Below are 57671 nucleotides of genomic sequence, written 5' to 3'. Positions count from 1 at the left end.
AGTTGTATATTACGGACATAAAGAGGGAAAGTTTGAAAAAGAAGAACTGGAGAAATATACAGAAAAATTAAATCAGAAGGAATATAATGTAGTTAATTTATGTTTTACAAATCAAGTTAACAATCCGCCTATGATCATTGCAATTGAAAAGAGATAATTGTTTGACGCAAAAGGATATAAATGCTAATATACAATTAGTTTTAGGAGGCGATAGGCAATGGAAAAAATTGCAAGTTTTACAGTTAATCATTTAAAATTACAGCCAGGTGTTTATGTATCAAGAAAAGATAAGTTTAAAGATGTAGTCCTGACTACTTTTGATATAAGAATGACAAGACCAAATTTTGAGCCTGTTATGAATACAGCAGAAGTTCATACTATTGAACATTTAGGTGCAACTTTTTTGAGAAATCATAAAGTGTATGGATCTAAAACTGTGTACTTTGGACCTATGGGGTGTAGGACAGGCTTCTATTTAATACTAGAAGGAGATTATAAGTCAGAAGATGTAGTAGATTTACTTAAGGAAATGTATAAGTTTATTGCAGACTTTGAAGGAGATGTGCCTGGAGCAGCTGCAAAGGATTGTGGAAATTATTTAGATATGAATCTTTCTATGGCAAAATATCTGGCAAATAAATTTCTAAAGGAAGTTTTAACAAATATCACAGATAAAAACTTAAATTACCCAGACTAATGTTTAAATATATATATTAAACAAAAATCAACTTATACTACGTATAAGTTGATTTTTAATTAGACTAACTTAAAAATTTAAACTTATACATGAAATGTAATGACAAAATTGAAGTTATACTTAAAAGCCTTATTTTGCAGTTTAAGCAAAGCTTTTAAAAAGAACAAAGTTTAAATAACAAAGAACAGATAAAGACGATTTCTATCATACCTCAGGAAATCTATAATTTTAATATTTTCTGACGTTAGGAAGAAAATTATCCCTAATTTGATATTTGAACTTTGTTCTTTAAAAATATCGCATGAGTTGACTTTCAAGTTATAAATTCTATATATGAGAAGTCTGAACCTATTCAGGCTGCTCAACTTGTAAAGAGGTATAATAAATCGTATAATATGAAATAGAAGTTTTTACAATATAGTAAATTTTAAACCAACATTGTTTTGTATCTAATAGATAAGGCATTTTCAAAGAAATAACTAGTCAGTATGCTAGCCTATTTTCTATCATACTGCGTCGGTAGAACCCTTAGATAGGATTTACTATCTGCGGAACCTGCCTCCTTGTTTGATAAAAAATATTCGTCGCATCTTTGACTTGTTATTTTCTTTCAAATGCCTAAAGACAAATATAATGATATTAATAAAGCATGAAAGGAAATAAATATGGGTAAAATATTGGTATTGGCTGAAAAGCCTTCTGTAGGAAGAGAAATTGCGAGGGTCTTAAAATGTCGTAAAAAAGGCAATGGATGGTTAGAAGGGGAAAAGTATATTGTGACTTGGGCATTGGGCCATTTAGTTACTTTAGCAGATCCAGAAGCTTATGATGATAAATATAAAACTTGGAAGCTAGAAGATCTACCAATGCTTCCTAAATATTTAAAGCTTGTAGTTATAAAACAAACTGGCAAACAATTTAATACAGTAAAGGAACAATTAAATAGAAAAGATGTAACAGAAATTGTTATTGCTACAGATGCTGGAAGAGAAGGGGAACTAGTAGCAAGATGGATAATTGAAAAGGCTAGAGTAAATAAGCCTATAAAAAGACTTTGGATTTCTTCTCAAACAGATAAAGCTATTAACGAAGGCTTTAGGAATTTAAAACCTTCATCACAATATGATAACTTATATAGGGCAGCACAGTGTAGGGCAGAAGCAGATTGGATTGTGGGACTTAATGTTACAAGAGCATTAACTTGTAAGCATAATGCTCAGCTTTCAGCAGGAAGAGTTCAAACTCCAACTCTAGCTATGATTGTTCATAGAGAAGAGGAAATTAAAAACTTTAAACCAAAGGATTATTACAGTATAACTGGAAATGCTAATGGATATACTCTTCAATGGCAAAATGGTAATGGACATTTTAATACTTTTGATGAAGACTTTGCAAATAAAGTAGTATCAAAAGTTAATGGCCAAAATGGGAAAATACTTGATGTAATAAAAAGCGATAAGAAAAAATATGCACCAGCACTTTATGATTTAACAGAGCTTCAAAGAGATGCTAATAGACTTTTTGGTTACTCTGCAAAGCAGACACTCTCTATAATGCAAAGATTGTACGAGAATTATAAATTTTTAACTTATCCAAGAACGGATTCAAGATATATTTCAGCGGATATAGTACCTACGCTGCCAGAGAGATTAAAAGCAATATCAGTAGGAAATTATAGCAAATTTGCCATGGAGATTATGAGAGGGAAAATAAGGGCACATAAGGGCTTTGTAGATGATAGTAAGGTTTCAGATCATCATGCTATAATTCCAACAGAGGAAAGAGTTATTCTTTCAAAGTTAAGTAATGAAGAAAGAAAAGTGTATGACTTAGTAGTTAAGAGATTTTTAAGTGTTATGCTTCCTCCTTTTGAATACGTGCAAACAACTGTAAAGGCAGAAGTTAATGGAGAAATCTTTGCAGCTAGTGGAAAGGTAATTAAATCAAAAGGATGGAAAGCTGTATATGATAAGGATGAAGACTTTGATGATAATGATGGGATGCATGAAAATCAATTAAAGGAACAGGTACTTCCGGACTTAAATAAAGGAGATAGTATAAAGCTTACAGCAGTTAAAATGCATAAGGGACAGACTAAGCCGCCTGCGAGATTTAATGAAGGAACGTTGTTATCTGCCATGGAAAATCCACAAAAATATATTAATATGAATAAGGAATACGCAAAAACTCTTGGAGAAACAGGTGGACTTGGAACAGTTGCTACAAGAGCTGATATAATTGAAAAATTATTTAATACTTTTTATGTAGAGAAAAAAGGTAAGGAAATAATCCCAACTTCTAAAGGAAAGCAGGTTGTGGAATTGGTTCCAGAAGATTTAAAATCACCACTTTTAACTGCAAAATGGGAAACTGACCTGAATTTGATAAGTAAGGGAAAACTAAATGATAAAAGCTTCATAGGCAATATGAGGAATTATTCAGTAAAGCTTGTGGAAGATGTAAAATCCAGCAGCGATAAATTTAGACATGACAATTTATCAGGAGCTAAATGTCCTGAATGTGGTAAATATATGCTTGAGGTAAATGGAAAGCATGGAAGAATGCTTGTATGCCAAGATAGGACTTGCGGCCATAGAGAAAATTTAGCAAAATTAACTAATGCAAGATGTCCTGAATGTCATAAAAAATTGGAACTTAGAGGACATGGAGACGGCCAAGTTTATGTTTGCATAAATAATAATTGTAATTTTAGAGAGAAGGCATCATCCTTTAATAAAAGATTTGATAATAAGCAAGGCAAGAACAGTAAAAGAGACGTAGCAAATTATATGAAGAAGATGAAAAAAGAAAGTGAAGTTCCAATGAATTCAGCTTTAGCGGATGCATTAGCTAAATTGAAATTAAAATAATAAAGGTTATTTTATTATTTAGCATAATCAGAAAAATTAGTAAGTGAGGGATGTTATTATGGAAAACTTTATTTTTAAAAATGCTACAGAAATTATTTTTGGTAAGGATACCGAAGATCTTGTAGGAAGTAAAGTAAAGGAGTATTCAAAGTCAGATAAAATACTCTTTTGCTATGGGGGAGGAAGTATAAAGAGATCGGGCCTCTATGATAGAGTTATAAAGTCCTTAAAAGAAAATGGAATTGAATTTATAGAACTTCCAGGAATTAAACCTAATCCAAGATTAGGACCTGTTAAAGAAGGTATAAGACTATGTAGAGAAAATAATATAAAATTTGTACTATCTGTAGGAGGAGGAAGTTCAGCAGATACAGCTAAAGCTATTGCTGTAGGAGTACCTTATAAAGGAGATGTATGGGATTTTTATACGGGCAAAGCTGAAGTAAAAGAGGCTCTTCCTGTAGGAGTTGTAATAACATTACCTGCTACAGGTACAGAATCTAGTAATAGTTCTGTTATTATGAATGAAGATGGTTGGTTTAAAAAAGGATTAAATACGGTACTTATAAGACCTGCTTTTTCAATTATGAATCCTGAACTTACTTTTACACTACCAGAATATCAAACTGCTTGTGGTGCTTGTGACATTATGGCACATATAATGGAAAGATATTTTACAAATGTGAAACATGTAGATTTAACTGATAGGCTTTGCGAAGCTGCACTTAGAAATGTTATAAATAATGCCCCAATAGTTTTAAAAGATCCTAAAAATTATGATGCTAGGGCAGAAATTATGTGGACTGGTACTATAGCTCATAATGATGTGCTTAGTACAGGTAGAATAGGTGATTGGGCTTCTCACAAAATTGAACATGAATTAAGTGGGGAAACAGATATTGCCCATGGAGCAGGACTTGCAATTGTATTTCCTGCATGGATGAAATATGTATATAAACATGATATCAATAGATTTGTACAATTTGCAGTAAGGGTATGGGATGTAGATTTATCTTATAGTTCCTGTGAAGATATTGTACTTGAAGGCATAAGGAGAATGACAGCATTTTTCAAGAGCATGGGGTTACCTATAACTTTAAAAGAAGGAAGTATAGGAGAAGATAAAATTGAAGAAATGGCTAATAAGTGCACGGATAATGGAACCAAAACTGTAGGACAATTTGTAAAACTAAATAAAGATGATATTGTAAAAATATTAAATTTAGCTAGATAATATTGAGTTAAATTGCATTAAAAATGGTCTAGTATATTTTATTAGAATAAAATATACTAGACCATTTTTAATATACATGTTGTATTAAGCACAATTAATAGCTTTTTCTACAGCATAATTATTTTCCTTTTCTATATGACGCATATTGCAAAATACATTACTACATCTTGAGCAGCAGTGATCATCTCCATTTACAGATATGCTTTCATCTGCTCCATAAATGTAAGTTAGGGATTTATGAGGATATACACAATTATTTACCATCTTAACATTGTGAAACTTGGCATCTCTAAGTTTGCTTAAAATGTTATTTTGATATTCTAATTCTATTTCTCCATCCCCAGGAGCTACTTTATGAGTAATACCTAAATTTATCTTAGAAGCTTTGTTGCATATAATGTGATGCAGTTGAGAACTCATGTTAAATAGGTAATTACTAGACATGGAATCTAGTACCAAAGCTTCATAAAAGTTGCCACTTTCAAACATTTCATTTATTTTATTAGTACATTTTTCCCCTAAAGTTATTAGACAATATATTGTAAACTTGCAGTTAGATAACATATTTAAATTAATACTTTCATCTTTTTCTTCCATCTTAAAAATTCCCAGTGGATTTGAATGATCTTTTAGTATAGGTAATAAATTTTTGTACATCTTATCCAGTTCATTATATTGAGGCATTTTACCATAAGATTGCACCATCTTTATAACCCTGTCCTTATTTAATTGAAACTTAAAATTAGAAATTATATTCATTTGCCTCACCTCACATTAATATCTAAATTTCATAACTATATTATATTAAAATATAAGGTTAATTGCAAGTAAAAACATGAATTTATTCATATTTTTTTAATCAAAAATATTGCATATCCAATTTATGATAGATAATAGTATGTAAAATAACACTTTTAATTGATTTTAATGAACATTAAAAGTCCAATTATAGTTCCAATAAGGAATATGATTGACTTGGACTTGCATATTTAAAAAATGGTTTCTAGTTTAAAACTATATTTTAGATTTTCTATACTCAATTTTTGTACATATAAAATTTTGCCAAGCAAAGCTTTTGAGTTGAGAGTTGAAAATTGAAAGTTGAGAGTGAAGGTTGATTTTTAGCTATCGCAAAAAATCTTTAAACTTATATGAGCCAGCAATGTTTCACTTTAGTGAAACGAGTCTTCAAAAATTTAATTAAAGATTTTTTATAGTATAACGGAAAAAATCCACATTAACTCTCCACTTTCCATACTCAATTCTCAACTAATCAAATTGTGAAAGTTAAGTCCTATAATTTTAACGGAGGAAAATCATCTATAACTATTAATTTTTAGCACACTTTATGAATTAATAGTTAAGAGATTTTCATGTATAAGTTGAATTAAAATGAGGAATTATATAATAGATGCCAGAGAAATTATTGAATAAAGTAAAAAATTACAATTCAAAAAATATAAGCACATTTTCTAATAAGCATAAAATAACAAGGATTATTTTATAATGTTATAAAAAATACCTATTATTTTTTATAATAATTTTATTCAATAATATTGAATTATACAAAAAATGATGATATGATTAATAAAATATTCATTTTAAGAATAATTTATTATTTATTTTATTTATAAGGGGGAGATACTGTATGAAAAATATTTTTAGAACCAAACCCATTGAAAGTCTTTTAGCAGAGACTAAAGGAAAGGATGGTTTATCCAAAGTATTAGGCTCTTTTGAACTTACTATGCTAGGCATAGGCGCAATTATAGGTACGGGTATATTTGTATTAACAGGAATAGCAGCAGCAAATTATTCTGGGCCAGCACTTGTAATCTCATTTATTATAGCAGGACTTGCTTGTGGATTTGCAGCACTTTGCTATGCAGAGATAGCAGCTATGGTTCCGGTAGCAGGAAGTGCATACACTTATGGTTATGCGGCACTTGGAGAATTTTGGGCGTGGATTATAGGATGGGACTTAATTCTTGAATATGCTTTTGCAATTGGTACAGTTGCAATTGGATGGAGCGGCTATTTTACTAGTATTGTAGCTGATTTGGGCCTAAAACTTCCGACAGCTATTACAAAAGCACCTTTTGAAGGCGGACTAATAAACTTACCTGCAGTAGCTATACTTGTAGTAATAACAGGTATATTGGTAGCAGGCGTAAAACAAAGCGCAACTACAAATAATATAATAGTTGCTATAAAGTTAGCAGTAGTACTTTTATTCATAGTATTAGGTGTTAGCCATGTTAATACAGCAAATTGGCATCCATTTATGCCTTATGGATGGAAAGGAGTTTTCTCAGGAGCATCAGTAATATTCTTTGCTTATATAGGATTTGATGCAGTTTCCACTGCAGCAGAAGAAGTAAGAAATCCGCAGAAGGATTTACCTAGAGGAATTATAGCATCTTTGATAATTTGTACTGTATTATATATTGTAGTATCAGCTATATTAACAGGAATGGTTCCGTATCTGAAATTTAAAGAAACAGCAGCTCCAGTAGCTTTTGCACTTCAGCAGGTAGGAATAAATTGGGGATCAGCTTTAGTTTCAGTTGGTGCAATTTGTGGATTGACTTCAGTTCTAATTGTTATGATGTTTGGTCAAACTCGTATATTGTTTGCAATGTCAAGGGATGGACTTTTGCCTAGAGTATTTGGACACGTTGATCAAAGGTTCCATACACCTGTAAAAAGTACTTTACTTGTTGGTATTATAACTATGATTGTAGCTGGATTTACACCAATAGGTGTTGTTTCTGAATTGACTAACGTAGGTACACTAGCAGCATTTATAATAGTATCTGCATCAGTTATAGTTTTAAGAAAAAAGGAACCGGATAGACCTAGAACATTCAAAGTCCCTTTTTCACCGGTTACACCTATTCTTTCTATGGCAGCTTGTGCTTTCTTAATACTCAATCTGCAAAAGATAACTTTGGTAAGATTTGCAGTGTGGCTTGTTATAGGACTTGTATTATACTTTGCATATGGGTATAAACACAGCACTGTAAATGGAGATAATTCAGTCGATGAAAGTGCTATATAAAGAAATGTATAAAATTTAATACTAGGTGGAGTTTAGCTCCACCTAAAAAACTAGGTATGGTAAATTTACTATACCTAGTTTTTGCTGTTGTTATACAAACAATATACAACTAATAAAGAATATAGAAAATTCACAAACTGTATAGAAGAGTATAAAATAAATTTATTTTTTAAATATTCAGATAAATATAATTCATAAATAAATTGTATAATCCATGCATTTTGCATAATTGAATAAACAAAAAGTATACATTTCAATGTATAGATGCATATTAAATAATTATAAATATACACCCGCTAAAATTATTAAACATTAAAAAAATATATGCAAAAATCATAAAATCATATTGAATTGTATAAAAAATGGTGGTATTATTAATAATAAATTCATTTTTAGAAATGATACTGGCATAGCATTATAATAATGACAGCATTGTTTTTTAGTTAAATTTAGGGGGGCAATTGACGTATGAAAAATATTTTTAGAACAAAACCCATCGAAAGTCTTTTGGCAGAAACTAAGGGAAAGAATTCCTTAGAGAAATCATTGGGAGCTTTCGAACTTACTATGTTAGGTATAGGGGCAATAGTAGGTACAGGGATATTTGTACTGACAGGAATAGCAGCAGCAAAATATTCTGGACCAGCACTTGTAATTTCATTTATTATAGCAGGGCTTGCTTGTGGATTTGCAGCACTTTGTTATGCAGAGATAGCAGCTATGGTTCCGGTAGCAGGAAGTGCATACACTTATGGTTATGCGGCACTTGGAGAATTTTGGGCATGGATTATAGGATGGGATTTAATTCTTGAGTATGCTTTTTCGGTTGGTACAGTCGCAATTGGATGGAGTGGATATTTTGTTAGTATTTTAGGGGATTTGGGTATAAAACTTCCAAATATTATTACAAAAGCACCTTTTGAAGGCGGACTAGTAAATTTACCTGCAGTAGCTATACTTGTAGTAATAACAGGTATATTGGTAGCAGGTGTAAAACAAAGTGCAACTACAAATAATATAATAGTTGCTATAAAGTTAGCAGTAGTACTTTTATTTATAGTATTAGGCGTTAGACATGTTCATCCTGCAAACTGGCATCCATTTATGCCTTATGGATGGAAGGGAGTTTTCTCAGGAGCATCAGTAATATTCTTTGCTTATATAGGGTTTGATGCAGTTTCCACTGCAGCAGAAGAAGTAAAAGATCCAAAGAAGGATTTACCTAGAGGAATTATAGCATCTTTGATAATTTGTACTGTATTATATATTGCAGTATCAGCTATATTAACAGGAATGGTTCCATATCTGAAATTTAAAGATACAGCAGCTCCAGTAGCTTTTGCACTTCAGCAGGTAGGAATAAATTGGGGATCAGCTTTAGTTTCAGTTGGTGCAATTTGTGGACTAACTTCAGTTTTAATTGTTATGTTATTTGGTCAAACTCGTGTATTGTTTGCAATGTCAAGGGATGGACTTTTACCTAGAGTATTTGGACAGGTTAATCAAAGGTTCCATACACCTGTAAAAAGTACTTTACTTGTTGGTATTATAACTATGATAATAGCTGGATTTACACCAATAAGTGTTGTTTCTGAATTGACTAATATAGGTACACTAGCAGCATTTATAATAGTATCTGCATCAGTTATAGTTTTAAGAAAAAGAGAGCCAGACAGACCTAGATCATTTAAAGTTCCGTTTTCACCAGTTACACCTATTTTTGCTATGATAGCTTGTGCTTTCTTAATAATCAATCTGCAAAAGGTAACTTTGGTAAGATTTGCAGTATGGCTTGTTATTGGACTTGTAATATACTTTGCATATGGAAATAATCACAGTGTTATGAACGATGAAGATTTGGCAAGTACACAAGATGCAGCAAAATAATTTCTGCTTATTAGGTCATGTTTATATAGCATGGCCTAATTTCTTAGCAGCTTAGGGATTCATATATATTTTTGAATTTATTTTCTAAAAATTTAAAAAAGTTATTGACATTTAAAAAATAAGATAGTATTATTAAAACATATAGTAAATGTGAAAGTGTAATTAAATTGAAAATTAGATAGTAAAAATTAGGATAGGGAAGAGTAATTAGTGAAAGATTTCAAAGAGAATGAGGTTAGGTGAAAGCTCATAAATTATTAGCTAGTGAAAATCACCCTGGAGTTGTTTAACTGAAATATAAGTAAGTTATACCGGTAGAGCCGTTAATTGAATTAAGTAAAAAATTGGGTGGTACCGCGGACCAAACTTCTCGCCCCAGAGGGCAGAAGTTTGGTCTTTTTATATTATATAAATATAATATAAAAAGTGTGATTTTAACTTAAACAAGTAAATAAGTGTAAAAAAAGAATAAATAAGTATGTGAAAAAAATAACAAACAATTTATTTTTTAGTCTAAATAAGTATAAATTATTATATTATTTGATAAAATAATTGATTAATATATAAATAAAAGGGGGACTTAGATATGAAAATAAAGGGAGCTGAAGTACTATTAAAATGTATGATGGAGCAAGGTGTAGATACTGTATTCGGATATCCAGGAGGAGCTGTTTTACCTATTTATGATGCACTATATGCTGCTAAGGGGAAAATAACTCACATATCAACTTCACATGAACAAGGGGCTGCTCATGCTGCAGATGGATATGCAAGATCTACAGGAAAGGTAGGAGTTGTAATTGCAACATCAGGGCCGGGAGCTACTAATACGGTTACAGCAATTGCTACAGCTTATATGGATTCCGTACCTATTGTAGTATTTACAGGACAGGTTGCGAGAAGTCTTCTTGGAAAGGATTCTTTTCAAGAAGTAAATATTAAAGATATTACTGCATCCATAACTAAGAAAAGTTGCATTGTAGAAAAGGTAGAGGATTTAGCTGATACTGTAAGAGAGGCATTTCAAATTGCAGCTAGCGGAAGGCCAGGACCTGTAGTAGTAGATATACCTAAAGACATACAATCAGCTGAAGTTGAATATGAGCCTTCCAGAAGCAAACTTTATGAAATTAAAGAGAAGAAATATTTTAGTTTAGATGAGTATGGAGACAATTTTAATAAAGCAATAGATATGATAAATAGGAGTGAGAGACCTGTAATTTATTCAGGTGGAGGAACTGTCACATCAGGGGCTCAAAATGAATTGATGGAACTTGTAGAAAAGATAGATTCACCAATTACGTGTTCACTTATGGGAATAGGAGCTTTCCCTGGAGACAATGAATATTATATGGGTATGGTTGGAATGCATGGAAGCCGCTGTTCAAATTATGCAGTAAGTAATTGTGATTTATTAATAGCTATAGGAGCTAGGTTTAGCGATAGGGTTATAAGCAAGGTAAGTGCTTTTGCTCCAAAAGCAAGAATAATACACATAGACATTGATCCTAAAGAATTTGGTAAAAATGTGGATATAGATGTGGCAATAAAAGGAGATGTGAAAGAGGTACTTCAAAAACTTAATTGCAAGTTAAAAAAGACTGATCACAGAGATTGGATGGATAAAATAAAACAGTGGAAAAGTGAACAGCGTGAACCTTTTAAAGAATGTAAATTAAGTCCTAAGTTTATAATGGATACCTTGTATAATCTTACAGGAGGGGACTGTATAGTTACTACAGAAGTTGGCCAAAATCAAATTTGGACTGCACAATATTTTAAATTTTTGAAGCCAAGAACATTTGTATCTTCAGGGGGACTTGGAACTATGGGTTTCGGACTTGGAGCTTCTATAGGAGCATCTATGGGTAATCCAGGAAAAAAGGTAATAAATGTAGCAGGGGATGGAAGTTTTAAAATGAATTCTACAGAGCTTGCTACTGTTGCCAAATATAAACTTCCTATTGTACAATTGCTTTTAAATAATCGTGCATTAGGCATGGTATATCAATGGCAGGATATGTTCTATGGTAAGAGGTTTTCAAATACAGAACTTGGACCAGATGTTGATTTCATGAAACTTGGAGAAGCGTATGGTATAAAGACTTTTAAGATAGAAGACAATAGCCAGGTAGAGAAATGTTTAAAGGAAGCTCTTGACTTAAACGAACCTGTAATTATAGAATGTGATATAGATAGGAAAGAAAAGGTATTTCCTATTGTACCTCCAGGAGCAGCTATAGAGGATCTAGTAGAAGAGTAAACAGAGAAATAGAAAATGGGGTCATTTGCTTGACCCCATTTCTTTTATATTTTAAGCTTTTTTTACTACTCTACCTTGAAATAAACTATAACAGTACATAATCATACAGGTTATATAGGAATTTACTATAGTCATAAGAAGAGCTTCAATTATTCTAGGTACCCATAAGAACATAAAGCCTTTGGCCATGAGAGCAGGAGTAAATATGAGCAATATATAAGTATTTATAGTGCATATTAAAACTCCAGATATACCAATTGCAATTATTAATTTAAAATAATTGTTATTTACAAAATCATAGGATTTTACCATGCTTTTCTTAATAAATACATTTATTATGAATATAATAACGCCTATGGCACCTATTAACATAAGCCCGGTACTAAGGTATTGGGACTTTTTACCTAAAGATGATAGTAGTTGTCCTAAAGTAGTATGATATGCAAACTTCATTATGATAAAATTAAAAAAACCTACTACCAAGAGCAATCCAAAGAAAGCAATATAACAATTTCTTACTTTATATTCTTTAGTATTTTTAATATATCTCCATATAAGTGCAGGCAAAATACCAGCTGCTATATTAGTTATAGTAAACAAAGGGATGTATCCACCCATAGGTCTTATTATATAGCCAAGAATATCGATTAATCCACCTGAAATTCCTCCATATAATGGACCAAATAAGATACCGGGCATTATATAGCATATGGCATCAAAACTTATTCTCATAGTGAGTATGCCACCTGCAGCTATTGCTATAGAAAACGATCTCAAAACAACTGCAACTGCAACAAAAACAGCGGTAGTAACAAGAAATTTTGTATTCATTCTACTTTTCATACTTTTTACCCCCAGTGTTATAATATTAAATTAATTTACACAGAGCAAAAAATCTACATAGAAACACCTCTTTTCTCTTTAATGTAGTCACATTAAAGAGAAAAGAGGTAAGTACAAAATCTCTTTAATGTAACAGCGGAAGCAATATCATATCGTAAGCTTTAAATTATAAAGTAAAATTATTTAAGCTTTTCGTTTAGAGACAACCTCCCATTCTCTAACACTTTACGCATAATATTTACTCTGCTACCTTTGTCTTAATTATACAAAATAATTCCATTATTGTCTACATATTTTGTATAATTTCTAACTTTTCAAAATATTACTTTTATTCAATTAAATCCAATACATCTCTATAGACTAAGACATTGGATATACCAGCATAATATCTTATTATTCCATCGATTACTGTTATAGGTGGTTCAAATCCTTTTTTTATGGTATCCTCTACTTTTATAGATTCTTTATTTACAGGATTACTTGTGCCTAATTCTACAAAATGGATATCTACATTTTCTTTCATATGATTTATAGTTAGAAAATTTACTAGATTGTAATATAAGTCTAAAGTTTTTACCTGTATTGTTTTGCTGTCATTAGTAGATTTACAACCTGCACATTTTCCAGAACAAGAACTGTGTTTGTTATTGCAGCGATCACCAGTTATTATTGCATCCTTATTTCCATATATATTAATTTTAATTTTTGAACCCATAGTTTAAATTCCCTCCTATATATATACTTGATAAACAGAGTTCTTGGCATCAGGTGGAGTTTTGACTCCATCTGATGCTTATTAACAGGCTTCTTAGTGCTTTAGCACTTAGAAGGCGTTATCCTTTAGGAAAAATCGTTATCCAGGGACGTAGCTGCTCGCAACGTAAACTTGGAGAAGTGGGAGTATTAGAGCAGGTAGTCATCGGATAAAAATTATAATATCATAATTTAAGATTTTTATACAGTTAACTATGGTTGACAAAAGCAATATTTAAAAATATGATATAGTATATTATAGTATATCACTATGATTTCTACAGAAAAAGTACACTTTGATAGGAGAGGTAATAATGAAAAGAGAAATCTATATGGATTATGCAGCTACAACTTTTGTAAAACCAGAAGTAGCAGCAGAAATGCGTCCATATTTTACCGAGTATTTTGGCAATCCATCCTCTATTTATCACATATCTAGAAAAAATAAAATGGCTATAACTGAAGCTAGAGGAAAGATAGCAGATGCCATAAATGCAAATAGAGATGAAATATTTTTTACAAATGGAGGTTCTGAATCTGACAACTGGGCTATAAAGGGAATTGTATCTGCAAATGCAGGTAAAGGCAATCATATAATAACTACAGGTATAGAACATCATGCAGTTATAAATACCTGTAAGTATTTAGAGAAGCATGGCTTTAAAGTAACTTTTCTTCCTGTAAATGAATATGGAATAGTTAATTTAGGTGAAATTGAAAAAAGTATAACAGATAATACTATACTTATATCTGCTATGTTTGCAAATAATGAAATAGGTACAATAGAACCTATAAAAGAAATAGGAAGTCTTTGTAGAAAAAAGGGAATATTGTTTCACACGGATGCAGTTCAAGCAGTGGGAAATGTACCAATTGATGTTAAAGCTATGAATATAGATTTATTGTCTATGGCGTCCCATAAATTTTATGGACCTAAAGGTATGGGAGCTCTTTATATAAGAAAAGGAGTTAAGATAGATAGTTTAATTCACGGTGGAGCACAGGAAAGGGGAAGAAGAGCAGGAACGGAAAATATTGCAGGAATAGTTGGAATGGGAAAAGCTATTGAAATTGCTGTAAAAAATATGGATAGTGAAAGTAATAGGCTGAGTTATTTAAGAGATAAGTTAATTGAAGGACTTTTAAAAATACCTGGCTCTAAACTAAACGGTGATAAAAACAATAGATTGCCAGGCAACGTAAACATAACCTTTGATTCTATAGAGGGTGAGATTTTGGCCATGGCTTTAGATGGAGCTGGAATATGCGTGTCTACCGGAAGCGCCTGCTCAGCAGGGGCAATAGAACCATCTCATGTACTTACAGCTATAGGATTATCAAGAGATGCAGCAAAGGGTTCATTGAGACTTACTATAGGAGCAAATACTACAGAAGATGAAGTGAACTTTGTTGTAAATGAAATAGGTAATACGGTTTTAAAATTAAGAGAAAATAATAAAAAATGGCAGCAAATAAAAGATTGATTAAAAATACTTTGATTAGAATAGGTGATAAAATGAAGAAGAAAGTAGTAGTAGGTATGAGCGGTGGAGTTGATAGTTCTGTTGCAGCATACCTTTTAAAAGAGCAAGGGTATGAAGTTATAGGAGTTACAATGCAGGTATGGCAGGATGATAAATATTATGAAGGAATGGAAGGTGGGTGCTGTTCTTTAAGTGCTGTAGATGATGCAAGACTTGTAGCGTATAACCTAGGCATTCCATATTATGTTATGAATTTTAGAAATGAGTTCAAAAAGTGTGTAATAGATTATTTTATAGATGAATATATAAAGGGAAGAACTCCAAATCCCTGTGTAGCTTGTAATAAATACATAAAATTTGATGAACTTTTAAAAAGAGCTATGGATTTAGGGGCAGATTATGTGGCTACAGGACATTATGCTACAGTGGAAAAAGTAAATGATAGATATGTACTTAAAAAGTCAAAGGACAGTAAAAAAGATCAGACCTATGCATTATATAATTTAACCCAGTTTCAACTAGAACATACTTTGATGCCCTGTGGAATTTATAAAAAGGAACAAATAAGAGAAATAGCCAAGAAGATAGGTCTAGCAGTTCACAATAAAAAGGACAGTGAGGAAATATGCTTTATTCCAGATAATGACCATGGTTCCTATATAAAAAGAGTTGCTCCCAATAAGGTAAAACAAGGAAACTTTGTAGATAAACATGGTAAAGTCCTTGGAAAGCATAGAGGAATTACTTACTATACAATAGGACAGAGAAAAGGACTTGGAATAGCATTTGGAATTCCAATGTATGTCATAGATATAAATCCACTAAAAAATGAAGTTGTTCTTGGTGGAGAAAAAGATATTTTTAAAAACAAATTAATTGCAAAGGATCTAAATTTTATGCCTTTTGAAAAATTGGATAAACCTATGAGGATACAGGCAAAGATAAGATATTCAGCTAGGCCTGCTGATGCACTTATAAGTGCTATAGACGAAGACAGGGTTAAGGTTGAGTTTGATGAAAACCAAAGAGCTATTACAAAAGGACAGTCTGTAGTATTTTATGATGGAGATATCCTTGTTGGTGGAGGAGTTATAGACAGTTTACATTAGAGTTCGCAAGTTAAAAATTACTTTATCCTCTGGGCATTTATTACAATTTTGAAATGTTAAATACTTAAATGTGCCTCATTGTTGTAAAAATATTTCTGCGAGTAAAGTAATTTTTAAACTATAAAACCCATATCGATAAATTAAGAAATGGCAGCTAGAAGTAAATTAGATATTAAATAAGCCAAGCTTTTTTTAATATCTGAATGCCTTCTTCAATTTGTATTTCGGTCAAACCACCAAAACCGAGTAAAATCATAGGAAATTCATTTGATACACATTGGTCATAATGAATTGAAGTTGGATAGACTTTTACTTTCATTTTATGAGCAGATTGAATTAATTCATGTTCTGTCATTCCATTTTTAACTTTTAATAAAATATGGAGTCCTGATTCTGATCCAATAATTTCGACTTTTCCTTTCATATACTTGTCAATTGCAGAAAGAAGTATTTCATGTTTCTTACGATATAATGTTCTCATCTTATTTATGTGCCTTGATAAATATCCTTCTTTCATAAATATATAGAGTGTATTTTGATGAAGCCTAGAGACTGTTTGTTTGTATATTTTAAAATGTTCTTGATATTTTCGAATTAATTTGGGGGGTAAAACTAAATAACTGATTCTAATTGAAGGAATTAGAGATTTTGAAAATGTACCCATATAAATAACATTTTCACTTCTGTCTAGTCCCTGTAAAGAAGGAACTGGTTTCCCTTTATATCTAAATTCACTATCATAATCATCTTCAATTATATAACCGTTTTTTTCTTCACACCATTTCAATAATTCTAATCTTCGAGAAATTGGCATAATCATTCCATAGGGAAATTGATGAGAAGGTGTAACATAAACCACTCTAGCAGAACTTTTCTTTAAATCGTTTATGCAAATACCATCTTTATCTATTGAGATAGGATGAATATCTATGCCCTGGTCTTTAAAAACGGTTCTTACCCTATTGTATCCAGGGTTTTCAATTGCATATGGATAATCTTTGCCTAGCAGCATACATAGCAATATAATTAAATATTGAGTACCTGCTCCAATAATAATTTGTTCTGGAGTGCATCTAACACTTCTTGATTGAAAAAGATATTTAGATATCTCTCTACGAAGAGACCTTTCCCCTTGAGGTTCACCTACTAATAAGAGGTTGCTTTGCTCCGAATATAAACATTTGTTTGTCAATTTTCTCCATGTGGAATATGGAAAATTGTTTAAATCAACATTTCCTGAACGAAAGTCAATTAGGCATTTAAAGTTATCGTTGTTATCCTTAAACTTTGTATTTTTATCATGTTTATCAATAAGTGGCAGATTGCATAGTAAGTTATCTTCTATTTTTGTTACAAATACACCTACACGAGGTTTGCTTTCTGTATATCCTTCTGCACATAGTTGCTCATAAGCAGTTTTAATAGTGTTTTGGCTAATTCCTAGATAAGTTGCTAATTTTCTTTTTGATGGTAATTTTGTTTCTGGTTTAATTGTTCCAATTTGTATTTCATTTTTGATATATTCATATAATTGCACATAAAGTGGAGTGTTTTTTGAATAATCCCAAATGGGCATGATTTCAATCATTTATTTACGTCCTCCAATAACTGATACCATAAAATATATTAAAACTGGTACTTTATATTATACCAGATTAAAAATATAATTAATAGAAAAAAGGGAGGGAGTTATAATGAATTTTTTGAAAAACGTAAAGGTTAAAACAAAATTAACCCTATTCTTTGCCATTATTGTTGTACTAATTAGCTTAACTGGTATCGTTAATATAACATCTTCAAAAACTATAGATAAAAATTCCCAGCAAATGTACAGCAATAACTTACAAAGTGTTTATATTTTGACTGATATGAAATATGTATTGACAGAAATAGAAGGGGATATTACAGATTTGGTTTATGTAAGAAATTCCCTACAGGAACCTGATTTGGAAAAGAGTATTAAAAATAATGCTAATGCCTATGAAAAATATATAGGATCTTATGAAAGATTATCTATGAGTGATGAAGAAAAGCAGCAGTGGCTAACATTAAAAAATCAGCTTCAGGAATATAGTATTTTAAGGGAAGATATAACAAAATCTATTGATTCAGGAAAATTTGATGAGGCAATTAATCAATTAAAGCAAATAACTGATTTAAAAAATTCAGTGACGGATAATCTTGATAAACTTATAGCTGCAAATATTAAAGATGCAGAGACAACAAATTTGAACAACCATTCTATATATATAAGGGAAAATAATGTTATGGTGTTACTGCTTTTTTTAGGAGTAGTAATTTCAATTATAGTTGGAGTGATTATGATAAATAGCATAAATACTCCATTAATGAATATGCTGAAAACTGCAGAAAACATGACTAAATTTGATTTCTCAAACGATTATGAAACTAGCAGAAAAGATGAATTTGGTAGAACACTGAGTGCATTGATTACAGCTAAGAATAAAATTAAAGAATTTATTAGAATAATATTGACTAATTCAGAAAACTTGAATACATCCAGTAAAAAACTTTCTGTAATGGCAGAGAAACTTGCATTTGAAACCGAAGCAATAAATGATTCATTGGAAGATATAACTTCTGGAATTCAAGAAAGAAGTGCTATATCTGCAGAAATAACCGCATCCGTTGAGGAAGTAAATTCAAGTATTAACGAACTGTCTGAAAAAGCTGCAGAAGGGAGTGATAATGCAAGTAAATCTAAAGAAAAAGCTCTTCAAGTTGAAAAAAAGGGGACAAAGAGCATAGAAGAAGCAAGAAGTTTATATAAAGAAAAGAGAAAGAATATGCTGAAATCAATTGAAGAAGGTAAAATTGTAGGCAACATAAAAATTATGGCAGATACTATAGCGAGTATATCTGAGCAGACAAATCTGCTTGCATTAAATGCAGCTATTGAAGCAGCTAGAGCAGGCGAACATGGAAAAGGCTTTGCTATAGTTGCAGAAGAAGTAAGAGCACTTGCAGAGCAATCTTCAGAAGCAGTAACAAATATACAAGATACTATTATAAAAGTTCAAAATGCATTTAAAAATCTTTCTGAGAATGGCAGTGATGTATTAAAATTTATAAATGAAAGCGTTGATCCACAATTTGAGGAGTTTGGAAAGATGGGAAAACAATACTACAATGACTCTGATTTTGTAAGTAGAATGTCAGAAGAGTTAGCGTCTATGTCAGAGGAACTTACAGCCACAACTGGACAGGTAGGTGAAGCTGTACAAAGTATGTCAGAAACAATACAAAAATCATCAGAAAGTGCAAAACTAGTGGAAACAAAGATAAGTAAAACTACGAAGTCAATAACACAGCAGGTGGTTTTGACTGCAAAATGGCAATCAGAACTTACTCAAAATCTTAATGAAATAGTTAAGAAATTTAAGTTGTAACCTTTCAATAGTAGCTTTTTTTATCTCAATAACTCAGGATTTTTAATTAAAATCCTGCATAGTATGTTATTCTAGTTCCCAGGGCATAGAATGCTAGTCCAATTAGTGTTGTCATAATTACATATGTATATCCATGTAATTTATACTTTAATTGAAAAAGTTTAAAATCCTCGTACATAAAGGAAGAAAAGGTGGTATAGGCTCCCAAGAATCCGTCACACAAAAGAATATAGAAGTTTCTAGAAATGTGAGAACTGCTAAGTATTCCAAGCAGCAAGGCTCCTGTTATATTTATGATAAAAGTTCCCAGGGGAAATAGGGACTTAAATTTTTTATTTACCAAGTTTCCAAGACAAAATCTAGCTAAGCTTCCAATTATACCGCCAATTCCAACTATTAAAAAGTTCATTTTTACGTCCTCCTGTTATATTATATTTCAAATGGAATTTCCTTTATTTTTACAATCATTATTCTCTAATTCATTTAAATCAACAGAGTAGTTGAGGTTCAATTTTGAAACTAACTTTATGGAAGTAAATTCTCCAAGATAAGCAAAGGCAAGTCCCAAAATTAAAGAAATACAAATATAACATACAGCTAATATAAGGTGGTTTGAATTTATAAGTGATACAGTTTCTTTACATAAGGTAGAAAAGGTAGTATAAGCCCCTGCAAATCCCGTACATATTCCTAACTTTATATTTGAAGATACAACTGAAGTATAAACAGCAGCAGTGGTTACGAAAGCTAGAATAAAGGCTCCTGTTATATTTATAAATAAAGTATTTATAGGAATTAAGCTTAAATAGGTACTTACTTTTACATTTTCCAATGCAAATCTTAAAATTGCACCTAAAAAACCACCTATTCCTATGTAAATATATTTTTTCAATTTAATACCTCCTGTGAATTTGACTACAAAAAATGCTCCTACTTTTTGATTAAAGTAGGGGCTATCAGCTATAAGCAATTAAAGGTGAGCTCCATCACCTATAAAATAGATTTCTACAATATAATATATTTTTATTATACTACCTACAATATATATTTTGCAAATAAAAAATATATAAAAGCGTAACAACGGTTACAGATAATTTATATAGAGTAATGTATCATATTAATTGGGTAAGTTATATTTGTATCTTTTATATAGGGGGGAAAAAGGTTGAAAATACTTATAGTTTGTTCAAAAAAGAGTGGAAAGTTGCCTGAAAATGAATTTTACACAAAAACTGACAGCAGATTTGCAGGTACAAAATTTATACCACATATAAAAAATTACAAGGAAGCTTGTACTGTATGTGGTAAGAAATGTGTTTGGTGTAGAGGAAAATATGAGTTGAATTTTAAAAAGAGTGTAAGTGAAGTAATTGAACTTCCAGATATATATGAATTATTTGAAGATAATCCATTAAAGTATTTGCCACAAAAATTTAAGAAGCATGATACAGCTGTAATTATAGGAGTACATGAAGATATAATAATTGAATTGCCAAAGATTATAGCCGAAAGTGGTGGAAAGGCTATAATAGTTCCCTGTGAAAGTAGAAGCTGGGTATCAAAATGGACAAGGGAAAAACTTATTGAGGAATGTGAAAAATATAATCTACAGTATGCTTTTCCTAAACCTTTTTGCACATTGAAATATGGAAAATTTCCTCTCATAAATGAATTTATTGATTTCTTTAAAATAGGAAAGCCCCAATTTAGACTTTATGTAAATGATGAAGATGTAATAGAAAAAGCAGAAGTTATAATATCCGCACCTTGTGGAAATGGGTACAATATTGCAAGACATCTTCTGGGAAAAAAGTTAGGAGAGGAAGCAAAAAAATCTGTGGCAAAATTTTGGCACAGTTATCCATGTCTTGGAGATATGCATGTAGATCCAGAACTTGGCGATACTCCTCTTCATATAAGTGGATATACCCACTATGCAGCTCTTGAAAATGCACAAATAATTAGAAATAGCAAAGTTTAAGTAATTACCTCTGATTTTAGAATTAAAACTAAGGTCAGAGGTAATTTTATTTAAAATAATTTACCATATATATGATATAATAATACAAAATAGATATTTTTAGTATGAATATATTATTAAGATGTGGTAAATATATAGTTAGTAATTATTTTTAATGGAAAATAATATTTAATATGTATTTTTGTAGATAAAGTGAAATTGAAAAGGAGGTCAGGATATATGTTATCTTATGCTAATAGAGATACTAAAATTGATGAGGGAATTTTATTAAAAAAAGTTAATATTAATGGAAATTTATGTGCAGGGTATGGTGAGATATTTATAAATCAGATTTATCAAAATTGCAGCAATGAAAATATAGAAGGAGTTTACATTTTCCCGCTTCCAGCTGCAGCTATAATATCTGGTTTTGAAGCAGAAATAGGTGGAAGAACTTTAAAGGCAGTAGTTGAAGAAAAAGATAAGGCACTTCAGATTTATGAAAATGCAAAGCTTAGAGGAGACAGCACTTTTTCCTTAGAAGAATTCAGTCCCCACTTATTTAAAATAAGCATAGGAAAAATAATTTCCGGAGAAACTGTTAAAATAAAACTTTCCTACATAGAGGAACTAGATTATAAAGATAGTACATTTAAACTTACAATACCTGCAATTTCACAACCTAAGATAATAAGAAACAGATCTAAAATTGAAGAACTAAAGGATAACCTGGTAAATAAATTAGGTATAAGAAAAACTAAGGAAGAGAACTTTGAATTTAAGGTAAACATAATAGTGGAATCCTTGAGTAAAGTTGATTTTAGGTGTCCCTACCATAATATAAAGGTGGAGAGGGAAGGTGATACAGTAGCTAAAATAAGCTTAGAAGAAAACTACTATTTAACAGATAAAGATTTTATATTGTTTATGAGGGAAAGAGAAACCTTAGAAGCAGATGGAATGATATATGAGTATAAGGAAAATGATGAGGAAAAAGGGATAGTTTATATGAGAATGATTCCTAAACTTGACCCCTATGAAGAAGATATTACAGAACATTATGTATTTTTAATTGATATTTCAGATACGATGAAAGGTGAAAAGTTAGAACAAGCTAAAAATGCACTTCAACTTTGTATAAGAAATCTATCAAAAGGAGATACCTTTGACATGATAGCCTTGGGGAATAAACTAATTAGCTTTTCTCAAAATGGACTGATAGAGTTTAATGCAGATTCACTAAGAGAAGCATCTAAGTGGATAGATAGTTTAAAAACGGAAAAAGATGCGGATATATTTGGAGGGATAAAATACAGCCTTGAAAATGAAGGATCTGAAAATACTATACTCCTTTTTACAGATGATTCGGTAGAGGATGAGGAAAAAATACTTTCCTATGTGAATGAAAATATTGGGGATAATAGAATATTTACTTTTGGAATAGATTCTTGTGCAAATAATTATTTTTTGAATAAGTTAGCCCATGAAAGTTATGGAAAAGCAGAATTTATAGATATAGGTCAAAGAATTGAAGATGTGATTTTAAGGCAGTTTAATAGAATACAAAGTCCTCAGGTAGATGGTATAGATATAGATTGGGGAAGGTTACAAGTTAACTCTACTTATCCAAGGACTATTGAATATATGTATGATAGAGAGCCTTTTTCTATATTTGCAAGTGTTACTGGGGAAGTAGAGGGACGAATAACTTTAAAAGGGTATGTGGATGGAAAAGAATATTTGAGAAGGATAGATATTGACAATTTTAGTACAGAGGAAAATGCCAGCTTACTTAGAAAGGTTTGGGCTAGAAAAAAGATGAAATCTTTAGAAATGAATATGAAAGCACAGAGGGGACAAGAGAAAGAAGAAATGAAAAGAAAGTTAATAGAACTTTCTAAAAAAAGTGGCTTCATAAGTCCTGAAACTACTTTTATATTGATGGAATTAAGAGAAGAACCAGTACTTGGCATTCAGCTTAAAAATATAATTCCAATAAAAGTAAATGAAAGCACTTTAGGTGAAAAAATAGATGAAAACTTAGAAAGTGGGTTCTTATATAGAAGTTTTACAAATGATAAAGAAGAGAAAGAATATGACAGTGACAATTTATATTTGGATAAAAAGTATACTAGAGAAAAGCTTATACGAATAATAGCTAAAAATCAATTTGCAGATGGAGCTTTTGTAGATTATGAAGATAGCAATTTAGAGGATAAAATAGAGACTACTTCCATGGTAATGCTGGCATTTATAATAGGAAGGGAAAACATAGACATATATACAAATCAATTAAATAAAGCTGCAACTTTTATATGTGACAGTTATGATCAGGTTGATTTTAATGTGAGAGATGATATTCTAGAGATGTCTATCCTGGCACTGAATAATATAAAGAAGAAGAAAATACTAAAGGACAAATATGTTTTAAAGGTTGATCATATAATAGAGAAATTGTGTGAAAATTTATATCCTAAAGAGGATACAAAGCACATATTAAAGAATTTAATGGATAATTCCTTTAAAAGAAATGTAGCATCTCTTTTTAAATCAAGCGAAGATGGAAAATATATAGAAGAAGAAATAACGATAGTTGAGGAGAGAAATTCCATATTTAATATGGCAAAACTGGCAGTACTTAAGGCACTAAAGAATTAGAAAGAATCATTAGGTGGTATCATATTGATATAATATATTTTGCATACATTTAAACCTAAGTTGTAGGAGAGAATATTAAGGCAAAATTCATATAGATAGTAATATTAGAAAAAATACTCCAGAAAGTATACCTGGAGTATTTTTCTTAATATTATATTAAATTTGTTAATAAATTATTGATATTTATAAAATATAAATATATAATTTACATTATGTATTCATATATGTATGAAATATTTAAGGTTTAAAGTGTTTAAACTTTAAACTTTAAATATTATGTAGGGTAGTAAAGGAGAATTTTAATGAACTGTGAAAAAGATAAATTATCGCTTATTGAAGATATAAAAAAAGGATTATATGATTTTGTTATCATAAGTAGATCTATAATGAATGAGATAAATTATGAAGAAAAACTTTCTATTTCGCAGCTGTTCCTTTTATATTTACTTGAAGAAAGTGAATCCTACAAAGTTAGTGAACTTGCTGAAAAACTTGGAATAACTCCTTCAGCTGTTACAAATTTAAGCAATAAATTAGTTGAAAGCCAATTTATAAATAGATTTAGACCAGAAGACAACAGGCGGGTAGTTATGATATCTTTGACAGATAAAGGAAAACAATTCCTAAAAAAAATGAGCGAAGTAAAATCTAGATTTTTGGCAGAATCACTTTCGGAGCTGAATAATGATGATTTAAAAAATATGAGTTTAAGCTTTTTAAAATTGAATTATGCTCTCCAAAAGTATAAAAATAGAAAATAATAGATTGCTATATTGTTATCTGATGGCTACCTACTGTAACACTCCAACGCACTCTGTGAAAGCGACTATCACCAAATCGAAGATTTGGGATATCTGCTTTTCTATCAAAGTGGGAGATAACAGTAGCTACGCCCCTAGATAATTCATCTAAACTTAGTAGGAGAAACAGAAACTCTAAAGAGAAAGCGACTATACCAAATCAAAGATTTGGAATATCTGCTTTTCCCACTAAGTAAGATTCATTGATAAAGGAGGAGAAAAATGAATTTAACTGAACTATCTGTAAAAAAGCCAGCTGCAATAACCATGGTTATATTGTTTTTGCTAGGGCTTGGTATATTTGGATATACACATCTTGGCGCAGATCTTATGCCTTCTATGGATATACCAGTAATTTCTATATCCACTAGTTATTCTGGTGCCAGTTCTGAAGATATAAGAAAGGATGTCGTAAAACCTATGGAGGATGCGGTTGCAGGCATAAGCGGCATCGATAGAATTAATTCTACAGCTAGAGAAGGAATGGGACAAACTACTATAATATTCAAATCCAGCGCAAATATGAATACAGCCTTTCTAGATGTACAAAAAGCTGTAGATAATGCACAAGGTAAACTTCCTAAAAATGCAGATAAGCCTATTTTATTTAAGTTAGATACAGGTGCTATGTCTGCTTTAATGTTATCTGTATCTGGAAACTTATCTTATGATGAACTTTACAATGAGGCAAATAATATAACTGAGGCTCTAAAAAAAGTTCAAGGTGTAGGAAATGTATCTCTTGAAGGAATACAAAAAAAGCAGTTGATAATAAAATTAAATAAATCTGCCATAGAATTTTATGGTATAAATTTAAATACTTTAACTTCTAAGCTGCAGTCAGATAATATAAATATGCCTGCAGGCCAGATAAAGCAGGACAAATTAAATCAATCTGTGAGAGTTATAAGTAAATTTGAAAGTGTAGATGAAGTAAAAAATTTGCTCATACCTACTTCAGGAAACAGTACTGTCCGTCTAGGAGATATAGCAGATGTAAATTTGGAATATCCTGAACAAGATCAACGTATTAGAATGAATGGAAAAAATACTATAGGAATAAGTATACAAAAGCAAAGTGATGCAAATGTAGTTGAAGTTGTAAACAATGTTAAAAAGGAAATTGCCGGGTTAAAAAAAGATATGCCATCTAATATTAGATTAGACACTGCATATGATAGTACTACGTTTATAAATTCTTCTATTTCTCAAATAAAGCATACTTTAATAGAGGGTGTAATAACAACTGCTTTAGTTTTACTAATATTCTTAAAAAGCTGGAGATCTTCACTTGTAATACTTGTAGCTATACCAACATCTCTTATTGCAACTTTTTTTATGATGTATGCTATGAAATTTACTATGAATATAATGTCTCTTATGGGATTATCTCTTTGTGTAGGTACACTTGTAGATGACTCAATTGTTGTATTAGATAACATACAGCGGCATCTGGCTATGAAAAAAGATCCACAATCTGCAGCTATAGATGGACGTAAAGAAATAGGACTTGCATCTATTGCCATAACTCTTTGTGATGTAGTTGTATATCTTCCTGTTTGCTTTATGACAGGTATGGTAGGAACTTACTTTAGGGAGTTCGGACTTACTATAGTTTTTGCCTCGTTATTTTCTTTATTTGTAGCATTTACTATAACTCCTATGCTGGCATCAAGACTTCTTAAAACAGAAGAAAATAGACAAGCAAAATCAGGAATGTTAAAAAGTAAATTTAAACGAAGCATATTTTATAGAATACTTAATGGAATTTCAAATTCTATGGATAGTATAACAGCTAACTATAAAAGATTTCTTATATGGTGCTTGGATCATAGAAAAAGGGTACTTGCCATCGGTGCAGTTGTATTAGTAGCAACTATTGCATTGATACCTATAGGTGCTATAGGTACGGAACTTATGCCAACTACAGATGAGAGTAATTTTAGTATAAGTATGAGTTTTGATTCTGGAACCAGTTTAAATGAAATGGATAAGAAAGTTAAACAAGTAGAAAACTATTTACATAGTGTACCTGAAATTAGTACATATTATTCCATGGTAGGATCTAGCAGCGGCAGCGTAATGATGGATAGTTCTTCAAATTCTGCAACTATGTATGTAACTCTTTATCCTAAAAATGATAGAAAAAGATCTCAAACTGAAGTGGCAAAACAAGTTAGAAAATGGGGAAATGCAACTTTAGCCGGAACAGATTTTTCTGTGAGTGAATCCGAAGCTGGAGGGTCAGGTTCAAGTAAGCCTATATCTATTGAAATATTAGGGGATAATACGGATACTGTAACTGAAATATCAAATAAGGTAGAGCAAATAGTAAAAGGCATTCCGGGAATTGCAGATGTAGGTAATTCTACAAATGCAAGTCAAAGCGAGCTTAGGGTTAAAATAGACAAGTTAGCAGCAGCGCAGTATGGTGTATCCATATCAGATATATCATCTACACTTAGGACAGCAATTCAAGGCTCTTCTGCTGGAACATATAGTACTAGTGATGACGATTATGATATAAAAGTAAAATTTCACGATGGTGATATAAAAACTCCTTCGGATATAAGTGGAATAAAAGTGCTAAATCAATCTGGACAATCTATACCAATAAGTGAAGTTGCATCTATAGTGAGGACTAATAGTCCGCAATCTATATCTAGAAAGGATAGGCAGGATGTAGCTACAGTTTCTGCAAATATTGAAGGAAGGTCTCTTGGAACTATAAGTCAGCAGATAGGTGAAAAATTAAAGTCACTATCTGTACCAGAAGGTTATAAAATCAAATTTGGCGGTGATCAGAAGAGTATGGGAGATAGCTTTACTTCTCTTGGAGAAGCACTGGGAGTATCATTAATACTTATTTACATGATACTTGTTGTGCTTTACGAATCCTTCTTAACGCCATTTATAAGAATGTTATCGCTGCCTTGTGCACTTGTTGGAGCTTTTGGAATACTTGCTATCACGGGTAAAACTTTAAATATGATGTCACTAATAGGACTTATTATGCTTGATGGATTAGCTTCTAAAAATGGTACTTTATTGATTGATTATACTAATACTCTCATAAAACGTGGATATAGTTTAAGGGAAGCATTAATTGAATCTGGTGAAAGAAGATTAAGACCTATAATGATGACTTCTTTAACCATGATTGTGGGTATGCTGCCAGCAGCTTTATCTATAGGCGAAGGTAGTGAATTGAAATCAAGTATGGCTGTCTTAGTTATTGGAGGAATGGTTGCATCAACTATTTTTACTCCTATAATATTACCTATAATTTACTTGATGATGGACAATTTGAAGAATCGTATATTTAAAAAAAGAAAAAAACAGCCAGAAATGCAGGAGGTGTAATTTATGAAATTTAACGTTTTAAAATCCAAAAAAAATATTGTGAAGATAGTAGTTGTTTTATTAGTAGTTTTAATGGTAGCTGCTATAGCTCATAACGTAATTAAAAATAAAAAAGTAGAGTCACAAAATAAAATTCAAAATGTAAATGTCGCTGAAGCAAAACTAGATTCTTTGACAACAACTGTAGATTATTCGGGAAAGTTAAATTCAGATAAAGATGTATCTATATCTCCTAAAACACCAGGCAAAGTTCAAGCTTTAAACGTAAAAGTAGGTAGTACTGTAAAAGCTGGAGATATACTTTTTACTCTTGATTCAACTTCGCTGCAGGCACAGCTTCAGCAGCAGCAGGCAAGCATACAATCTGCAAAAGCAAATCTAGATAAAACTCAAAGTTCTGGAGTTGAACAGCAGATTGTGCAGCAGCAGCAAGCATTAAATACGGCACAGATAAATTATAATGATGCTAAAAATAGTTATAATAGAGAGCAAAGCTTATATTCTGCTGGGGCTGTGCCAAAACAGGATTTAGACAATGCTACTACAAAATTAGAGAATGCAGAAGCTTCACTTTCTGCAGCACAGCAAAACTTAGACTTAACCAGGCAAAAAGTTGGACCTGAATCGGTTGAAGTAGCTCAGGCTCAAGTAAATCAGGCACAAGCTGGACTTAAATCAATTCAAAGCCAGGTTGATGATACTGTAATTAAATCACCTATTTCTGGTGTTGTATCTGCTGTAAATATACACCAAGGAGAAATTACTTCAGGTGCTCAGGCATCCGTAACCATAGTAGATTCAAGTTCAATTATGGCTGAAGTAAATGTGTCAGACACTATGCTTTCAAAAATTAAAGTTGGACAGTCTATACCTGTAACAATTCCTTCTCTTTCAGATAAAAAATTGACAGGAACTATAGATACTATAACACCTAATGCAGACAGCAAAACTCAGCAATATCTGATTAAAGTAAGAATACCTAATTCAGATGCAAGCTTAACATCAGGAATGTATTCAAAGGTTTCTTTTCCTGACCAGGTTAAAAATAATGTAATGACAGTACCTAATGAAACTATAAAAGTTGAAAATGGAGTTTCATATTTGTTTGCAGTAAGAAGCAATAAAGTAAAGAAAGTAGCTGTAACTACAGGACTTTCAAATGATAAAGTTACTGAAATAACATCTTCTAACATAGAAGCTGGCGATAGGATAATAACTTCAGGACAAACATTCTTAAATAATGGAGATAAAGTTAAAGTACTGTATTAATAAAAAAGGACTGACATGCTAATTTACTAGTATGTCAGTCTTTTAATTTATATTTCTATATTTTTAAACATAGAGATTCCCTTTGAACATATAGCTTTATACAGTATAAAATTTGCTGCTATTATTATGCAAAGTCCCAGGATAGCTACTTCATTTATGTAGCTGTAAAAATTAATCATTGAAAATATTAATATACCCGTGAATATAAAGCTAATTATCGTATTTATAAAAGTATTGAAATTTTGTTTTACAGCTTTTACTTCGTTATCCCAGTGCAGCTTTGGAAATCTTAAATCAATTAAAATTCCAGTCATGGAGGTAAGCAGTATTCCTATAAAACTAACTAAAAGTGAAATAACTGAGAAGCATATAGGGAGTTTTACAAGTAAAGTCAATCCTATTAAGATTAGAAATATGCTTGTAATTCCAACAAGAACGCCAGAAATCACTTTTGCCATAATTTGAGTACTGTAAGAAATTGGTAAGTATTTTTTTACAAATATGTTTTCTCCCTCCCTTGATATGGCTGTGGAAGTTATGGAATTGGAAGCTCCAAAAATTAATCCTGCAGCTAGAGATATTACGATACAAATCATTGTAGTAGTTGAGGTTACCTTAATATTCACTAGAACATTTAATTCGTGAAAAGAATCCGGTCGAACTAAAAATGGTATAAAAAGTACAATAGGTATTATGATATTTGCTAAAATGCAATTCATAAAATATACAGGTGTTCTGAAAAGAGATTTAATTTCCTGAAGCAGTAGAGCTTTAAATTTGGAATTTGTAGAGGAAGTTTCATTTAATTTTGAATAATCCAGTTCTCTTCTCTTTGCAGAAATTTCACTGCAACCTTGAGCACCTTTAAAATATAAATGTTCACCAAGTATTGAAAATAGTAAAATTACAAGAATATTTAAAACTATAAATAAAATTAAGTTTCCAAATCCCCTAAAGCTTGAACTATATACTAGAGAACTTGCAGACAATGTACTCCCTGGAAAAAATCTGTTTGAAAGAGATACTAAAGAATTATTTCCTTCATTTATCATCTTAAATATGTTTTCATAATTTTGGGATGATACAGTCATTTTTTGAAGTACTATATTTAAACCTATTGCAAATAACATTGCAAAAATTCCACCTAAAATTTTTAAGATATCACGATGCTTACCTATATTTGTAAAACTCATTATTACCATATTTAAAATTGAAGCTGCAGCTATAGGTATAATAGGTACTATTAAAAATAGTAGTGCACTGTATATAAAATAAAGCGGATTAGAACTGCCTTTATACCCATAGATTAGCAAAACAGGAAGTAGTATAAAAACTTCAGTAAGGTATTCATATATGAGTATTACAGTGAATTTGGAAAGTAGAATTTCCCAAGGCTTTAAGGGCAGTGGCAGCAGAAGGTCTATATCTTTTGAAAAATACAGTACATTTATAGAATAAAATATGGCAAAGAAGAATATAAATACACTCGTAAAAGATATACCAAGAGATAAAATTAAGCCTTGCTGACCTATTTTGTAGAGATAGTCATAAGCTGAGAATATAAAAAGAGAAAATAGTTTTATAGTAGGTAAGAGAGCTAGTAAAATGATTATCCAAAGGGCTGCTTTTTTAATATTACTATTTTTTTTCATACCTGCAGAATTACTTCCGTTTTTCAACAATACTTTAGTTAAAACTATATAATTATTCATTACCAGTCATCTCCAAGAAAATATTTTCTAAGCTTTCATTTTCATTGAACTTATTTTTTAACTCTTGAAAAGTTCCGGAAAATGAGAGAGAGCCTTTATTTATAACTGCAAGTCTATCACATAATTTCTCTGCCACTTCTAAAACATGAGTTGAAAAAAATACGGTGTTTCCTGCACTTGCATGTTCTTTCATCATTTCTTTTAATGTATATGAGGATTTAGGATCAAGTCCTGTCATAGGTTCGTCTAATATCCAAACACTTGGATTGTGGATTAGAGCACCTATAATTATTATTTTTTGCCTCATGCCGTGGGAATAACTTTGAATCTGATCTCCTAAAGCATTTGATATCTCAAACCTATTGGATAAATTTTTAATTTTAGCTGTTCTTTCTTCAGATTTCACTCCATATATATCTGCCATGAAATTTAAGTATTCTATACCTTTAAGTCTTAAAAACATATCTGGGCTGTCAGGTACAAAACCAAATTGATATTTGGCCTCTATTGGTCTTTCATTTATATCTATGTTGTTTATTCTTACAGTTCCACTGTCTGCTTTTATTATTCCTGTTATCATTTTTATGGTGGTAGTTTTTCCAGCACCATTTGGACCTATAAATCCAAATATTTCTCCATCGGGTATACTTAGATTTAGATTGTCTACTGCCTTTGAAGATGAATTGTAGCTTTTGTTTACCCCTAATAATTCAATCATAACTTTCCTCCAATTATATTTAAGATATAGAGTTTTCAACTGAAATTTAAACTTATACTCTATTGTAGAAATATGTTTGCACATAAGCCAATGTTCAAGCTATAAACCTTGTAGTAAAGTGTTATATTAGTATTATATTTAATAATTTACTTAAAAGCAATTGAAGGTCAATCTGTATTTGGTTGAAATCAAATAATAGTTGGTGATACTCCAATAATTGAAATAGAAATATTATTAGGAAAGGAGAATAAAATATGCTCCATTTTATGGTACAATGAACATGAAATGCAGGAGTATGGCATTAGTAAATTATGTACATATTTAATTAGTTAGAAAGGAAAATGAAAAATCAGATGGAAATGAGTGATAAAAGAAATAAATATGAAGCGTTATTTAATGAAAATAGTTTTAAATTAAAAAGGATACTTGAAAGTATTATTGTTGGAATGTTAACAGGTGTTATAATATCTTTTTTGAGATTTTTAGTGGATAAATCAGGATACCTTTTAGCGAATACTTATAAAACAATCAGTTTAAAGTATTGGTTAATTCCAATTTGGATTATATTTTTAATTATAATAGGTTATATAATTGGCTTGATTGCAAAAAAGAATGCTGCAATTAGGGGAAGTGGTATTCCACAAGTTGAAGGTGTATTACTTGAAAAACTTGATATGACATGGTGGAAAGTAATATTGGGGAAATTTGTAGGAAGTTTTCTTGCTATTGGGACAGGCCTTTCACTTGGAATAGAAGGACCTTCTGTTCAATTAGGTGCAGCAGTTGGACAGGGTTTTTCAAAAATTTTAAAAAAAATAAAAATAGAAGAAAAATATCTTATTATAAGTGGTACTAGTGCTGGAATTGCTGCTGCATTCAATGCTCCACTGGCTGGAACGATGTTTGCACTAGAGGAGATTTCAAAAAAACTGTCACCTACAATTTTGATTTCAGCATTTTCTGCTGCAGCCGCTTCAAATTTTATTTCCTATCAATTTTTTGGCTTTAAGCCTGTTTTTGATTTTAGAAATGTACCCAGATTGCCATTAAATTGTTATTTATTTATTATTGTACTTGGAATTATTATAGGTGTTTTAGGAGTTGTCTTTAATAAAGTGTTAGTAAAAACACAAAATATATTTTCTATGCAAAAATGGATTCCTATACAGTTCAGACCAATGTTTTGTTTAGCAATATCCATCTTTATAGGATTTTTGCTGCCTCAGATTTTAGGGGAAGGAAATATGCTTATAATGTCTCTTGCAAAAGGTAATATTGCAATAAAAATGCTTGTGATTTTACTTGTTTGTAAATTTATGTTTTCAATGATATGTTGTGGTTCAGGAACTCCAGGAGGTATATTTCTACCATTATTTACTGTAGGAGCTTTAATAGGAGCTATATATGGAAGTGCTGCTACTTACTTATTTCATATTAATAGTTCTTACATTGGAATCTTTATAATTCTTGCTATGGCAGGATATTTTTCTTCAGTTATAAGGGCTCCTATGAGTGGCAGCATACTTGTTGTAGAAATGACAGGATCTTTTAGCAATCTTTTACCTGTTGCTATTATTGCAGTAGTTTCTTATTTGACTGCTTATGTATTAAAGTCTAAACCAATATATGAAACTTTACTGGAAAAACTTTTAATTAGTAATAGATAGTTTGAGAAAAATATATTGTATTATCAAGTGATTCTTAGGTTCAGGTGGAGTTTGCTTATAAGGAATACCTTTTCTCCATCTGAACCTTAGAAGAACTTATCCAGGTGCGTAGCAGTGCTTATCCCCCACTTTGAAGAAGATGGGGGTGTTAGCAATGGTAGCAATCGGATAAATATATTGTATTATAAAAGATGAATTCAGCAAATTATGTGGTTGAATCCATTTTTTTTTGTTGTAAATTAACATTTATATAAAAATAATGGTATACTTAGATGTAATTGAAAGTTTTCAATTATATTGGGGAGGACAAAAATGAGCTTTAAGAAAAATGTATACGACACAATGAGGAAACTAATATCTGTGCCAAGCATATCTGGTACAAAAGAAGAGTGTGCGGCAGCAGAAAAAATATATGAAAAAATTTTGGAAATACCTTATTTTAAGGATAATCCTGAAAATCTAGGCATAGAGCAAATTGAAGATGATCCTCTAGGAAGAAGCTTTGTATGGGCAGTAGTAAATGGAAAGGAAAATTCATCAAATTCATTTATACTTTCAGGTCATTTGGATGTAGTTGGAGTAGAAGAATTCGGACATTTAAAATCTATGGCTTTTGATGTAGATGAATGTACTAAAAGAATTTCAGAATTGAATTTGGATGAAGATGCCATGGAGGATTTTAAATCAGGAGATTGGATATTTGGAAGGGGAACTGCAGACATGAAATTTGGAGTGGCCCTGAATATGGAACTTTTAAGAGAATTCAGTAAAGAGAGAAACTTTAAGGGAAACTTATTGCTTTTAGTAGTTCCTGGCGAAGAGAGTAACTCCGAAGGAATGATTGCTGCAGCTCCATTTCTTCTTAAATTAAAGGAAGAGAGGAAGTACAATTACTGTGGTATGATAATATCAGAGCCAAGCATACCTGAAAGAGGAGAAAAAGAAAGCAAGAGATTATACATAGGTAGTGTAGGTAAAATTATGCCTTTATTTTTTTGTGTGGGAAAAGAAACTCATGTAGGGGAATCTTTGAGAGGATTGAATCCCAATTTGCTAGTTTCAGAGATAAACAAATTAATGGAATGTAATCCAGATCTCTCAGACAGCGTTTATGATACTGTAACTCCGCCGCCTATGTGTTTAAAGCAAATGGATTTAAAGGAGATGTATTCCGTACAGAGCCCATTGTATTCCACCGCATATTATAATATATTGACTCTTCAGGTATCTTATGATGAAATACTATCTAATTTAAAAGAACTGGCTCAGAATGCCTTTGAGAATGTTTTAAAGGATATTTCAAAAAAGAGAGAAAAATTTGCAAAGAAATCCTCACAAAAATTGAAATTTGATAATATAGAAGCTTGTGTTATTACTTATAAAGAGATGTTATATGAAGTTAAAAGCACGCATAAGGATTTTGAAAAGTACATAGATGAAAAGGTAAAAGAATGGAAAAATGAGAAAGTGGATAACCAAACTATAGCTATAAATATAGTGAAGGCAACTTATGAGCTATACGAGAATAAAAGACCTATGATTATAATTTCATTTATTCCTCCTTATTATCCGCATAAATATTTAAAAGCTGAAAATAGTGAGGATGGCAAATTTATAAATGCTGTAGATAGTACAATTAAGTATGCAGAAGAAAAATTTCAGGAAAGCATTATAAAAACTAATTATTTTATGGGTATATCTGATGCAAGTTATACAGGAATTAACCCAGATATACCACTTACTGAATTGATTTCGAATATAGTTGGATATGACATAATATATAAACTTCCAGTAAAAGAACTGTCTAAGTTAAATATTCCTGTAGTGATTTTTGGTGGACAGGGAAAAGACTTGCACAAATATACTGAAAGACTAAATGTGTCTTATTCCTTTGAGGTGATACCTAAACTTTACAGGCATATGATTTATTATATGTTAAGATGATAAATATGTATTTCTCGTAAGGTAGGGGAGAGAAAATCTCCCCAAGTGTTTACCTTTTAGGTAAAATAGCAGCACAATACTACCTGTACATATTAATTAAGTATATATACAGTAACAGATCTTCTGCCCCAGTTTTCTGCTTCTGCCTCCGAATTTACGAATAAATCTATGATATTTCCCTTTATAGCTCCACCGATATCACAAGCTACGGCATATCCATATCCTTCTACATAGACTTTTGTTCCCAGTGGAATAACTCGAGGATCAACAGCTATAGTGCTGTATCCATTTGGATTCCTTACAGTTGCAGAACCTGATGCTGTGACACCATCTCCACAGTATGCAGTTGCCTCCATAGTAAGTACTTGTGAATATGAAAGTGAACCTGATCCACCACGAGATAAGGTAGGTGAAGAAGTTTTTATTTCAGGTATTTGAGGAGCCTTCTGAGCAGTCTGAAGAGCTATTAACTGCTGTTCCTTTGCGGTAGCCTGACTTAATAGTTCTTTTTGTTGTTGTATGTCAGTATTTAATTTTGACAAAGTAGATTCATTACTTATTTTTAAAGATTCTAACTTAGCATTTTCAGCACTTAAAGCTTTTTGCTGACTTTGTATAGCTTGTTCATTTCCTTTTAGTTTTGTAATAACTTGATTATCGAATTTCATTACTCTTGAGATTGAGTCAACTCTGGATATAAAATCACCTAAGTTGTTTGAAGATAAAAGTACCTGGAGATAACCGTTTGTACCAGTTGTGTACATAGCTTTTACTCTTTTTTTAAATAAATCATTTTGCGATTTTGAATCATCTTGTGCTTTTGACAATTTGATTTGTGTATTTTTAATGTTCTTAGCAATAGTATTCATATCTTTTTTATTGCTTTCAATTTTTCCGATTACTCCATCAATCTGCTTATTTAAAGTATCAACTTTTACCTGGAGTTCCTTTTTGTTATTTTGAGTTTGTGTTAATTCTTCAGACGTACTGGCTGAAGAAGCGAAAACATTGCTGAAAGTAGAACCTACTAACGCAAACGTTATAATAACAGATAAGGCTTTTTTATTCAATGTATTTTCCCCCTTAAAACATTATTAAGTTTAAAGAAAACTTACTAATGTTTTTTATTATACCATTAATGTATACAAAAACTCAAGTTTATATGAATTTTGTATGCAAATGGAAGATAGCTAAGAGTACACTATAAGCGAGATTGACTACTATAAAAAAATTTTATTTTTAGGCTATTGACAGTAACCAAAACTTATAGTAAACTCATCTTTAAAGATAAAAGCTATGATAGGATTAATTAGGTATGTTAATATTTTTTTACAGAGAGTGGGGTAAGGTGAAAACCCATAAATATACATGTTGAAACTCACCCTGGAGCTGTAGGCTGAATGTTTAGTAGGTCTAATCGGTTGTTTAACCGTTATGTTAATTAAGTAAAAAAAATGGGTGGTACCGCGGCAGACTTTTCGCCCCAGCGAAAAGAGCTGTTTTTTTTGTACGTTGAAATATATCAGTAAAGACAAGCTGATGTATTTTTTTTACTTATTTCATTCAATTGGGGCGCTGTAAGTGTAAAATATTATAAGATTTAATTAATTGACTAAAAGGCAAGATGAAAGAATTTGTCAAATAAAAAGGGGGAAATAACATTGAAGAGTGAAATAATTGAAAGTTTAAAAAGTATTGTGGGAGAAGATTGGATTACAGATGATTTGTCTAAGATGCAGAGATATCTCTACGATGAAACAGAACCTCTGCTTCGTCCAGAAGCATGCAAGGACTGTGTAGTAGTTAAACCTGGTTCTGCAGAAGAGATATCGGAGATATTAAAATATTCAAATAAGACTTTGACACCTGTAGTTGCAAGGGGCGGTGGTACAGGCGTAGTTGGAGGAGTCATTCCCACAGAATCCAGCATAATTTTGTCACTTGAAAGATTAAATAAAATTGTTGAACTTGATGAAAAAAACTTGATGATTACAATTGAAGCAGGAGCTACCCTGGCAGATTTACTAGAAGAACTAAATAAGCAGGACAAACTATTTTTTCCTATACATCCTGGTGATGAAGGAGCTCAAATTGGCGGTATGGTAGCAACAAATGCTGGCGGCACAAAAGCTGTAAAACATGGAATCATGAGAAATCATGTTAAAGCTTTGGAAGTAGTTTTACCCACAGGTGAAATAGTGAATGTAGGAGGAAAACTTATAAAAAACAATATGGGCTATGACCTTTTACATATGATGATTGGAAGTGAAGGAACTTTAGGTATAATTACAAAAGTAACATTAAAGCTTTATGCACAAAATAAGTATAATGGAACACTTTTGGTTTCATTTGATACAAGGCGTGAAGCTTGTGATGCAGTACCTTGTATACTTCAAGATGGAATTACACCACTTGCTGTGGAGTATATGGACAAAGTCATTGCACAAAATGCTGCACAGCAGCTTGGAACTAAGTGGCCTGCAAATAAAGGATCTGTAGATTTAATTTTCATGATTGATGAGCCTACAGAAGATGCACTTTATGCTAGCAGCGAAAAAATTGTAGAAATATGCGAAGAACACAATGCAGTGGATAGTATAATAGCGGAGACTACAAAGGAACAGAGAAATATTTTGGCAATAAGGAGCAATGCATATGGTCCCTATAAGGACAATATAGCAGATGCACTCGATATAGCAGTTCCACCTTCAACTGTACCGGATTTTTTTGATGACATAACGGCACTTGGAGAGAAATATGGAAATCATATTTTGTCTTTGGGACATATAGCAGATGGAAATATACACAATTTTATTATGGGGGATAACGGTAAACTGCCTTCATATTATGAGGAATTAAAAGAGGAAATGTATAAAACTGCACTAAAATATGGTGGTACAATAACAGCAGAACATGGTACAGGAAAAACAAGAAAGAAACACATGTCGCTGCAGTTTACAAAACGAGAGCTTGAAATTATGAAGGGTATACGAAAGGTATTTGATCCAAATGAGATTTTAAATCCAGGTACTATAATTGATTGAGTGTAAAAAAGTAAGGAGGTTTATCTCCTTACTTTTTTACACTATTTCATTTATTTCATCTATGGTATCTATATTCATAATTGATCTTTTATCAAGTATTGATGTAAGCATAAAGGTTACAAGGCATACAAGCCATTCCATGAATATTACATGAGGAAATATTCTAAAGGAAGGTATTAACTGCCATAAAAATAGAGCTGCTACTCCTGCTAGGGTAGTGAAAAAAGCAGAACTTTTTTTGCAAAGTTTAGGAGCAAACATGGTAAATAAAAATATAAGTGTAAATGCAGTAGAAAGGCTTAAGCCCATGGATATAGTTTTTAATATACCTGACATGGAAAGGGCAAGTATAAAGGTAAATATACCCAAAAGAACTACAGAGGATTTAGTCATTATTAAAAGCTTTTTGTCATTTACTTTAGGATTTATATATTTTTTGTATATGTCATTTGTAAATAGGGTAGATGCACCTAAAAGCAAGTTGCAGGCTGTAGAAACATCTGCTGCCCAGAGTGCCGCTAAAGTTATTCCTGCTGCTACAGGGTTTAATGACAAAATCATTTTAGGAAGTGCCATAGTAGCACTTACGTGAGGAAAAGTAGTTCTTGCAGCCATACCTATAAGAGCACATAAAAAACCTATTGGAATCATAAGAAGACCGCCAAGTATAAAGCTTTTTTTTGCAGTCTTTGCATCTTTAGCGGCAAAGGCCAATTGTACAGGACCCTGCATAGACAAAACCTGGGTAGTCATAACAAGTATCCAACCTAAAATTACCCATGTACCAACTCCTTTAATAGGGCTGAAATAAGGTACACTTTGAGGAAGATGAAGTTTTATGTTCTGAATTCCTCCGCTTTTTGATACAGCTAATATAGTACATAGTATAATTCCTGTATATTTTAAAGGAACGTTAAATGAATTACATAATCCGGCAGACCACATTCCTCCTATAAAGGTTATACCAACAAATACACAAGCACTTACTATCATACCTGTTTTTATAGTGAATATACCAGGCAAAAGTGAAGATAAAATAGCTCCACCTGCAATGTATTGAAGAGACACAACTACAATGAGAATAATTATCTGGCATGCTACACAGACGGCAACACCTTTTTCATCATAAAATTTTGAAAACAATTCAGGAACAGTAGATACATTGAATTCCCTATATTTACTTGCAGCTGCAAGTCCCATAACTATAGCTGCGATTCCCCAGGCTGTGCAGTACCAACCTGCTGAAAGTCCTACATCGTAAGCTTGTTCAGCGACCCCTATGGTTGAAGCACCGCCAATAGCAAGGCCTATAAGTGAACAGGTTACAAGTGGAGTTGTAAGCTGTCTACTGGCTAAAGTATAGCTTTCGCCTCCCCCTTGAGCTTTCTTTTTAGCAATAAAACTTATTACAAATAACATGGATATATAGCAGATGATGATGATTAAAGATACGTTCATTTTAAAACCCCCTATTTATTTAATTCACAGTTCACAATTCACAATTCATATTGAATAATGCACATATTGTATAGTTTACGAGTTTCAGTAGTAAGTTCCAGCTGCAAGGTGCAAGTGCTTTTTATACAGTAACAATGTACAGAATTACAGTGTACACTGTAAAAGTATTTAGTGCTAAAGTGCTGCGGCAAATATTAATTGAAATTACTTAAAAATTGTACAAAAAAACGCCCCTACACAAGGGACGAAAAAGTCGCGGTACCACCCTACTTGAGCAAAATAAATTTGAAAAATAAAAAAAGCACCTGCGATTAAGGGACGAAATAATCGTGGTACCACCCTACTTGAACAAATAAATCTATTGCTCATCTCTTACTTTTAACGAGAGTTACCCGGATCAGCTTACTTTAAAAAATTTCAGCCTACAGTTCAGGAATGTATTTCATAAAGCACATCAGGCAGTTTACACCAACCACTGACTCTCTTTGCAATGTACTTAATTACTTCTTTCCATCATAACTTGTAAGATGTATTATAGATTGAATTTTATATAAATACAAAATTGAAAATAGCTGTTTTTGGATAAATAGATTAAGTTTGCTATTAATAGCTAGGTGTAATTACTGATTACGAACTATTTCAAAACAAAAATCATTATGGAGTTTCTATAGGAAAAATCAATATATACTCCGAATATTTTTACAACCTTCAGCTCGTTAAATATTTTGATAGGACTAAGCAAAAAAATTAAAAAAATACTGAGAATTTTTGAAAACTCGTACCTCAAACAATTCAAAAGTTCTAGATTTTTTAAAAATTTTTTTCTAAGTCCTATATGCAAAATATTTAAAAGAGCTTCATTATTGTAAAAATATTTCTGCATATAAGTTGATTTTTAAGTTAGAACACTTATATATATTTTAAGTGGATGCAAAACATATGAATGATAAAAAAATGATGTTAAATTGCGGTTTAGCGGGGTTAACTAAAATGGTATAGTTTAAGAGCATGATTGGAGTTTCTCATCCCGGGTACATTCTAAATTGGAAAAACGGAAATAGGCCGGTGAACGACGCCATATGTTCTGTGATAAATTTTAAAAATCAGGTATTTACTTGCAGGAAATACTAAGTTTCATATAGAAACCATGTTACATGAGGAGATGTTAATATGGCAATTACAGGACATGCTGAGTTTTATCCACAGTGTAATAAATATTTTTATATTAATGTAGATAATGAATGGGTTGATATTGAAACTTTTATTCGTAAAGTTAAGAAAGGGGACAATAATTTTTTATTTACCCATAAGATCATGGAGGATAAAGTATACAAATATAGAAATAATGAATTTAAATATAAGGATTTATTTAACAATGAAGTTAATGAACTAAAAATTCCTAATTATTATAATGAGTTATTTAAAGAGTTGATAGACCCGAGAATTATAGATGTAAAATTTAATTATTTGAAAAGATTGATAAATACTTTTGATAGATATATAAACAAGGCAAGGTATGAATTATTAAAAGCATCTCAAATTATTGATATTGATTATTTAAATTCAGATATAAATAATCATTCTTATGAATTTTATTATTATCAAAGATGTTTTAATGCTGAAAATGCTATTTATTCTTATTATTCTTCATTTGAAATTTTAATGCAAATGATTTGGATATTTAAAAATTATTTTAAGAGAAATGATGATTTTAATGAAGTATTAGGGTCATATAAATTTGGCAAACTTAAGAATAATTTAAAAAGAGATAATGATACTATATTTTTGAATGAATTTGCTTTAATAGATACTGAAAACAATATTAATGTTTTTGGTAACTTTCAAAAAATTATAGATTATTGTAATTGGTTTAAACATAGAGGAATATTTAGATTTGATGGTGAAAAAATTGAAAACGAGCCTACATTCAAAATTAGTCCCATTAATAATAACAGCGAAAATTCAAGTAAAATTGATTTTTCAAGCGAGAACTTTAAATATAAATATTTGAAGCTAGATGACGAAGTAATACCAAACTTAATTGCATATCATAAGGATATATTGACTTTATCTAATAGTCTTATAAAAGATAAATTTAAGTTATAGATCTTAGAAGTTCCTAACAGGACTCTTCTTTAATGCCTAAATTTAAAAAAACAGTTGGAAAAAGAAGGAATTTTCTTTATTTTGTAGAATTTAAGTAATAAATACAATTTCAAAGGTTATTGGATTTTTATGGAAAGCGTGGAATTAATTGAGGACTTAATAGAAAAATCGCGAAAATTGCAATATCATGATTCAAGTGCATTGGATGCATTAAAAAGAAGAGCAAAAATGATAATTGAAAATGTTTTTGGTGAGTCTAGTAAATATTTAGATAATTTAAATAACTTGAGGTTTCATCCTTTAATGTACCCTGCCTCAGAGGAATATCAACGTAGTTCTTGGGAAGACGGGCAAAATGAATTAATGAAGCAAGATGAAAGCTCAGATATAACTTATGCGATAATTTTACTTTCCGGAGATGATAAATGGATGCACTAGAAATACTGCCTGATGAAATATCAATGAGAGCTAGACAAAATGTTATATTGGAGTTAGGATATTTTATTGGTAAGTATGGGAAGAATAGAGTGTTAGCACTTTATTCACCTGATAATAATTTTGAAATGCCATCTGATTGCTCTGGAATATTATATAAAAAATACGATTCTTCTGGATCATGAAAATTAGACTTAGGCAAAGAATTAAAAGCTAGTTGATTTGATGTTGATATGAATGATTTAGTATAAATAATGCAAGAGCCCTTAATAAGGACTCTTTTTTATGTCTAAAATTAGGAGTAGTGAAATTTATGTTTAATATAGGAGAACGTGTTTATGTTGATGCTTGGGACGTAAAAGGCTATGGAATTATGATTTGCAATTCTTCAGGACTTCATGTTTTAGTTGATGGCTTTAAGGCTCCTATGTATTTTCAGGATCATGAAGTTAAGAAAATTAAATTTTAGCGTGATATGAAAGTATAGTTAGGAAAAGAAGGATTTTACTCTTTCATGTTGAATCGTTATGTATACAATATATTAAGGCGGTGTAACTGATATGGATATCTATGAATGTTATAAGCAAAATAAATTTGTCACATTAGAAAAGATATATGATGAAAATGGAAGTGAAATAGATAACGATTTATTACAGTTTTTAAGTGCGTTTTCTAACGAGAAAACTTTGATTATTTTTGGAATATTTAAATATGGAATATTGGAAGAAGCTTATAAATTTAATAAGAATAAGGAGAAATATAATTTTATAATTAATAATAATTTTATTAATGAAATATTGAAAAATGACATACGCATGTATTTAAATACTAAAGACAGTCTTACAGTTTTAACATCAGAAAATACAGGAATAGTAAGAGATTATTCTAAATTTGAAAAAAGAAAAGATATAATAAAACAAATTGTGTTAATACATCCAAACGATAAGGTAAAATTTAAAGACATAAAAAGTATTGAACCTAATATTTTGAAAAAGTTTACAATTTATTGTACTGTTGTAGATTCTATTGATCATCATTCTAGATTCATAGACGTGGTTAATGGTTGGAACACATTAAATGATGAGGATGAAATATGGATCCATCCTTTTTATATAAAACAAAATGCTATAAATTATACTAATGAAGAGAGTGATGTAAGGTAATTAAAAATCCAGCATGGTAAGAACTTAAGAGCTCTCTTTAATACTTCAATTTTAAAAACCAGTTGGAAAAAAGAAGGATTTCCCTTTATTTTGTTGAATTATGTTAAATAAAGGAGATGGTAATATGAATGAAAAAAAGAAAATTATACCACAAATTGGTTTATCAGCATTTGTATGTGAACACTGCGGAGCTTTTTCACAACAAGTTTGGACTTATTTTATGCTTGGTGATAGAGGCCAAATTATGTATCCACATGATTTAGAATTTAATGGAATTGAAAAAGACGGAACTATAAGTATATCTACATGTCAAAACTGTCATGAAAAGCATATATGGTACAAAGGAAAACTTGTATTTCCTCAAAAATCAATAGTACCAATTCCAAATGAAGATATGCCAGAAAAGGTTAAAAAAATATAAATGAAGATATAGGCTCTTTAGTTAAAAAAGGATTAGATAGTAAAGTACAGAAGGCATTAGATACTGTAAGAGTTATAGGAAATAATGCAGTTCATCCCGGAACTATAGACTTAAATGATAATAAAGATATAGCGTACAGTCTTTTTGGATTGCTGAATTTTATTGTTCAGCAAATGATAACTCAACCCAAAGAAATAGAAAATCTTTTTAAGACACTTCCGGATAATGCAAAATTAGCAATTAACAAAAGAGATTCAGAATAAAAAATATATGAAGTAATTAGGAGCTTACAACAGGGCTCTTTTTTAATACGAAAAATTAAGAAGCGATTTAAATGAATAAAGATTTTCCAAAGGATTATCCAGTTCCAGTTGATGATATAGATGATTTTTTAGGGCCTGAATGGAATAGGATAGAGGATAAAAGAGACGAGGCTAAAGATTTACTAGAAGAATTTCAAAAACATGGGACAATAGAAGAAATAGAAAATGCTAGATTTAAGGCGCTTAAATATCAGCTTATATATAACTATATAAGTACTTTTTATATAGGAAATGCTTTTAAAGAAAATAGAAAAATTTTAGTTTTAATGAATAGGTGCCAATATGTACGTTACTCAGATAAGAAAAGGTCACACGAGAAATAGGGTTTCTCATGTGGCTAAAGATTAATTATTCATATTTGAGTTGTGGAACTTTTTCATAAATAGGACAGCTTTGAGAATCATCACAAATGTTATCACAAGTGAATTGTCCTTTCTGATAAATTTCTACAGGAGCATTATCTACTTGTCTTCTGGAATAATTAATCTTGATCTCTTTAGAAATTTTAAATTTAGGACACATACCGCTAACAGTTTCAATTTTATTTATAATACCATCTTCCTTTCTTATGAAAATTATAGCATATTAAGGTGAATTCAAAGGAATAGATTACTTTTTGTAGAATATTTTACAAGAGGTGATTAGATGACAAAAAAATACAAGAAAATTAATTTAAAAAGTATAATGGTGGTTTATTTTATTATTGCTATGGTATTACCATTACCGTTTATATTTTGTGGAGTTTATTATAAAACGAATTGGAATAATTGGTGCTCTATGTTACTAGGCTATTCAGGTGGAGCTATAGGCGGAATTGCAACACTAATTGCTATATATATTTCAACTCAACAAACAAATAAAATTCAAAAAGAAAATAGAAAAGAAGAGATTAAACCAATTTTTGACTTTGATTGTACTAATTGTGTTAACATTGAATTTACTAAAGAGAATAACAGAATAGTTATTGATGATAATCCTGATAATTTTGACTTTGACTTCAGAATTTTTAATTTATCTAATTATCCGGTTAAAAATTTAAAGATGGACATAGTAATGACTTCACAAGATTTAATTGACATATCAAAGAAAAATGGTATAAATGTTGAATTTATTAAAAATAATACATCATTGAAAATAATGGATAATAGTGATCCTGAGTATGGAAAATACTTTTGTGTTAGAGAACAATTTTTTGAAGCCAGTCGTAGTAGAAGATTTATTTTTAGAGAAGATGAAGAATGTTGCATTAATTTTTCTGGTGAATTTAGTTATCATAAAAATTTTTTCGAGGACTTAATATATCAATATATATTAAATCGTATTGGGGAGTCAAGTCATATTATTTGTTCTATTAATAGAAAAATGGGAAAATTTAGAATTAAATTTTCTTATAATGATATAGAAAATAATTTATATTCAAAAGAATGTTATCTGAACGTAATTATAAGTTTTGTAAATAAAAATTTATCTAAATATGTAGTAGGACTTAATATTACTATAGATGATATTAATTAAGGAATGATACTAATGTTTCAAAATGAAGATGAACAAAACAAATTTCTCTTATATAAATACCTCCAGAAAGTAGGATTTGATGAATCAGCTACCGAAAATATGATTCTGCAGCATAGCTCTAATCTATTTGGTTATTATGGACTTGCCTGGCGGTTCGGGAGAATGTCTCTCGAGTTTTTTGTATGTATTTTTTGCAGGACACATTTTTACCAAAAGGAAATAACACTGCGGCACCTATAGCGCAAGTTCATCATGAGATTTGGCATGACATTGAGAATTCTATAATTGGTGGTGGATCAAGTCAAAGAGGTTGGATACTTCCACGTGGTACGGGTAAATCTGCTTTTGGGGATTATGCTCCAACTTGTTGGTGTCACGCTTATGGAATAAAAAAATACACTTTGATTTGCTCTGACATAGGGACTACAGCAGAGAAATTTATAAAAGATATTAAAAATACTTTCCTTGAAAATAAATATATTGAGAAAGCATTTGGAAAGCTCTTAGATGATAAGGACAAAAGGTATATTTGTAATTCTACACAGCTTGAATTTACCAATAAGACTTTTATTGAAGCTATTTCCTCCAGCTGCCCTATGCGTGGCCGTAAATATGGAAATAACAGGCCGGATCTTATAATTCTTGATGATTATCAAAGTGAGCCTGACGTTAGAACCGAGGAAGCAAGGGAGAAAAAGTGGAAAAGGTTTAGTGATGATGTCAAATATGCAGTTCAAAAGGCTGTAGTTCGTGATAGAAAGTTAATAAAAAAGGAACAACATAAGGGTACTTTGATTGATGATATAGACAATTATTTTGAAAGTGGCCTACAATATCGTCAGAAATAAGTTTGTTTTTAGATTACCTATGAGGGATTAAGAAGTTAGTTCTAAGTTTAAAAGTGATAAGTATGAAATTAATAGTTGAGGAAAGTATAGAGTTAAAATAACAAAGAATAAACAATAATAGATTGGGATGTTTTTTTACTTTGTGCTTATATGCAATAAAAAAGAACATAAGTTTGTATAGAATTGTAATTCATGGCAAAACTAATACTAAATTTTATATTTTAGTGGAAAGAGATGATTGCTGTGGATTATAATAAAGTTGAAGATGCAGTACTAAAAAAAGCACTTGGTATATTCGGGCAGAGCGCAGTAAATTTTTTTAACATAGATACTAAAATAATTGCTCCTGCGGAGACGGAAATAAAGAATATAGAAATAAAAACTGGCTATACTGACTATTTATTTTATACTGAGGATGGAAATTATCTCCATTTTGAGTTCCAAACTACCGACAAAAAAGATGATATAAAGAGATTTTTATATTACGATGCCTCGCTTTTTTACAGGGATAAGAAAAAGGTTAGAACTGTAGTAATATATTCTGCAGATATAGGAAAGGCAGATGAATATATAGATGCGGGCACTATAAAGTACGGGGTAGAGGCAATTTACATGAAAAAGTTTGACGGGGATGAAAAGTTTGAATATTTAAAAGAAAAAATAGAAAGAAAAGAAAAATTAAGCAATAAAGATATACTCACACTCACGATGCTGCCACTTATGAGTGGAAAGAGAAGTAGGAGCGAGAGGGCAATTGAAAGTATAGAGCTTACGAATAATCTCGAGGACAGTGAAAATAAACTTCAAAGTTTGAGCTTATTATATGCATTACTAGATAAATTTGGAGATGAAATTAGTAGAAAAAAATTAAAGGAGATGATAACCATGACGGAAATAGGAAAGATGATAAGGGATGAAGGTATAGAAGAAGGTATAGAAAAGGGAAAAACTAAAGGAAAATCAGAGATAATTGTAAGACAAATTTTAAAGAAGTTTAAAAAAGTTCCTCAGGAATATATTGACAGGATAAAGTGTCTTCCAGATGAAACACTTGAATGTATAGCAACTGATATATTTGACATGGAAAGTGTGGAGGACTTGAAAAAATATTTTTAGAAATTATATATAAAGTTGTCGTCGACCCTTAATAGTGCAAAAAACTCAAGGAGTCGACGAATTTTATGTTTGCAGGCAATTAGTGGTAAGTTAAAAGTGATAAGTATAAAATTAATAGTTAATAGTTGAGGAAAGTATAGAGTTGAAATAGCTGAAAATCAATAATATTTGATATTTGAACTTTGAACTTTATTATTTGTAAATAGTGAGGGGTTAAATAATATGAATATTAAAGAGGTTAATATAGACATTGACTCTAAATTAAGCAAGCTTATTTTTTTGATGATTACGATAGTTGCTACGCCAATTCATGAATTTGGACATTTAATAGGGTACAAGCTAAGTGGAATACCTGCAAAATTTACTTTTAGTTATACAGAGACCCAAAACGGTTTGGAAAACTTGTGGGGATGTCTTGGAGGACCGGCGATTAATTTAATATTAGCAGTAATTGGATGCATCATTGTTTATATCCTTAAAAATAGGAAAAAAGTGTACATAGGAGTGTATTTTGCTATAACTATGTGCCTTACAAGGTTAATTGCATATCTATTATTTATAATTATAAATCCTGATAATATGTTTGCAATTAATGACGAAGGTTTGATTGCAAAATTTTTGAATGTACCAATATGGCAGGTATATGTTTTTTTTATAGCTGCATTTATTTTTGTATTGGTAATTTTAAGGTCAATAAAAAAAGACTATTTTTATAAGTGTTTTAAATATGCTTTCGTATTTTACTTCTTTATAGATATATTATTTACAATTAGAATTTATTAGAAAGAAAGGCTGTATGAAAGATCATGATAATAAACAGAGTTCTTGACATCAGGTTGAGTTTTGACTCCACCTGATGTTTAGAAATCGTTATCCAGGCGCGTAGCAGTGCTTATCCCCAACTTTGATAGAAGATGGGGTATTAGCAATGGTAGCGATCGGATAAATAACTCTGAAGTTATTGCAATAGCTTCAGAGTAAGGAAAATTAGAAGATAATGCTCATGCCTTTTTCTTTAAACTCATTTAGAGTATTTATATGTTCAGTTTCATCTACATATCCAAGGCCATTTGCAAGAATAGTCACGTTGAATCCATTTTTTACGAGATCAAGTATCGTTTCTTTAACACAGTACTCACTGGCAATTCCACATATTATAATGTTTTTGTCAAGTACCTCGTGGAGTCTTTTATTTTTAATATTTAGTGCATTGTAGGCTGAATACTCTTCAACATCATCGTTCATACCTTTTCTAAAAATAATTTCAGGATTTTGTGGAGATTTATTTTTATCCTTTATTCCAAGAGTGAATTTTTCAGAAAGTAAAGCTCCTTCAGTGCCTTCTACACAGTGAATGGGCCACATTCCACCATTTTTTTGAAATGACTTATTTGTCATTTCGTGAGAATCACAGGAATAGAATACATTAAGATCAGGGTTTTTACTTATAAAATCTATAATATGCAGTATAGCATTTTCTGAATTTTTACATGCAAGACTGCCGGTTATAAAATCATTTTGACAATCGATGACTAATAAAGATTTTTTACTCATAATATTTACCTCCAATTAACGTTTAATTATTACTAATCTACTATTTAAGTATGAGTTCATCAAATTTATTTTATGCAGTTTGAGGTTTATTGAGTAAAATAGATATGCCAAAGGTGCAATTTCCTTTAAATTTTATAGCCTTTAGCTTATAATTAGATTTTATTTGCTAGAATTATAATAGCTAGATGCAATTTTCAAATGTTTTTGTAAATTTATATTGACTATTGTAAAATGATATTGTATTATTTAAATAACATATAACTTGTATGGACAAGTTTGGAGGGCAACATGTTAAACAGAAATAGTTTGGTACCACTTTATGCACAACTACAGCGTATCATAAGAGATTCTATAATAAATGAAATTTATAAAGATGGAGAGAAAATACCTTCAGAAAGTGAATTTGTTGAAAAATATAGCATTACGAGAACTACTATAAGAAAGGCTATTTCAAATCTTGTCAATGAAGGTTTACTATATAAAGTTCATGGTAAAGGTACTTTTGTGTCTCTTAGAAAAACCAAATACAATGTGTGGAATTTCAGTGGTTTTACAGATTATATAACTAAAAGACAGGAAACTCCAGTATCAAAGGTACTTGAAAGTAAGATCATAAATGAAGGTGGAGAAAAGTTTTTTAAACTAGTAAGGGCTAGGGGAGTGGAAAAAGAAAATCATATATGTTGGCTCACATTGGATACTTCTATTACACCACTTAGTGTATTTCATGACATTAACAAGTATGATTTTTCTAGGAAGTCTTTATACACTACAATGAAGGAAGAGTATGGTGTTATGCCTAAGACCGCTGCTTTAACTATCAGTGGCATAAAAGGCAATTCAACTACTAAAAGTGTTTTTAATCACGAAGAGGATGCAGTTTTAACTAAAGCAGAAGGAAATGTTAAGGATGTAGGTGGAATAGTTATAGAAAGAGTTAGTGTAATTTATGGTCCAGATATAGATTTTAAAATAGTTACTAATATATAAATACTATAAATGTGTTTATATATTTCATAAACAAACTTGTACGTACGACTGTACAATATTAATGAGGTGATAAGGTGAAAAATAAAATTTTAGGTGCATTATATGGTATGGCTATAGGGGATGCCATGGGAATGCCTTCTGAGTTTTGGAGCAGGAGAAAGATAAAAGAGTATTTTGGTAAAATAGAAGGTTTCTTAGATGGTCCTAAAGAAAGTGAGCTGGCAATGTATTATGCTAAAGGACAATTTACGGATGATACAGGTGAAGCCATAGCAATTTTAAAATCATTGATTAAAACGAATTTTGTTCCTGATAAAAACGATATAGCTGATGAACTTATAAAATGGGCCATAGCTCATAACGCCTTTGAATATAACATATTGGGGCCTAGTTCAAAAGCAGCTTTAATGGCAATAAGGGAAGGTAAAGATCCAGAAGAATTCACTTGCAAGGCAGAGACAAATGGAGCTGCTATGAGAATTGCACCTATAGGATGTTTATTTTCCTGTGAAGATAAGGACAACTTAATAGAATATGTAGTAAATATTAGTAGCGTAACTCATAACACAGATGTGGCTTTAGGTGGGGCTAGTATGGTTGCAATGGCTGTAAGTTCTGCTTTAGAAGATAAGTCCTGGGATGAAATTATAAAAAATTCTATAGATGCTTATAATAAAGCAAAAAGTTTTGGTGCAGAGACATTTTCTCCTTCATTGTTGGAAAGATTGAATTTAGGACTTTATTATGCAGATAAATATAAAGACGATAGTGAGTCTTTTTTACAAAAAATATTTGATGTAATAGGTACTGGAGTGCTTACGAGTGAATCTGTTCCTGCAGCAATGTCAATAGCTTATTATGCAAAAGAGCCTGAATTGTGCAGCATTATGTGTGCCAATTTGGGAGGGGACACGGATACTATAGGTGCTATGGCAACGGCCATATGTGGTGCCAAATCTGGAATAGAAAATATTGATGAGAAATGGATTGAACTTATAAATGAAAAAAATAGGGTGGATTTTAACATCTACTCAGATAAGATAAATAATTTTAGAAACAAAAAGTAAAAAAGGGGGAATAATTAATGAGCAGTACAAATACATCACCGTTTTTATCGGTTGAAGAAAGAACAGGTAAGCCTAAGGAATTATTTGCCATATGGTTTGCCAGCAATATTGGATTTTTGGGGTTAGTTTATGGTGCTATGATAGTAGGATTTGGACTAAATTTCTTACAATCTATTCTTGTTGCAGCAGTAGGTGCACTATCCTTTGCATTAGTAGGATATCTAAGTTTATCTGGGAGAGATACTGGAGGAACTACGTTTTTGCTTTCTAGAGCAGCTTTTGGAATAAATGGAAACTTCATTCCTAACTTTCTTGGTTGGCTTAACTTAATTGGTTGGCTAGCAGTAAATGTGGTTACAGGAACTTTGATTTTGCTTTCACTGTTTAATTCCTTTGGAATACGTCAGAATAAAACGCTTACTATAATAGCACTAATAATATTTGTAGCGCTTATATTGGTTTCTAATATTTTAGGACAAGATTATTTAGTTAAAATCCAAACTATACTTTCATATGTATTTGGAATATTAACTTTATTTATATTACTTATATTAATACCAAGAACCAATTGGAATCAATTATTTGATATGAAAAATGGGAGTTGGCTTATGAGCTTTTTACCTGCAGTTTCAATTATTGCAGCTGGTACTGGTATAAGTTGGAGCATAGCTGCGGCAGATTATAGTTGTTATCAAAAGCCTAATACATCGTCTGCATCTGTCGTTGCTAGTGTTACTTTCGGAGCATTTATACCACTATTTGTAATAATGGGCGCAGGAATACTAATGAGTACATCAGTACCAGATCTGGCAACGGCTTCGAATCCAATTCAAGCTATAGGTAAGGCTTTGCCTAAATGGGTAACAGTTATTTATTACATAACAGCTTTAGGTGGTTTTATACCTCAATGTCTAATAAGTTTAAAATCAGCAAAAGTCAGTCTTGAAACTTTAAATATAAATGTAAGTAATAAGACAGCTATAACAGTACATGCAATAATAATGATACTTTTACCTGTTTATGTACTGTTTATTTCAAAAGACTTTTTAGGCAATTTTCAAATTTTCTTGGGATTATTAGGAATAGGATTAGCAGCATGGGCAGCAGTGTTTTTAGTAGATTATAAGTGTATTAGAAAAAATTTAGGTTATAAAGAGGAATTACTAATAAACAAAGATATGAATTCAGTGAATAAAAAGGGTGTATTTAGCTGGTTTGCTGGAGTAATAGTAGGATTGCTATTTACAAATTGTTCATTCTTCAGTGGTCCTTTTGCAAAGGGAATGTTCAAAGATAATAGTCTTGGAATTTTACTTGCATTCATAGTAAGTGCTGTAGTTTATTATATTTTAATTGTAATTACAAAAGAAAATAAAGGGGTGAAAAATAATGCCTAAAGTATTGGTTATGGGTGCAGCAGTTATAGATATAATTTTAAAATTAGATAAGCTGCCTAAAAGCGGAGAAGACATTACAGCAGAGCATAAAGAAACAGTAGTAGGAGGATGTGCATATAATGTAGCTAATGTGCTTAAATATTTAAAAGTAAAGCATGATTTATGTGTACCTGTTGGAATTGGAAACTATTCTAACATAATAAAGCAGCAATTAAAGGAAGACGGATATGATGTATCTATAGAAGATTGCAGCGAGGACAATGGATGGAATTTATCTATAGTGGAAAGTGATGGAGAAAGAACATTTATCACTGTACCTGGTATAGAAACCAAATGGAAAGAAGAATGGTTTAAAAACATTAACATAGATGAATATGATTACATCTATGTATCTGGATATGAATTGGAAGGAGCTTCAGGAGAAGTTATAGTAAATTTATTACAAAATAAAAAACAGAAATGTACTATAGTTTTTGATGCAAGTCCAAGAATAGAATATATAGATAAAAATGTATTGGATAGACTATTTAAAATGGGTACCATTATTCATTCAAATAGAAAAGAGATAAGTGTTCTTATAGGAGAAGAGAATTTAGATGCAGCAATTAATAAAGTATATAATATTACGAAAAAGCCAGTAGTTGTAACTAGAGGAAAAGATGGTTGTAATTATTATAGTGGAAAGGAAAGTGGAAATATACCTACAGAAACAGTCAAAGTAAAAGATACAATAGGAGCGGGAGATTCACATACAGGTGGATTTATAGCAGGATTATGTATGGGACTGTCTCTAGAAAAAGCTTGTGAACTTGGCAATAGCATAGCTAGTAAAGTAGTTCAAAATCAAGGTAGCAAATTAAAATAGAAATATTATATCCTGTATTATAGGCACAGAAAATGGTTTATAATACAGGATATTTTTAGTTAAGAAAGGCGCATTTGAACCTCTCTATTTATAATACATTATTATATTTTGAAATACTGCTTTTTTAGTAGTTGTATTTTTATAGGAGTGGGGCTTATTTCCCATAAATTTAATAGAATTTCCTTTTTGCAGTGTAAAACTATTGTCATTTATGATTAACTCCATTGTACCTTCTGTAATAATAATGTATTCTTCAACATCATCATTATGTGGGGTAGATGCATGGTTACACCCTGGTTCTAATTCTATAGTAAATATCTCAAATCCTTTATTATTATCAAATGGAAATATTGAATATAATTTCATTCTATTATTGTCTTCTAATAAGGGAACAATGTCATCCTGATGTATTACTTTTAAGTCATCCTCTTTTTCATTGATAAAGGATGAAAAAGATACTTTTAATCCAGTTGATATTTTCCACAAAGTAGATACGGTTGGATTTGATAGACCTCTTTCTATTTGGCCTAACATTCCTTTGCTTACCCCGGTTAGCCTTGATACATCATCTAAACTTAAGTTTCTCCTAATGCGTATATTTTTAAGCTTAGAGCCTATAATTAAATTCAAATTTTTCATAAGTTTAACTCCTTATATAGCGATTTTTACATTATAACATCTACAATTCTATAATAATTTTTGAATTAAGTAAAATATTATCAATAACATATTGTACAAAATAACATACATATGTATAATATATTATATAAAAATTATAGATGGGAAGTAATAGTAGTGAAAAGAGCAATTATACTGGGCATAACAGCTTCATTCTTTTTTGCATTTACTTTTGTACTTAATCAACAAATGAATTTTCATGGTGGAAGTTGGATATGGAGCTCTTCATTAAGATACATTTTCACGCTTCCAATTTTATTTGTTATCATGATTGTTAAAAATGAATTATCTGAAGTGGTAAGTGATATAATGAAAAAGCCTATGAAGTGGATTGTCTGGAGTACAGTAGGGTTTGGATTGTTTTATGCACCTTTAAGTTTTGCCTCAATATATGGTCCTTCATGGTTAGTTGCTGGAACATGGCAAATAACTATAATTGCAGGGGGCCTTCTTTCTCCTTTATTTTTTAAAACTGTAAAAAAGAATAATAAAGTTTTTAAAGTAAGAAATAAAATTCCTAAAAAAGTGTTATCTATTTCGCTGCTAATTTTATTTGGAATATTTTTAATGCAGTTTCAGCAGATACAAGAAATATCCAGTATAAAACCTTTAATAGGAATTATTCCTGTAATTATAGCAGCTTTTTCATATCCTTTAGGCAATCGAAAGATGATAGAAATCTGTGAAAATAAATTTACCACATTTCAAAGAGTATTTGGTATGACTTTGTGCAGTATGCCTTTTTGGATAATATTGTCCATATGTGGTCTTATGTCTGTAGGGGTACCAAGTAGGGGACAGGCAGTGCAGTCTCTTGTAGTTGCTATTTGTTCTGGAATTATTGCTACTATACTGTTCTTTAAAGCAACGGATATAGTTAGCAGTGATACACGTAAGTTGGCGGCAGTGGAATGTACACAATCAGGTGAAGTTATATTTACTCTTTTAGGAGGAGTGTTTGTGTTTCATGATAAAATACCAACGGGAGTTGACTTAATTGGAATACTCCTTATTGTTGTTGGTATGATTTTAAATAGCTGTATTGTTGACAAGAGAGAAGAAAAAGAAAAAGCCTATGAAGATATAGTGTAATTTAATCCATTTTTATACCTTTGTCATGAAGAATTTGGTGTAATTTCTTGACAGTACCAATTTTTGGTGATAAACTAAATATATAAAAAATTTAGAAAACGTTTATTTCACATTTTAATTAAAAATTAATATTTTTGTCACTCTGAAGCGAAGGTGTCCTGAGATAAAGAGCGGGCAGTAAAAAATTAATATATTATGTATTGTTTATCTGAACTTAGTGGAGAAATAAAACTCTAAAGAGAAAGCGATTATCACTAAATCAAAGATTTGGGATATATGCTTTTCCTGCTAAGTAAGATTCATTAATATATTATGACCGCATTTAAGCTCTTCCCAAACTTGGGAGGAGTTTTTTTACATAAGAAGATAAAAATGAAATACCATAGGGGGTTAAAAAATGCTGAAAATAGCTATATACGGAAAAGGCGGTATTGGGAAATCTACAATTACCAGTAATTTGTCAGCAGCCTTTGCCAAGCTCGGAAAAAAAGTTATTCAGATAGGATGTGATCCTAAAGCAGATTCCAATAGCAATTTGCTTGGAGGAAAAACATTAATGCCTGTAATGAATTATATGAGAGAATTTGATGCAGATCCAGAAAAAATTGAAGATATTTCAAAAGTAGGTTTTGGCGGCGTTCTGTGTATAGAGACTGGCGGCCCTACACCAGGACTTGGTTGTGCAGGCAGAGGAATTATTACTACATTTAATTTATTAGAGGATTTAAATCTTTTTGAAGAGTACAAGCCAGATGTTGTACTTTATGATGTTTTAGGAGATGTAGTTTGCGGTGGATTTGCAGCACCTATTCGTGAAGGATATGCTGAAAAAGTACTTATTGTTACTTCTGGTGAAAAAATGGCCCTCTATGCAGCAAATAACATAAATAGTGCAGTTAAAAATTTTGCAGATAGGGGTTATGCAAAGGTGTTTGGTATCGTATTCAATCATAGAAATATTGAAAATGAAGAAAAAAAAGTAAAAGATTTTGCCAGCAAGGAACATCTTCCTATTGTAGGTGATATCCCAAGAGACAATAATATCAATCATTTTGAGGAGATGGGGAAAACAGTTATTGAAGGAGACCCTAATCTTCCAATAAGTAAGTGCTTTTTCAATTTAGCCACATTATTGATTAAAAGTGAGGAAATGAAATGAAAAAAGAGTCATATTATATTACAGCAGAAAACTTAGCCGCAGAAGGTAAAGATAATATTCCTGCAGAACTTATTTCGAATACCCATTTGATTTACAGTTCACCAGCAACTCTTTCTTTTAATTCACCTGGTGCGCAAGGATTTGGAGTTAAGCGTGCAGGACTAGCAATACCAGGGTCAGTTATGCTTTTAGTAGCTCCTGGGTGCTGCGGCAGGAATACGACAACATTAAGTGAGCAGGGTGGATACAGTGAGAGAATGTTCTACTTGGTAATGGATGAAACTGATATTGTTACTGGAGCTCATTTGAAGAATATTCCACAGGCAGTTGAAGAGATTTGTAAGTGTACACCAAGTATGCCGTCAGTGGTTATGATTTGTATTACATGTGTTGATGCACTCCTCGGAACAGACATGGAGCGTGTTTGCAGAAAAGCTATGGATAAGGTAAATATTCCTGTTCTTCCCTGTTATATGTATGCATTAACAAGAGAAGGTCGTAAGCCTCCTATGGTACATGTAAGGCAGTCCATTTATTCACTTCTTAAACCAATGGAAAAAAAGCTGGATACAGTTAATATACTGGGATATTTTGCTCCACTTATGGAAAACTCAGAACTATATGATTTGCTGCACCATATTGGCATGAAGAAAATAAATGAGATCTCCCGCTGTAAAGATTTTGATGAATATATGCATATGGGAGAGGCAAATTTTAATCTTGTATTGAATCCAGAAG

General features: G+C 31.0%; 49 protein-coding genes, 2 riboswitches and 3 other annotated features (2 of these 54 running past the window's edge). Of the genes, 37 read left to right on the top strand and 12 right to left on the bottom strand.

Translation table 11 applies throughout. The features are described 5' to 3' along the window. The 4 genes from B5S50_RS01780 to B5S50_RS01765 form a co-directional block, all read left to right on the top strand. Positions 1 to 157: the final stretch of a class I SAM-dependent methyltransferase gene (locus B5S50_RS01780; RefSeq protein ID WP_207644799.1), read on the top strand. 410 nt of this gene lie to the left of the window's left edge; 157 of the gene's 567 nt are visible here — the last part of the coding sequence; the start codon falls outside the window, past its left edge; the stop codon is at positions 155 to 157. 60 nt (positions 158 to 217) lie between these two features. Continuing rightward, the gene (locus B5S50_RS01775) at positions 218 to 697 is read left to right on the top strand and encodes an S-ribosylhomocysteine lyase (RefSeq protein WP_063556345.1); all 480 of its coding nucleotides are present in this window, start codon (positions 218 to 220) and stop codon (positions 695 to 697) included. 665 nt (positions 698 to 1362) lie between these two features. Then, complete coding sequence (locus B5S50_RS01770) at positions 1363 to 3567, top strand: DNA topoisomerase III (protein ID WP_065078072.1); 2205 nt, start codon at positions 1363 to 1365, stop codon at positions 3565 to 3567. A 58-nt stretch (positions 3568 to 3625) separates the two neighbouring features. Then, positions 3626 to 4801: an iron-containing alcohol dehydrogenase gene (locus B5S50_RS01765; RefSeq protein WP_065078073.1), complete on the top strand. Its 1176-nt coding sequence runs from the start codon at positions 3626 to 3628 to the stop codon at positions 4799 to 4801. Positions 4802 to 4885: 84 nt separating this feature from the next. On the opposite strand, the gene B5S50_RS01760 is transcribed toward B5S50_RS01765, so the two are convergent. After that, positions 4886 to 5560 carry a 5-methyltetrahydrofolate--homocysteine methyltransferase gene (locus tag B5S50_RS01760; RefSeq protein WP_217302916.1) on the bottom strand — a complete coding sequence of 225 codons (675 nt, stop codon included), beginning with the start codon at positions 5558 to 5560 and terminating at the stop codon, positions 4886 to 4888. A gap of 889 nt (positions 5561 to 6449) precedes the next feature. On the opposite strand from B5S50_RS01760, the gene B5S50_RS01755 reads away from it, so the two are divergent. The 3 genes from B5S50_RS01755 (at position 6450) to ilvB (ending at position 12012) form a co-directional block, all read left to right on the top strand. Next, positions 6450 to 7862 (top strand): amino acid permease, encoded by a 1413-nt coding sequence (locus tag B5S50_RS01755; RefSeq protein ID WP_065076593.1) that lies wholly within the window; start codon positions 6450 to 6452, stop codon positions 7860 to 7862. 468 nt (positions 7863 to 8330) lie between these two features. Next, positions 8331 to 9749, top strand: a complete 1419-nt coding sequence (locus tag B5S50_RS01750; protein ID WP_065076594.1) for an amino acid permease — start codon at positions 8331 to 8333, stop codon at positions 9747 to 9749. A gap of 181 nt (positions 9750 to 9930) precedes the next feature. After that, positions 9931 to 10130, top strand: a binding site (T-box leader). Between the two features lie 205 nt (positions 10131 to 10335). Next, entirely contained in the window at positions 10336 to 12012 is a 1677-nt protein-coding gene (ilvB, locus tag B5S50_RS01745) for a biosynthetic-type acetolactate synthase large subunit (RefSeq protein WP_065076595.1), read from the top strand. A gap of 51 nt (positions 12013 to 12063) precedes the next feature. Here the strand turns inward: ilvB and B5S50_RS01740 are convergent, their stop codons facing one another. Together B5S50_RS01740 and B5S50_RS01735 are read right to left on the bottom strand one after the other, a co-directional pair. Further along, the gene (locus B5S50_RS01740) at positions 12064 to 12855 is read right to left on the bottom strand and encodes an ECF transporter S component (protein WP_065076596.1); all 792 of its coding nucleotides are present in this window, start codon (positions 12853 to 12855) and stop codon (positions 12064 to 12066) included. Between the two features lie 131 nt (positions 12856 to 12986). After that, positions 12987 to 13103: riboswitch (THF riboswitch) on the bottom strand. 80 nt (positions 13104 to 13183) lie between these two features. Further along, entirely contained in the window at positions 13184 to 13570 is a 387-nt protein-coding gene (locus B5S50_RS01735) for a hypothetical protein (protein ID WP_217302915.1), read from the bottom strand. Between the two features lie 352 nt (positions 13571 to 13922). Between B5S50_RS01735 and nifS the strand changes: the two genes are divergently transcribed. Next, positions 13923 to 15092: a cysteine desulfurase NifS gene (gene nifS, locus B5S50_RS01730; RefSeq protein WP_217302914.1), complete on the top strand. Its 1170-nt coding sequence runs from the start codon at positions 13923 to 13925 to the stop codon at positions 15090 to 15092. Between the two features lie 32 nt (positions 15093 to 15124). Continuing rightward, the gene (gene mnmA / locus B5S50_RS01725) at positions 15125 to 16201 is read left to right on the top strand and encodes a tRNA 2-thiouridine(34) synthase MnmA (RefSeq protein WP_065076671.1); all 1077 of its coding nucleotides are present in this window, start codon (positions 15125 to 15127) and stop codon (positions 16199 to 16201) included. Between the two features lie 172 nt (positions 16202 to 16373). Here mnmA and B5S50_RS01720 read toward each other — a convergent pair whose 3' ends face one another. Continuing rightward, the gene (locus tag B5S50_RS01720) at positions 16374 to 17789 is read right to left on the bottom strand and encodes a PLP-dependent aminotransferase family protein (RefSeq protein WP_065076599.1); all 1416 of its coding nucleotides are present in this window, start codon (positions 17787 to 17789) and stop codon (positions 16374 to 16376) included. Positions 17790 to 17895: 106 nt separating this feature from the next. Here B5S50_RS01720 and B5S50_RS01715 point away from each other — a divergent pair, with 106 nt between their 5' ends. Continuing rightward, the gene (locus B5S50_RS01715) at positions 17896 to 19611 is read left to right on the top strand and encodes a methyl-accepting chemotaxis protein (RefSeq protein WP_217302913.1); all 1716 of its coding nucleotides are present in this window, start codon (positions 17896 to 17898) and stop codon (positions 19609 to 19611) included. Positions 19612 to 19657: 46 nt separating this feature from the next. Here the strand turns inward: B5S50_RS01715 and crcB (B5S50_RS01710) are convergent, their stop codons facing one another. Continuing rightward, positions 19658 to 20020, bottom strand: a complete 363-nt coding sequence (crcB, locus tag B5S50_RS01710) for a fluoride efflux transporter CrcB (RefSeq protein WP_063602394.1) — start codon at positions 20018 to 20020, stop codon at positions 19658 to 19660. A gap of 27 nt (positions 20021 to 20047) precedes the next feature. Then, a complete protein-coding gene (gene crcB / locus B5S50_RS01705) occupies positions 20048 to 20503 on the bottom strand; it encodes a fluoride efflux transporter CrcB (RefSeq protein WP_065076601.1) in 456 nt (151 codons plus the stop codon). A 48-nt stretch (positions 20504 to 20551) separates the two neighbouring features. Beyond that, positions 20552 to 20611, bottom strand: a riboswitch (Fluoride riboswitch). Positions 20612 to 20776: 165 nt separating this feature from the next. Between crcB (B5S50_RS01705) and B5S50_RS01700 the strand changes: the two genes are divergently transcribed. From B5S50_RS01700 to B5S50_RS01680, 5 genes are all read left to right on the top strand, one after another. Continuing rightward, entirely contained in the window at positions 20777 to 21592 is an 816-nt protein-coding gene (locus tag B5S50_RS01700) for a DUF166 domain-containing protein (RefSeq protein ID WP_065076602.1), read from the top strand. A gap of 219 nt (positions 21593 to 21811) precedes the next feature. After that, complete coding sequence (locus tag B5S50_RS01695) at positions 21812 to 24229, top strand: VIT and VWA domain-containing protein (RefSeq protein WP_217302912.1); 2418 nt, start codon at positions 21812 to 21814, stop codon at positions 24227 to 24229. Between the two features lie 302 nt (positions 24230 to 24531). Then, the gene (locus tag B5S50_RS01690) at positions 24532 to 24990 is read left to right on the top strand and encodes a MarR family transcriptional regulator (RefSeq protein WP_065076604.1); all 459 of its coding nucleotides are present in this window, start codon (positions 24532 to 24534) and stop codon (positions 24988 to 24990) included. A 261-nt stretch (positions 24991 to 25251) separates the two neighbouring features. Next, positions 25252 to 28392 carry an efflux RND transporter permease subunit gene (locus tag B5S50_RS01685; protein WP_217302911.1) on the top strand — a complete coding sequence of 1047 codons (3141 nt, stop codon included), beginning with the start codon at positions 25252 to 25254 and terminating at the stop codon, positions 28390 to 28392. Between the two features lie 3 nt (positions 28393 to 28395). Then, on the top strand, positions 28396 to 29661 hold the full coding sequence (locus tag B5S50_RS01680) for an efflux RND transporter periplasmic adaptor subunit (protein WP_217302910.1): 1266 nt from the start codon (positions 28396 to 28398) through the stop codon (positions 29659 to 29661). 47 nt (positions 29662 to 29708) lie between these two features. Here B5S50_RS01680 and B5S50_RS01675 read toward each other — a convergent pair whose 3' ends face one another. Together B5S50_RS01675 and B5S50_RS01670 are read right to left on the bottom strand one after the other, a co-directional pair. Beyond that, positions 29709 to 31373 (bottom strand): transporter, encoded by a 1665-nt coding sequence (locus B5S50_RS01675; RefSeq protein WP_217302909.1) that lies wholly within the window; start codon positions 31371 to 31373, stop codon positions 29709 to 29711. Further along, a complete protein-coding gene (locus B5S50_RS01670; protein ID WP_065076608.1) occupies positions 31366 to 32091 on the bottom strand; it encodes an ABC transporter ATP-binding protein in 726 nt (241 codons plus the stop codon). The genes B5S50_RS01675 and B5S50_RS01670 overlap by 8 nt, the downstream gene beginning before the upstream one ends. A gap of 341 nt (positions 32092 to 32432) precedes the next feature. Between B5S50_RS01670 and B5S50_RS01665 the strand changes: the two genes are divergently transcribed. Continuing rightward, positions 32433 to 33758 (top strand): ClC family H(+)/Cl(-) exchange transporter, encoded by a 1326-nt coding sequence (locus B5S50_RS01665; RefSeq protein WP_254306668.1) that lies wholly within the window; start codon positions 32433 to 32435, stop codon positions 33756 to 33758. Between the two features lie 312 nt (positions 33759 to 34070). After that, a complete protein-coding gene (locus B5S50_RS01660) occupies positions 34071 to 35702 on the top strand; it encodes a M20/M25/M40 family metallo-hydrolase (RefSeq protein ID WP_217302908.1) in 1632 nt (543 codons plus the stop codon). Positions 35703 to 35794: 92 nt separating this feature from the next. Here the strand turns inward: B5S50_RS01660 and B5S50_RS01655 are convergent, their stop codons facing one another. Further along, on the bottom strand, positions 35795 to 36772 hold the full coding sequence (locus tag B5S50_RS01655) for a 3D domain-containing protein (protein WP_065076612.1): 978 nt from the start codon (positions 36770 to 36772) through the stop codon (positions 35795 to 35797). Positions 36773 to 36989: 217 nt separating this feature from the next. Next, positions 36990 to 37191, top strand: a binding site (T-box leader). Positions 37192 to 37363: 172 nt separating this feature from the next. Here B5S50_RS01655 and B5S50_RS01650 point away from each other — a divergent pair. Further along, on the top strand, positions 37364 to 38746 hold the full coding sequence (locus B5S50_RS01650) for an FAD-binding oxidoreductase (RefSeq protein ID WP_065076613.1): 1383 nt from the start codon (positions 37364 to 37366) through the stop codon (positions 38744 to 38746). A 36-nt stretch (positions 38747 to 38782) separates the two neighbouring features. On the opposite strand, the gene B5S50_RS01645 is transcribed toward B5S50_RS01650, so the two are convergent. Then, a complete protein-coding gene (locus B5S50_RS01645) occupies positions 38783 to 40204 on the bottom strand; it encodes a sodium:solute symporter family protein (protein ID WP_217302907.1) in 1422 nt (473 codons plus the stop codon). Positions 40205 to 40515: 311 nt separating this feature from the next. Then, positions 40516 to 40730: a binding site (T-box leader), on the bottom strand. 644 nt (positions 40731 to 41374) lie between these two features. Here B5S50_RS01645 and B5S50_RS01640 point away from each other — a divergent pair. From B5S50_RS01640 to B5S50_RS01585, 12 genes are all read left to right on the top strand, one after another. Beyond that, positions 41375 to 42310 (top strand): hypothetical protein, encoded by a 936-nt coding sequence (locus tag B5S50_RS01640; RefSeq protein WP_217302906.1) that lies wholly within the window; start codon positions 41375 to 41377, stop codon positions 42308 to 42310. A 129-nt stretch (positions 42311 to 42439) separates the two neighbouring features. Beyond that, positions 42440 to 42748: a hypothetical protein gene (locus B5S50_RS01635; protein ID WP_217302905.1), complete on the top strand. Its 309-nt coding sequence runs from the start codon at positions 42440 to 42442 to the stop codon at positions 42746 to 42748. Next, positions 42736 to 42930: a TIR domain-containing protein gene (locus tag B5S50_RS01630; RefSeq protein WP_217302904.1), complete on the top strand. Its 195-nt coding sequence runs from the start codon at positions 42736 to 42738 to the stop codon at positions 42928 to 42930. Before B5S50_RS01635 ends, B5S50_RS01630 begins: the two co-directional genes overlap by 13 nt. A gap of 128 nt (positions 42931 to 43058) precedes the next feature. Continuing rightward, positions 43059 to 43214, top strand: a complete 156-nt coding sequence (locus B5S50_RS01625) for a hypothetical protein (RefSeq protein ID WP_217302903.1) — start codon at positions 43059 to 43061, stop codon at positions 43212 to 43214. Between the two features lie 91 nt (positions 43215 to 43305). After that, entirely contained in the window at positions 43306 to 43908 is a 603-nt protein-coding gene (locus B5S50_RS01620) for a hypothetical protein (RefSeq protein WP_217302902.1), read from the top strand. Positions 43909 to 44032: 124 nt separating this feature from the next. After that, positions 44033 to 44329, top strand: a complete 297-nt coding sequence (locus B5S50_RS01615; RefSeq protein ID WP_217302901.1) for a hypothetical protein — start codon at positions 44033 to 44035, stop codon at positions 44327 to 44329. Beyond that, positions 44326 to 44592, top strand: coding sequence for a DUF4145 domain-containing protein (locus B5S50_RS21895; protein WP_217303749.1), 267 nt, complete (start codon positions 44326 to 44328; stop codon positions 44590 to 44592). The genes B5S50_RS01615 and B5S50_RS21895 overlap by 4 nt, the downstream gene beginning before the upstream one ends. Before the next feature lie 71 nt (positions 44593 to 44663). Next, positions 44664 to 44975, top strand: coding sequence for a hypothetical protein (locus B5S50_RS01605; RefSeq protein WP_217302900.1), 312 nt, complete (start codon positions 44664 to 44666; stop codon positions 44973 to 44975). 322 nt (positions 44976 to 45297) lie between these two features. Then, on the top strand, positions 45298 to 46167 hold the full coding sequence (locus B5S50_RS01600; RefSeq protein WP_217302899.1) for a hypothetical protein: 870 nt from the start codon (positions 45298 to 45300) through the stop codon (positions 46165 to 46167). 182 nt (positions 46168 to 46349) lie between these two features. Continuing rightward, positions 46350 to 47015, top strand: coding sequence for a hypothetical protein (locus B5S50_RS01595; protein WP_368041494.1), 666 nt, complete (start codon positions 46350 to 46352; stop codon positions 47013 to 47015). Between the two features lie 243 nt (positions 47016 to 47258). After that, positions 47259 to 48131 (top strand): DUF4351 domain-containing protein, encoded by an 873-nt coding sequence (locus tag B5S50_RS01590; RefSeq protein ID WP_217302898.1) that lies wholly within the window; start codon positions 47259 to 47261, stop codon positions 48129 to 48131. Positions 48132 to 48353: 222 nt separating this feature from the next. Further along, positions 48354 to 48914, top strand: a complete 561-nt coding sequence (locus tag B5S50_RS01585) for a hypothetical protein (protein WP_217302897.1) — start codon at positions 48354 to 48356, stop codon at positions 48912 to 48914. Positions 48915 to 49118: 204 nt separating this feature from the next. Here the strand turns inward: B5S50_RS01585 and B5S50_RS01580 are convergent, their stop codons facing one another. Further along, positions 49119 to 49685 (bottom strand): isochorismatase family protein, encoded by a 567-nt coding sequence (locus tag B5S50_RS01580; protein WP_023161805.1) that lies wholly within the window; start codon positions 49683 to 49685, stop codon positions 49119 to 49121. A 288-nt stretch (positions 49686 to 49973) separates the two neighbouring features. Here B5S50_RS01580 and B5S50_RS01575 point away from each other — a divergent pair, with 288 nt between their 5' ends. The 4 genes from B5S50_RS01575 to B5S50_RS01560 all read left to right on the top strand — a co-directional run bounded on the left by B5S50_RS01575 (position 49974) and on the right by B5S50_RS01560 (position 54004). Beyond that, positions 49974 to 50675, top strand: coding sequence for a GntR family transcriptional regulator (locus B5S50_RS01575; RefSeq protein ID WP_217302896.1), 702 nt, complete (start codon positions 49974 to 49976; stop codon positions 50673 to 50675). A gap of 74 nt (positions 50676 to 50749) precedes the next feature. Then, positions 50750 to 51742, top strand: coding sequence for an ADP-ribosylglycohydrolase family protein (locus tag B5S50_RS01570; RefSeq protein ID WP_217302895.1), 993 nt, complete (start codon positions 50750 to 50752; stop codon positions 51740 to 51742). Between the two features lie 17 nt (positions 51743 to 51759). Then, the gene (locus B5S50_RS01565) at positions 51760 to 53139 is read left to right on the top strand and encodes a cytosine permease (protein ID WP_217302894.1); all 1380 of its coding nucleotides are present in this window, start codon (positions 51760 to 51762) and stop codon (positions 53137 to 53139) included. Next, positions 53132 to 54004, top strand: coding sequence for a PfkB family carbohydrate kinase (locus B5S50_RS01560; RefSeq protein ID WP_217302893.1), 873 nt, complete (start codon positions 53132 to 53134; stop codon positions 54002 to 54004). Before B5S50_RS01565 ends, B5S50_RS01560 begins: the two co-directional genes overlap by 8 nt. Before the next feature lie 84 nt (positions 54005 to 54088). On the opposite strand, the gene B5S50_RS01555 is transcribed toward B5S50_RS01560, so the two are convergent. Continuing rightward, positions 54089 to 54643 (bottom strand): helix-turn-helix domain-containing protein, encoded by a 555-nt coding sequence (locus tag B5S50_RS01555; RefSeq protein WP_217302892.1) that lies wholly within the window; start codon positions 54641 to 54643, stop codon positions 54089 to 54091. Positions 54644 to 54799: 156 nt separating this feature from the next. Between B5S50_RS01555 and B5S50_RS01550 the strand changes: the two genes are divergently transcribed. The 3 genes from B5S50_RS01550 to B5S50_RS01540 form a co-directional block, all read left to right on the top strand. Then, entirely contained in the window at positions 54800 to 55774 is a 975-nt protein-coding gene (locus B5S50_RS01550; RefSeq protein WP_217302891.1) for a multidrug resistance efflux transporter family protein, read from the top strand. 397 nt (positions 55775 to 56171) lie between these two features. Next, positions 56172 to 56933, top strand: a complete 762-nt coding sequence (locus B5S50_RS01545) for an AAA family ATPase (protein ID WP_217302890.1) — start codon at positions 56172 to 56174, stop codon at positions 56931 to 56933. After that, positions 56930 to 57671: the 5' portion of a nitrogenase component 1 gene (locus B5S50_RS01540; protein ID WP_013238959.1), read on the top strand. 563 nt of this gene lie beyond the right edge of the window; the window shows 742 of its 1305 coding nt (coding positions 1–742); the start codon lies at positions 56930 to 56932; its stop codon lies beyond the right edge, outside the window. The genes B5S50_RS01545 and B5S50_RS01540 overlap by 4 nt, the downstream gene beginning before the upstream one ends.

The sequence above is a fragment of the Clostridium sp. 001 genome (genome assembly GCF_019056555.1).
In the GTDB taxonomy this organism is placed as follows: domain Bacteria; phylum Bacillota; class Clostridia; order Clostridiales; family Clostridiaceae; genus Clostridium_B; species Clostridium_B ragsdalei.
Note: the sequence above shows the minus strand (reverse complement) of the source record. Positions and strands in the feature narration are given on the sequence as shown.

What these genes read in the sequence shown, in the direction of transcription:
- B5S50_RS01775 (WP_063556345.1), top strand. Translation starts at nt 218, where the DNA reads ATGGAAAAAATTGCAAGTTTTACAGTTAATCATTTAAAATTACAGCCA.
- B5S50_RS01770 (WP_065078072.1), top strand. Translation starts at nt 1,363, where the DNA reads ATGGGTAAAATATTGGTATTGGCTGAAAAGCCTTCTGTAGGAAGAGAA.
- B5S50_RS01765 (WP_065078073.1), top strand. Translation starts at nt 3,626, where the DNA reads ATGGAAAACTTTATTTTTAAAAATGCTACAGAAATTATTTTTGGTAAG.
- B5S50_RS01760 (WP_217302916.1), bottom strand. Translation starts at nt 5,560, where the DNA reads ATGAATATAATTTCTAATTTTAAGTTTCAATTAAATAAGGACAGGGTT.
- B5S50_RS01755 (WP_065076593.1), top strand. Translation starts at nt 6,450, where the DNA reads ATGAAAAATATTTTTAGAACCAAACCCATTGAAAGTCTTTTAGCAGAG.
- B5S50_RS01750 (WP_065076594.1), top strand. Translation starts at nt 8,331, where the DNA reads ATGAAAAATATTTTTAGAACAAAACCCATCGAAAGTCTTTTGGCAGAA.
- ilvB (WP_065076595.1), top strand. Translation starts at nt 10,336, where the DNA reads ATGAAAATAAAGGGAGCTGAAGTACTATTAAAATGTATGATGGAGCAA.
- B5S50_RS01740 (WP_065076596.1), bottom strand. Translation starts at nt 12,855, where the DNA reads ATGAAAAGTAGAATGAATACAAAATTTCTTGTTACTACCGCTGTTTTT.
- B5S50_RS01735 (WP_217302915.1), bottom strand. Translation starts at nt 13,570, where the DNA reads ATGGGTTCAAAAATTAAAATTAATATATATGGAAATAAGGATGCAATA.
- nifS (WP_217302914.1), top strand. Translation starts at nt 13,923, where the DNA reads ATGAAAAGAGAAATCTATATGGATTATGCAGCTACAACTTTTGTAAAA.
- mnmA (WP_065076671.1), top strand. Translation starts at nt 15,125, where the DNA reads ATGAAGAAGAAAGTAGTAGTAGGTATGAGCGGTGGAGTTGATAGTTCT.
- B5S50_RS01720 (WP_065076599.1), bottom strand. Translation starts at nt 17,789, where the DNA reads ATGATTGAAATCATGCCCATTTGGGATTATTCAAAAAACACTCCACTT.
- B5S50_RS01715 (WP_217302913.1), top strand. Translation starts at nt 17,896, where the DNA reads ATGAATTTTTTGAAAAACGTAAAGGTTAAAACAAAATTAACCCTATTC.
- crcB (WP_063602394.1), bottom strand. Translation starts at nt 20,020, where the DNA reads ATGAACTTTTTAATAGTTGGAATTGGCGGTATAATTGGAAGCTTAGCT.
- B5S50_RS01695 (WP_217302912.1), top strand. Translation starts at nt 21,812, where the DNA reads ATGTTATCTTATGCTAATAGAGATACTAAAATTGATGAGGGAATTTTA.
- B5S50_RS01690 (WP_065076604.1), top strand. Translation starts at nt 24,532, where the DNA reads ATGAACTGTGAAAAAGATAAATTATCGCTTATTGAAGATATAAAAAAA.
- B5S50_RS01685 (WP_217302911.1), top strand. Translation starts at nt 25,252, where the DNA reads ATGAATTTAACTGAACTATCTGTAAAAAAGCCAGCTGCAATAACCATG.
- B5S50_RS01680 (WP_217302910.1), top strand. Translation starts at nt 28,396, where the DNA reads ATGAAATTTAACGTTTTAAAATCCAAAAAAAATATTGTGAAGATAGTA.
- B5S50_RS01675 (WP_217302909.1), bottom strand. Translation starts at nt 31,373, where the DNA reads ATGAATAATTATATAGTTTTAACTAAAGTATTGTTGAAAAACGGAAGT.
- B5S50_RS01670 (WP_065076608.1), bottom strand. Translation starts at nt 32,091, where the DNA reads ATGATTGAATTATTAGGGGTAAACAAAAGCTACAATTCATCTTCAAAG.
- B5S50_RS01665 (WP_254306668.1), top strand. Translation starts at nt 32,433, where the DNA reads ATGAAAAATCAGATGGAAATGAGTGATAAAAGAAATAAATATGAAGCG.
- B5S50_RS01660 (WP_217302908.1), top strand. Translation starts at nt 34,071, where the DNA reads ATGAGCTTTAAGAAAAATGTATACGACACAATGAGGAAACTAATATCT.
- B5S50_RS01645 (WP_217302907.1), bottom strand. Translation starts at nt 40,204, where the DNA reads ATGAACGTATCTTTAATCATCATCATCTGCTATATATCCATGTTATTT.
- B5S50_RS01640 (WP_217302906.1), top strand. Translation starts at nt 41,375, where the DNA reads ATGGCAATTACAGGACATGCTGAGTTTTATCCACAGTGTAATAAATAT.
- B5S50_RS01635 (WP_217302905.1), top strand. Translation starts at nt 42,440, where the DNA reads ATGGAAAGCGTGGAATTAATTGAGGACTTAATAGAAAAATCGCGAAAA.
- B5S50_RS01630 (WP_217302904.1), top strand. Translation starts at nt 42,736, where the DNA reads ATGGATGCACTAGAAATACTGCCTGATGAAATATCAATGAGAGCTAGA.
- B5S50_RS01625 (WP_217302903.1), top strand. Translation starts at nt 43,059, where the DNA reads ATGTTTAATATAGGAGAACGTGTTTATGTTGATGCTTGGGACGTAAAA.
- B5S50_RS01620 (WP_217302902.1), top strand. Translation starts at nt 43,306, where the DNA reads ATGGATATCTATGAATGTTATAAGCAAAATAAATTTGTCACATTAGAA.
- B5S50_RS01615 (WP_217302901.1), top strand. Translation starts at nt 44,033, where the DNA reads ATGAATGAAAAAAAGAAAATTATACCACAAATTGGTTTATCAGCATTT.
- B5S50_RS01605 (WP_217302900.1), top strand. Translation starts at nt 44,664, where the DNA reads ATGAATAAAGATTTTCCAAAGGATTATCCAGTTCCAGTTGATGATATA.
- B5S50_RS01600 (WP_217302899.1), top strand. Translation starts at nt 45,298, where the DNA reads ATGACAAAAAAATACAAGAAAATTAATTTAAAAAGTATAATGGTGGTT.
- B5S50_RS01595 (WP_368041494.1), top strand. Translation starts at nt 46,350, where the DNA reads ATGTATTTTTTGCAGGACACATTTTTACCAAAAGGAAATAACACTGCG.
- B5S50_RS01585 (WP_217302897.1), top strand. Translation starts at nt 48,354, where the DNA reads ATGAATATTAAAGAGGTTAATATAGACATTGACTCTAAATTAAGCAAG.
- B5S50_RS01580 (WP_023161805.1), bottom strand. Translation starts at nt 49,685, where the DNA reads ATGAGTAAAAAATCTTTATTAGTCATCGATTGTCAAAATGATTTTATA.
- B5S50_RS01575 (WP_217302896.1), top strand. Translation starts at nt 49,974, where the DNA reads ATGTTAAACAGAAATAGTTTGGTACCACTTTATGCACAACTACAGCGT.
- B5S50_RS01565 (WP_217302894.1), top strand. Translation starts at nt 51,760, where the DNA reads ATGAGCAGTACAAATACATCACCGTTTTTATCGGTTGAAGAAAGAACA.
- B5S50_RS01560 (WP_217302893.1), top strand. Translation starts at nt 53,132, where the DNA reads ATGCCTAAAGTATTGGTTATGGGTGCAGCAGTTATAGATATAATTTTA.
- B5S50_RS01555 (WP_217302892.1), bottom strand. Translation starts at nt 54,643, where the DNA reads ATGAAAAATTTGAATTTAATTATAGGCTCTAAGCTTAAAAATATACGC.
- B5S50_RS01545 (WP_217302890.1), top strand. Translation starts at nt 56,172, where the DNA reads ATGCTGAAAATAGCTATATACGGAAAAGGCGGTATTGGGAAATCTACA.